The 55898-nt window shown below is 59.3% G+C and carries 58 protein-coding genes (2 of these 58 only partly in view); 50 read left to right on the top strand and 8 right to left on the bottom strand.

The genetic code is table 11. The features are described from left to right. The 7 genes from kdsB to J0G10_RS22260 all read left to right on the top strand — a co-directional run. On the top strand, positions 1 to 120 hold the 3' portion of the coding sequence (gene kdsB / locus J0G10_RS22290; protein ID WP_220556714.1) for a 3-deoxy-manno-octulosonate cytidylyltransferase. 645 nt of this gene lie to the left of the window's left edge; the window shows 120 of its 765 coding nt (coding positions 646–765); the start codon falls outside the window, past its left edge; its stop codon occupies positions 118 to 120. Further along, positions 120 to 584, top strand: a complete 465-nt coding sequence (locus J0G10_RS22285) for a low molecular weight protein-tyrosine-phosphatase (RefSeq protein WP_093435454.1) — start codon at positions 120 to 122, stop codon at positions 582 to 584. Before kdsB ends, J0G10_RS22285 begins: the two co-directional genes overlap by 1 nt. Further along, positions 581 to 1600, top strand: coding sequence for a UDP-N-acetylmuramate dehydrogenase (gene murB / locus J0G10_RS22280; RefSeq protein ID WP_220556713.1), 1020 nt, complete (start codon positions 581 to 583; stop codon positions 1598 to 1600). Before J0G10_RS22285 ends, murB begins: the two co-directional genes overlap by 4 nt. A gap of 245 nt (positions 1601 to 1845) precedes the next feature. Further along, positions 1846 to 2316: a (2Fe-2S)-binding protein gene (locus J0G10_RS22275; protein ID WP_095048621.1), complete on the top strand. Its 471-nt coding sequence runs from the start codon at positions 1846 to 1848 to the stop codon at positions 2314 to 2316. Further along, entirely contained in the window at positions 2313 to 4634 is a 2322-nt protein-coding gene (locus tag J0G10_RS22270; protein ID WP_220556712.1) for a xanthine dehydrogenase family protein molybdopterin-binding subunit, read from the top strand. Before J0G10_RS22275 ends, J0G10_RS22270 begins: the two co-directional genes overlap by 4 nt. Continuing rightward, the gene (locus J0G10_RS22265; RefSeq protein WP_095048619.1) at positions 4634 to 5614 is read left to right on the top strand and encodes an XdhC family protein; all 981 of its coding nucleotides are present in this window, start codon (positions 4634 to 4636) and stop codon (positions 5612 to 5614) included. The genes J0G10_RS22270 and J0G10_RS22265 overlap by 1 nt, the downstream gene beginning before the upstream one ends. After that, positions 5611 to 6207 (top strand): nucleotidyltransferase family protein, encoded by a 597-nt coding sequence (locus J0G10_RS22260; RefSeq protein ID WP_220556711.1) that lies wholly within the window; start codon positions 5611 to 5613, stop codon positions 6205 to 6207. Before J0G10_RS22265 ends, J0G10_RS22260 begins: the two co-directional genes overlap by 4 nt. A 269-nt stretch (positions 6208 to 6476) precedes the next feature. On the opposite strand, the gene rne is transcribed toward J0G10_RS22260, so the two are convergent. Then, positions 6477 to 9716, bottom strand: a complete 3240-nt coding sequence (gene rne / locus J0G10_RS22255) for a ribonuclease E (RefSeq protein WP_220556710.1) — start codon at positions 9714 to 9716, stop codon at positions 6477 to 6479. Between the two features lie 699 nt (positions 9717 to 10415). On the opposite strand from rne, the gene rluC reads away from it, so the two are divergent. Genes rluC through J0G10_RS22240 form a run of 3 tightly spaced genes read left to right on the top strand, consistent with a single transcriptional unit; the run spans position 10416 to position 13038 of the window. Next, the gene (rluC, locus tag J0G10_RS22250; RefSeq protein ID WP_034155359.1) at positions 10416 to 11375 is read left to right on the top strand and encodes a 23S rRNA pseudouridine(955/2504/2580) synthase RluC; all 960 of its coding nucleotides are present in this window, start codon (positions 10416 to 10418) and stop codon (positions 11373 to 11375) included. Next, the gene (locus tag J0G10_RS22245) at positions 11362 to 12024 is read left to right on the top strand and encodes an HAD-IA family hydrolase (RefSeq protein WP_099756910.1); all 663 of its coding nucleotides are present in this window, start codon (positions 11362 to 11364) and stop codon (positions 12022 to 12024) included. The genes rluC and J0G10_RS22245 overlap by 14 nt, the downstream gene beginning before the upstream one ends. A 24-nt stretch (positions 12025 to 12048) precedes the next feature. Further along, positions 12049 to 13038 (top strand): S49 family peptidase, encoded by a 990-nt coding sequence (locus J0G10_RS22240; protein WP_093435437.1) that lies wholly within the window; start codon positions 12049 to 12051, stop codon positions 13036 to 13038. Between the two features lie 86 nt (positions 13039 to 13124). On the opposite strand, the gene J0G10_RS22235 is transcribed toward J0G10_RS22240, so the two are convergent. Next, on the bottom strand, positions 13125 to 13703 hold the full coding sequence (locus J0G10_RS22235; RefSeq protein ID WP_220556709.1) for a Maf family protein: 579 nt from the start codon (positions 13701 to 13703) through the stop codon (positions 13125 to 13127). A 105-nt stretch (positions 13704 to 13808) separates the two neighbouring features. Here J0G10_RS22235 and J0G10_RS22230 point away from each other — a divergent pair, with 105 nt between their 5' ends. From J0G10_RS22230 to J0G10_RS22100, 27 genes are all read left to right on the top strand, one after another. Continuing rightward, positions 13809 to 14336 (top strand): YceD family protein, encoded by a 528-nt coding sequence (locus J0G10_RS22230; protein ID WP_038364482.1) that lies wholly within the window; start codon positions 13809 to 13811, stop codon positions 14334 to 14336. A gap of 13 nt (positions 14337 to 14349) precedes the next feature. Further along, complete coding sequence (rpmF, locus tag J0G10_RS22225; protein ID WP_003179396.1) at positions 14350 to 14532, top strand: 50S ribosomal protein L32; 183 nt, start codon at positions 14350 to 14352, stop codon at positions 14530 to 14532. Between the two features lie 4 nt (positions 14533 to 14536). Further along, a complete protein-coding gene (gene plsX / locus J0G10_RS22220; protein WP_095125201.1) occupies positions 14537 to 15547 on the top strand; it encodes a phosphate acyltransferase PlsX in 1011 nt (336 codons plus the stop codon). Between the two features lie 122 nt (positions 15548 to 15669). Beyond that, positions 15670 to 16608 (top strand): ACP S-malonyltransferase, encoded by a 939-nt coding sequence (gene fabD / locus J0G10_RS22215; RefSeq protein ID WP_095048612.1) that lies wholly within the window; start codon positions 15670 to 15672, stop codon positions 16606 to 16608. A gap of 16 nt (positions 16609 to 16624) precedes the next feature. Continuing rightward, on the top strand, positions 16625 to 17368 hold the full coding sequence (fabG, locus tag J0G10_RS22210; protein ID WP_034155354.1) for a 3-oxoacyl-ACP reductase FabG: 744 nt from the start codon (positions 16625 to 16627) through the stop codon (positions 17366 to 17368). 196 nt (positions 17369 to 17564) lie between these two features. Then, entirely contained in the window at positions 17565 to 17801 is a 237-nt protein-coding gene (acpP, locus tag J0G10_RS22205; protein ID WP_003175607.1) for an acyl carrier protein, read from the top strand. A 108-nt stretch (positions 17802 to 17909) separates the two neighbouring features. Next, on the top strand, positions 17910 to 19154 hold the full coding sequence (gene fabF / locus J0G10_RS22200; protein WP_093435430.1) for a beta-ketoacyl-ACP synthase II: 1245 nt from the start codon (positions 17910 to 17912) through the stop codon (positions 19152 to 19154). Then, positions 19154 to 19969 (top strand): aminodeoxychorismate lyase, encoded by an 816-nt coding sequence (pabC, locus tag J0G10_RS22195; RefSeq protein ID WP_095048611.1) that lies wholly within the window; start codon positions 19154 to 19156, stop codon positions 19967 to 19969. Before fabF ends, pabC begins: the two co-directional genes overlap by 1 nt. Before the next feature lie 3 nt (positions 19970 to 19972). Beyond that, complete coding sequence (gene mltG / locus J0G10_RS22190; RefSeq protein ID WP_095048610.1) at positions 19973 to 21148, top strand: endolytic transglycosylase MltG; 1176 nt, start codon at positions 19973 to 19975, stop codon at positions 21146 to 21148. Between the two features lie 19 nt (positions 21149 to 21167). After that, complete coding sequence (tmk, locus tag J0G10_RS22185; RefSeq protein ID WP_095048609.1) at positions 21168 to 21800, top strand: dTMP kinase; 633 nt, start codon at positions 21168 to 21170, stop codon at positions 21798 to 21800. Beyond that, positions 21793 to 22776 carry a DNA polymerase III subunit delta' gene (locus tag J0G10_RS22180; RefSeq protein WP_220556708.1) on the top strand — a complete coding sequence of 328 codons (984 nt, stop codon included), beginning with the start codon at positions 21793 to 21795 and terminating at the stop codon, positions 22774 to 22776. Before tmk ends, J0G10_RS22180 begins: the two co-directional genes overlap by 8 nt. A 42-nt stretch (positions 22777 to 22818) precedes the next feature. Then, positions 22819 to 23175, top strand: a complete 357-nt coding sequence (locus tag J0G10_RS22175) for a PilZ domain-containing protein (protein WP_093435417.1) — start codon at positions 22819 to 22821, stop codon at positions 23173 to 23175. 14 nt (positions 23176 to 23189) lie between these two features. Then, positions 23190 to 23981 carry a TatD family hydrolase gene (locus J0G10_RS22170; protein ID WP_095048607.1) on the top strand — a complete coding sequence of 264 codons (792 nt, stop codon included), beginning with the start codon at positions 23190 to 23192 and terminating at the stop codon, positions 23979 to 23981. Between the two features lie 351 nt (positions 23982 to 24332). Further along, the gene (locus J0G10_RS22165) at positions 24333 to 24971 is read left to right on the top strand and encodes a TetR/AcrR family transcriptional regulator (protein ID WP_007908276.1); all 639 of its coding nucleotides are present in this window, start codon (positions 24333 to 24335) and stop codon (positions 24969 to 24971) included. A gap of 137 nt (positions 24972 to 25108) precedes the next feature. After that, positions 25109 to 26077, top strand: a complete 969-nt coding sequence (locus J0G10_RS22160) for a GTP 3',8-cyclase MoaA (RefSeq protein ID WP_220556707.1) — start codon at positions 25109 to 25111, stop codon at positions 26075 to 26077. A 170-nt stretch (positions 26078 to 26247) separates the two neighbouring features. After that, positions 26248 to 26853 carry a DUF4823 domain-containing protein gene (locus tag J0G10_RS22155; RefSeq protein ID WP_007908280.1) on the top strand — a complete coding sequence of 202 codons (606 nt, stop codon included), beginning with the start codon at positions 26248 to 26250 and terminating at the stop codon, positions 26851 to 26853. A 15-nt stretch (positions 26854 to 26868) separates the two neighbouring features. Beyond that, the gene (locus J0G10_RS22150; protein ID WP_053122580.1) at positions 26869 to 27429 is read left to right on the top strand and encodes a DUF1285 domain-containing protein; all 561 of its coding nucleotides are present in this window, start codon (positions 26869 to 26871) and stop codon (positions 27427 to 27429) included. Between the two features lie 136 nt (positions 27430 to 27565). Continuing rightward, entirely contained in the window at positions 27566 to 28282 is a 717-nt protein-coding gene (locus tag J0G10_RS22145; protein WP_220556706.1) for a FadR/GntR family transcriptional regulator, read from the top strand. A gap of 132 nt (positions 28283 to 28414) precedes the next feature. Beyond that, a complete protein-coding gene (locus tag J0G10_RS22140) occupies positions 28415 to 29290 on the top strand; it encodes an SMP-30/gluconolactonase/LRE family protein (RefSeq protein WP_220556705.1) in 876 nt (291 codons plus the stop codon). A 270-nt stretch (positions 29291 to 29560) separates the two neighbouring features. Further along, a complete protein-coding gene (locus tag J0G10_RS22135; protein ID WP_095048603.1) occupies positions 29561 to 30379 on the top strand; it encodes an SDR family oxidoreductase in 819 nt (272 codons plus the stop codon). A 136-nt stretch (positions 30380 to 30515) separates the two neighbouring features. Continuing rightward, positions 30516 to 31520: a substrate-binding domain-containing protein gene (locus J0G10_RS22130; protein WP_220556704.1), complete on the top strand. Its 1005-nt coding sequence runs from the start codon at positions 30516 to 30518 to the stop codon at positions 31518 to 31520. A gap of 53 nt (positions 31521 to 31573) precedes the next feature. After that, a complete protein-coding gene (araG, locus tag J0G10_RS22125; protein WP_095048601.1) occupies positions 31574 to 33121 on the top strand; it encodes an L-arabinose ABC transporter ATP-binding protein AraG in 1548 nt (515 codons plus the stop codon). Between the two features lie 12 nt (positions 33122 to 33133). Beyond that, positions 33134 to 34102 (top strand): L-arabinose ABC transporter permease AraH, encoded by a 969-nt coding sequence (gene araH / locus J0G10_RS22120; protein WP_026000669.1) that lies wholly within the window; start codon positions 33134 to 33136, stop codon positions 34100 to 34102. A 312-nt stretch (positions 34103 to 34414) separates the two neighbouring features. Then, on the top strand, positions 34415 to 35128 hold the full coding sequence (locus tag J0G10_RS22115) for a GntR family transcriptional regulator (protein WP_095048600.1): 714 nt from the start codon (positions 34415 to 34417) through the stop codon (positions 35126 to 35128). After that, on the top strand, positions 35125 to 36123 hold the full coding sequence (locus tag J0G10_RS22110) for an ADP-ribosylglycohydrolase family protein (RefSeq protein ID WP_220556703.1): 999 nt from the start codon (positions 35125 to 35127) through the stop codon (positions 36121 to 36123). Before J0G10_RS22115 ends, J0G10_RS22110 begins: the two co-directional genes overlap by 4 nt. Before the next feature lie 227 nt (positions 36124 to 36350). After that, the gene (locus J0G10_RS22105) at positions 36351 to 37817 is read left to right on the top strand and encodes a purine-cytosine permease family protein (protein ID WP_220556702.1); all 1467 of its coding nucleotides are present in this window, start codon (positions 36351 to 36353) and stop codon (positions 37815 to 37817) included. Further along, positions 37810 to 38739, top strand: coding sequence for a PfkB family carbohydrate kinase (locus J0G10_RS22100; RefSeq protein WP_220556701.1), 930 nt, complete (start codon positions 37810 to 37812; stop codon positions 38737 to 38739). The genes J0G10_RS22105 and J0G10_RS22100 overlap by 8 nt, the downstream gene beginning before the upstream one ends. Before the next feature lie 184 nt (positions 38740 to 38923). Here the strand turns inward: J0G10_RS22100 and J0G10_RS22095 are convergent, their stop codons facing one another. The 4 genes from J0G10_RS22095 to J0G10_RS22080 all read right to left on the bottom strand — a co-directional run bounded on the left by J0G10_RS22095 (position 38924) and on the right by J0G10_RS22080 (position 41605). Continuing rightward, positions 38924 to 39178, bottom strand: a complete 255-nt coding sequence (locus J0G10_RS22095; RefSeq protein ID WP_220556700.1) for a hypothetical protein — start codon at positions 39176 to 39178, stop codon at positions 38924 to 38926. A 44-nt stretch (positions 39179 to 39222) separates the two neighbouring features. Continuing rightward, a complete protein-coding gene (locus J0G10_RS22090) occupies positions 39223 to 39564 on the bottom strand; it encodes a hypothetical protein (RefSeq protein WP_007908306.1) in 342 nt (113 codons plus the stop codon). A gap of 82 nt (positions 39565 to 39646) precedes the next feature. Next, on the bottom strand, positions 39647 to 40843 hold the full coding sequence (locus J0G10_RS22085; protein WP_220556699.1) for an MFS transporter: 1197 nt from the start codon (positions 40841 to 40843) through the stop codon (positions 39647 to 39649). 108 nt (positions 40844 to 40951) lie between these two features. After that, positions 40952 to 41605: an HD domain-containing protein gene (locus J0G10_RS22080; RefSeq protein ID WP_095048595.1), complete on the bottom strand. Its 654-nt coding sequence runs from the start codon at positions 41603 to 41605 to the stop codon at positions 40952 to 40954. A gap of 230 nt (positions 41606 to 41835) precedes the next feature. Here J0G10_RS22080 and J0G10_RS22075 point away from each other — a divergent pair, with 230 nt between their 5' ends. The 10 genes from J0G10_RS22075 to J0G10_RS22030 all read left to right on the top strand — a co-directional run bounded on the left by J0G10_RS22075 (position 41836) and on the right by J0G10_RS22030 (position 50175). Then, positions 41836 to 42315, top strand: coding sequence for a GNAT family N-acetyltransferase (locus J0G10_RS22075; RefSeq protein ID WP_007908312.1), 480 nt, complete (start codon positions 41836 to 41838; stop codon positions 42313 to 42315). Positions 42316 to 42474: 159 nt separating this feature from the next. Further along, on the top strand, positions 42475 to 43137 hold the full coding sequence (locus J0G10_RS22070) for a hypothetical protein (RefSeq protein WP_220556698.1): 663 nt from the start codon (positions 42475 to 42477) through the stop codon (positions 43135 to 43137). Next, complete coding sequence (locus J0G10_RS22065; RefSeq protein WP_016986005.1) at positions 43134 to 43628, top strand: PAAR domain-containing protein; 495 nt, start codon at positions 43134 to 43136, stop codon at positions 43626 to 43628. The genes J0G10_RS22070 and J0G10_RS22065 overlap by 4 nt, the downstream gene beginning before the upstream one ends. A gap of 5 nt (positions 43629 to 43633) precedes the next feature. Further along, a complete protein-coding gene (locus J0G10_RS22060) occupies positions 43634 to 44368 on the top strand; it encodes an alpha/beta hydrolase family protein (RefSeq protein WP_077574055.1) in 735 nt (244 codons plus the stop codon). Continuing rightward, positions 44365 to 44895: a hypothetical protein gene (locus J0G10_RS22055; protein ID WP_095125191.1), complete on the top strand. Its 531-nt coding sequence runs from the start codon at positions 44365 to 44367 to the stop codon at positions 44893 to 44895. The genes J0G10_RS22060 and J0G10_RS22055 overlap by 4 nt, the downstream gene beginning before the upstream one ends. A 105-nt stretch (positions 44896 to 45000) precedes the next feature. Continuing rightward, positions 45001 to 45990: a 2-dehydro-3-deoxygalactonokinase gene (locus J0G10_RS22050; protein WP_095048591.1), complete on the top strand. Its 990-nt coding sequence runs from the start codon at positions 45001 to 45003 to the stop codon at positions 45988 to 45990. A 19-nt stretch (positions 45991 to 46009) separates the two neighbouring features. After that, positions 46010 to 46630: a 2-dehydro-3-deoxy-6-phosphogalactonate aldolase gene (locus J0G10_RS22045; protein WP_220556697.1), complete on the top strand. Its 621-nt coding sequence runs from the start codon at positions 46010 to 46012 to the stop codon at positions 46628 to 46630. A gap of 46 nt (positions 46631 to 46676) precedes the next feature. Beyond that, positions 46677 to 47825, top strand: a complete 1149-nt coding sequence (gene dgoD, locus J0G10_RS22040; protein WP_007908327.1) for a galactonate dehydratase — start codon at positions 46677 to 46679, stop codon at positions 47823 to 47825. 174 nt (positions 47826 to 47999) lie between these two features. Further along, positions 48000 to 49310, top strand: a complete 1311-nt coding sequence (locus tag J0G10_RS22035) for an MFS transporter (protein ID WP_095048589.1) — start codon at positions 48000 to 48002, stop codon at positions 49308 to 49310. A gap of 61 nt (positions 49311 to 49371) precedes the next feature. Then, on the top strand, positions 49372 to 50175 hold the full coding sequence (locus J0G10_RS22030; protein WP_034155326.1) for an IclR family transcriptional regulator: 804 nt from the start codon (positions 49372 to 49374) through the stop codon (positions 50173 to 50175). Here J0G10_RS22030 and J0G10_RS22025 read toward each other — a convergent pair. Further along, positions 50172 to 51224 carry an NAD(P)-dependent alcohol dehydrogenase gene (locus J0G10_RS22025; protein ID WP_007908332.1) on the bottom strand — a complete coding sequence of 351 codons (1053 nt, stop codon included), beginning with the start codon at positions 51222 to 51224 and terminating at the stop codon, positions 50172 to 50174. The two genes, J0G10_RS22030 and J0G10_RS22025, sit on opposite strands and share 4 nt — an antisense overlap. A gap of 192 nt (positions 51225 to 51416) precedes the next feature. On the opposite strand from J0G10_RS22025, the gene J0G10_RS22020 reads away from it, so the two are divergent. Beyond that, positions 51417 to 52307, top strand: coding sequence for an AraC family transcriptional regulator (locus J0G10_RS22020; RefSeq protein WP_007908334.1), 891 nt, complete (start codon positions 51417 to 51419; stop codon positions 52305 to 52307). Between the two features lie 183 nt (positions 52308 to 52490). Here J0G10_RS22020 and J0G10_RS22015 read toward each other — a convergent pair whose 3' ends face one another. Then, positions 52491 to 54155 carry an electron transfer flavoprotein-ubiquinone oxidoreductase gene (locus J0G10_RS22015; RefSeq protein WP_064120345.1) on the bottom strand — a complete coding sequence of 555 codons (1665 nt, stop codon included), beginning with the start codon at positions 54153 to 54155 and terminating at the stop codon, positions 52491 to 52493. 548 nt (positions 54156 to 54703) lie between these two features. On the opposite strand from J0G10_RS22015, the gene J0G10_RS22010 reads away from it, so the two are divergent. Continuing rightward, on the top strand, positions 54704 to 55453 hold the full coding sequence (locus J0G10_RS22010; protein ID WP_095048588.1) for an electron transfer flavoprotein subunit beta/FixA family protein: 750 nt from the start codon (positions 54704 to 54706) through the stop codon (positions 55451 to 55453). Next, positions 55454 to 55898 carry the 5' end (the start) of an electron transfer flavoprotein subunit alpha/FixB family protein gene (locus J0G10_RS22005; RefSeq protein WP_220556696.1) on the top strand. The gene runs 485 nt beyond the window's last position, so the window shows 445 of its 930 coding nt (coding positions 1–445); the start codon lies at positions 55454 to 55456; the stop codon falls past the right edge of the window.

Here is a 55898-nt window from a genome sequence, read left to right as displayed (position 1 = left end):
CAACTGCGTGCCCTGTGGCACGGTGTGCGGATTCATGTCGCCGACGCGCTGATCGCACCGCCGACTGGCGTTGACACGGCCGAAGACCTCGAGCGCGTTCGTCGCCTGCTGGAGGCCTGATGCGCGTTCTGTTTGTATGCCTGGGCAACATTTGCCGTTCGCCCACGGCCGAAGGCGTACTGCGCCACAAACTGCGTGAAGCAGGGCTGGCGGATCAGGTCGAAGTGGCCTCCGCCGGCACCGGTGACTGGCACGTTGGCAACCCGCCGGACAAACGCAGCCAGGCCGCGGCCAAAGTGCGCGGCTATGACCTGTCGGCGCAACGCGCGCAGCAGGTCCGCCGTGCCGATTTCGCCAGTTACGACCTGATTCTGGCCATGGACAACAGCAACCTGCGCAACCTCAAGGCGTTGCAGCCGTCCACCGGCAAAGCCGAGCTGGACCTGTTTTTGCGCCGTTATGCCGGTGTCGTCGATGAAGTGCCGGATCCGTATTACGACGGCGATCAGGGTTTCGAGCAAGTGCTGGATCTGATCGAAGCAGCCTGTGACCAATTGTTGATCGAAGTGAAGGGCCGGTTATGAGTTTGCAGGTGCAACCGCAGGTTTCCCTGAAGCCGTTCAACAGTTTTGGCGTGGATGTGCGCGCGCAACTGTTCGCCGAAGCCCAAAGCGATGCCGATGTCCGTGAAGCGCTGGCCTACGCCACCGCGCACGATATGCCGTTGCTGGTGATCGGCGGTGGCAGCAACTTGCTGCTAACGGCAGATATTCCGGCGCTGGTGCTGCGCATGGGCACGCGCGGGATTCGTGTGATCAGCGATGACGGCAACCGTGTGGTGATCGAGGCGGAAGCGGGCGAGCCGTGGCATCCGTTTGTGCAGCACACGTTGGCGCAAGGATTCTCCGGGCTGGAAAACCTCAGCCTGATTCCCGGCACGGTTGGCGCTGCGCCGATGCAGAACATCGGTGCCTACGGCGTCGAGATCAAGGATGTATTCGCCGGCCTCACCGCGCTGGATCGCCAGACCGGCGAGCTGCGCGATTTCACCCTCGAAGAATGCAACTTCGCCTACCGCGACAGCTTGTTCAAGCAGCAGCCGGGGCGTTGGCTGATTCTGCGCGTGCGCTTTGCACTCGACCGCATCGCGCATTTGCATCTGGAATACGGCCCGGTGCGTCAGCGCCTGACCGAGCAGGGCATCGAGCAGCCGACGCCTACCGACGTCAGCCGTGCGATTTGCAGTATCCGCAGCGAAAAACTGCCGGATCCGGCGGTACTCGGCAATGCCGGCAGCTTCTTCAAGAATCCGCTGGTGTCGGCGGCCATCGTCGCGAGGATCAAGGAACAGCATCCGGATGTGGTCGCCTACGCGCAGCCGAACGGACAAATGAAGCTCGCGGCAGGCTGGCTGATCGAGCGCGCCGGCTGGAAAGGTTTCCGTGAAGCCGATGCCGGCGTGCATAAACTGCAGGCGCTGGTGCTGGTCAACTACGGCGTGGCAACCGGGCTGCAACTGCTCGATCTGGCGCAACGCATCCAAAAAGACATTGCCGAACGTTTCAATGTCGACCTGGAGATGGAGCCTAATCGCTATTGAGGCTACGCTTTCAAAGCGCCATCCAAAGCCCTGCACTGATAAAAAGTGCAGGGCTTTTTTGTTAACGCTGGGTTAACTTAGCGAGCTAACGATAACCGTCATTTGCTCCACCAAAGGCCCGGTGCAGACGTTCGCGTCGGCACAAGAGAGCCTGATTAGCCTGAGTCGATCTGCGTGAACCACCGCCGATTCAACGGCGGCAGATTGCTCGACCCCATAACCACTAAAAATATGCGGGCGTGCCCATGATTACCCTGAAACTCAACGGTCAAGACCATCCTCTCGATGTCACCGAAGACATGCCGCTGTTGTGGGCGATTCGTGATGTCGCCGGTTATAACGGCACCAAGTTCGGCTGCGGCATGGGGCTGTGCGGCGCCTGCACCATTCATATCGACGGCTTGCCGGCGCGCAGTTGCATCACGCCGATCGGTTCGGTGGTCGGCCAGAACGTCACCACCATCGACAACCTGCACGCCGACCCGGTGGGGCAGGTGGTCCAGCAAGCCTGGCTCGACACCGCTGTAGCGCAATGCGGATTCTGTCAGGGCGGGCAGATCATGTCGGCTACCGCGTTGCTCAAGACCAACCCGAACCCGAGCGACGAGCAGATCGAAGAAGCCATGGTCGGTAACATTTGCCGCTGCGGCACCTACAACCGGATCAAGACTGCGATCCGCCAGGCTTCCACTCACTTGAAGGAGGCCAAGGCATGAGTCGCCTTCCGAATGATTTCGCCCTGAGCAATCTCAGCCGTCGCGGTTTCCTCAAAGGCGTCGGCGCCACCGGCGCGCTGGTGCTGGCCGCCAGTTGGGGTTGGCAGGATGCGTTGGCTGAAGACAAACCGAAGCAATTCGGCGCCGATGGCATGCCCAATGGCTGGATCGACGATCCGAAGGTCTACGTCAGCATTGCCGCTGACGGCACGGTCACTGTGGTGTGCAACCGTTCCGAGATGGGCCAGGGCGTGCGCACCAGTTTGACCATGGTTGTTGCTGATGAACTGGAAGCCGATTGGGCGCGCGTCAAAGTGCAGCAGGCGCCGGGTGATGAAGTGCGCTTCGGCAACCAGGACACCGACGGTTCGCGCAGCATACGCCATTGGTATGAACCAATGCGGCGTTGCGGTGCGGCGGCGCGGACCATGCTTGAACAGGCCGCCGCTGCGCAGTGGAAAGTGCCGGTCGGTGAGTGCCACGCGCAACTGCACAAAGTCATTCACAAACCGTCTGGCCGTGAGCTGGGCTATGGCGAACTGGCCGCCGCAGCCAGTGCGTTGCCGGTACCGGCGCGTGACAGCCTGCGCCTCAAGCAGCCGTCGGAGTTTCGCTACATCGGCAAGGAAGGTACGAAAGCCATCGACGGCGCAGACATCGTCAACGGTCGTGCGGTGTACGGCGCCGATGTGCATTTCGACGGCATGCTGTACGCAACTATCGCCCGTCCGGCGGTGTACGGCGGCAAGGTCAAATCGCTGGATGACAGCGCTGCGCTGAAAGTCCCCGGTGTGCTCAAAGTGCTGCAGATCGAAAGCCGGCCGCTGCCTTCTGAGTTTCAGCCACTGGGTGGTGTGGCCGTGGTGGCGAGCAATACCTGGGCCGCGATCAAGGGCCGTGAAGCGTTGAAAATCGAATGGGATGACGGTCCGAACGCCAGTTATGACTCGATCGCCTATCGCAAAGAGCTTGAAGCCGCCTCGCTGAAACCCGGCAAAGTGGTGCGCAACACCGGCGATATCGACAAGGCCCTGAGCGGTGCTGCAAGTACGCTTGAAGCATCCTACTACCTGCCGCATCTGGCCCAGGCACCGATGGAGCCAATGGTTGCCATCGCTCGCTACAAGGACGGCGTTTGCGAAGCGTGGGCACCGAGTCAGGCGCCGCAAGTCACCCGCGAGCGCATTGCCGAGCGTCTTGGACTGCCGTTCGACAATGTCACATTCAATGTCACCTTGCTTGGCGGTGGTTTTGGTCGCAAGTCGAAACCGGATTTCGTCGTCGAAGCGGCGATTCTCGCCAAAGAGTTCCCCGGCAAAGCCGTGCGGGTGCAGTGGACGCGTGAAGATGACATCCACAACTCGTATTTCCACACTGTGTCCGCCGAGTATCTGAAGGCTGGCGTGGGCAAGGACGGCATGCCGTCCGGCTGGTTGCATCGCACCGTGGCGCCGAGCATCACCGCGCTGTTTGCGCCGGGGATGAACCATGAAGCGGCTTTCGAGCTGGGCATGGGTTTCACCAACATGGCCTACGCGATTCCCAACGTACGCCTGGAAAACCCCGAGGCGACCGTGCACACACGGGTTGGCTGGTATCGCTCGGTGTCGAATATTCCTCATGGTTTTGCCATCCAGAGTTTCGTCGATGAGCTGGCGCACAAGGCAGGCGAGGATCCGCTCAAATACCAGATCAAACTGCTCGGCGCTGATCGGCAGATCGACCCGCGCACCTTGAGCGAAGAGTGGAACTACGGCGAATCGCCCGAGCGGTATCCGATCGATACCGGGCGCATGCGCACCGTGCTGGAAACCGCCGCGAAAGCAGCCGGTTGGGGGCGCAAACTGCCGAAGGGCCGTGGTCTGGGTCTGGCGGTGCATTACAGCTTCGTCACGTACGTGGCGGCGGTGATCGAAGTCGAGGTCAAGGACGACGGTACGCTGATCGTGCACAAGGCCGATATTGCCGTGGATTGCGGGCCGCAGATCAACCCTGAACGTATCCGTTCGCAGTTCGAAGGCGCCTGCGTGATGGGCCTGGGCAACGCAGTACTGGGCGAAATCAGCTTCAAGGACGGCAAGGTCCAGCAGGACAACTTCCACATGTACGAAGTGGCGCGCATGTCGCTGGCGCCGAAAGAAGTTGCCGTGCATCTGGTGACGCCGCCGGGCGACGTGCCCTTGGGCGGTGTCGGCGAGCCGGGCGTGCCGCCGATTGCTCCGGCCTTGTGTAACGCGATCTTTGCCGCTACTGGCAAGCGCATCCGTAATCTGCCGGTGCGTTACCAGTTGCAGGGCTGGCAGAAGGCAGAGGCGTAATGGACAGCGTCGACCTCAATGTCCTGCGCAGCGTCCTTGAATGGCGCCGCGCCGGGCAGCGGGTGGTGCTGTTCAGCGTGGTGCAGACCTGGGGCACGGCGCCCCGGGCTCCCGGCGCCATGCTCGCCTTGCGCGAGGATGGCGTGGTGATCGGTTCGGTGTCGGGCGGGTGCGTCGAGGATGACTTGATCGCCCGCCTGCACGACGGACGCATCGCCACCGATGGGCCGCCGGTGCAGTTGATCACTTATGGCGTTACACGCGAGGAGGCGGCGCGCTTTGGCTTGCCTTGTGGCGGCACGTTGCGCCTGACTGAAGAACGGATCGGCGATCCCGCGTGGGTTGCCGAGTTGCTCGCGCGGTGCGAAGCACACGAGATCGTTGCCCGTGAGTTGAACATTGAAACCGGTGAAGTGCTTCTGTCGCCGGCCAGCAAGTCCGACTCGCTGGAGTTCGACGGCAAAACCCTGCGAGCGATCTACGGGCCGCGCTGGCGCCTGCTATTGATCGGTGCCGGGCAGTTGTCGCGTTACGTGGCGGATATGGCGCGGTTGCTGGATTTTGAGGTGCTGATCTGCGATCCGCGCAGCGAATTCGTCTACGGCTGGGAAGAGCATCACGGGCGTTTCGTCTCGGGCATGCCGGATGAGGCGGTGTTGAGTATCCAGACCGACGAACGTACGGCGATTGTCGCGTTGACCCACGATCCGCGTCTGGACGATATGGCGCTGCTCACGGCGCTGGATTCTCCGGCCTTCTATGTCGGCGCTCTCGGCTCTCGGGTTAACAGCCGAAAGCGTCGGGAGAATCTTGCTCAGCTAGGCTTGTCGGTGCAGGCGATCGATCGACTGCACGGGCCGATCGGTTTGCATATCGGCAGTCATTCGCCAGCGGAAATTGCTTTGTCTCTGTTGGCGGAGATCGTCGCAATCAAGAACGGCGTCGAGTTGAAGCAGAAGAAAACTTTGGAGGACGCATGAGTCGATCCATTGCAGTGATTGTGCTGGCGGCGGGTGAGGGCAGTCGTTTTCGCCAGGTGGCAGGTGCCGATAAGGACAAGTTGCTGGCGGACTGCACCGGGCGTGATGGTGCAGTGCGTTCGGTGATTGAGCAGGTGCTGTTGAATCTGCCGGGCAGCCTCGACAGGCGCGTGCTGGTGACGACCGAGGCGCGGCCGCAGGCGATGCGCATGGCCCAGGCCTATGGCTGTGACGTGGTCTCGATTGAATCGACTGGAATGGGTGACAGTATTGCCGCCGGGGTCGCCGCTTGCCCTGATGCCGATGGCTGGTTGATTGTCCTTGGTGACATGCCGTTTATCTTGCCGTCGAGTATCGAGCGGGTGGTCGCGGCGATTACTGATGATGCGGTGAGCGTGCCGGTGCAGGAAGGGGGGTTTGGTCATCCTGTGGGGTTTGGGCGGTCGTTTGGTGCGGGGTTGCAGGCTTTGAGTGGCGATCGAGGGGCTCGGCCGTTGTTCAAGCAGGGCAGGGTGGTGGAAGTGGCGGTGGATGATCCTGGGGTGTTGTGGGATATCGATGTGCCGGAGGCTTTGGTTTTTACTTCGTCTTGAGAGCTGCGTAAATTCCTGAGAACCCCTCACCCTAACCCTCTCCCAGAGGGAGAGGGGACTGACCGAGGTGTTCTTTCGAGGTACACCGACCTGAAACTTCGAGTCGAACTCCGGCCTTGAAACACACGGAGATCTGCTCCCTTTCCCCCTCGCCCCCTCGGGGAGAGGGCTGGGGTGAGGGGGTTGGATCTAGAGTCCAGCACAAAAAATCGAGGCATAAAAAAGCCCCGCCTGAAGAATCGGGCGGGGCTTTTTATTGGCTTTGGAAATTACACGAGTGGTTTAGGCTCGTGTTCTTTTTCCTCGGCCTCTTGGTGCTGCTCGACCGCGTCCTGAACGGAGCGTGGTGCTTCAGCAATCACCGACTCAACCACAGCTTCTTCAGTCACCGGGGCAGGCGCTGCCTCGACCACTTCAGCAACCACGGCTGGCTCGGCAGCGACTGGCGCAGCAGCGGCAGCCAGTTCAGCTTCCTTCTGCAGACGCTCTTCTTCACGCTTGCGACGACGCACTTCACGTGGGTCGTTTGGCGCGCGGCCGCTTGGCGTCAGAGCGCTGACCGGTGCTGCAGCTTCAACCACAGGGGCTGGCGCTTCGGTCACCACGGGGGCTGCGACAACCGGTGCTTCAACGACAGGTGCTGGTTCGGCAGCTTTACGTTCTTCAAACACTGGGGTTTCGAACACTGGCGCTTCAACAACCGGTGCTTCCACCACTGGCGCTGGGGTTTCAGCAACAGTCGGCTCGGCAACCCAGTTGAAGGCAGTCTGCTCTTCGCGAACTTCACGTACGCTTTCGGTTACGGTTTCTGCGACGGTTTCTACCACCGGCTCCGCAGCCACAACTGGCGCTGGCTCTACCTGAGGCAGGGTCTCTTGAACCGGTGCCACTTCGACTTCCGGAGCAGCAACCACTTCTACTGGAGTAGTCGCTTCAACAACCGGCGCTTCCACTGGAGCGGTTTCCTGAACAGCCGCGGTGGCGCGTTCAGCTTGCTCGTGGGCTTGTGCTTCAGCCGGTGCACTGATCACGGTGCTGGCAACAGCGGCGGTCACAGCCAGGCCAGCAGCCAGATCGGCAGTGCTTGGCGCTTCAGCGTTTTCGCCGGCTTCGGATTCTTCCGAACCTTCGATCACGTTGCCGTTGGCATCACGCTGACGCTCACGACGGTTGCTGCGACGACGCTGACCGCGCGAACGACGACGTGGGCGATCGCCTTCGGCGTTCTCCGAACCGTCTTCCGGCAGTTGCTCTTCGTTGGTGTTCACTTCTTCTTCAGCGACGGCAGCAGCGGCCTGTTCGGCACGCGGTTGACGCTCTTCACGTGGCGGACGCGGTGCGCGTTCTTCACGGGGCTGACGGGTCGGGCGTTCTTCAGCGGTAACGGCAACGTCAGCAGCAGCGGCTGGAACGGCGTCCAGTGGCTCGCGCAGTTCACGCACACGCTCTTCACGCTCGCCGCGTGGCTTGCGGTCTTCGCGCGGCGCACGTGGTGCACGTTCTTCACGCGGAGCGCGTGGTGCACGTTCTTCGCGGGCAACTGGCGCTTCGGTACGAGCTTCACGTGGTTCGCGGACTTCACGGGCTTCACGTGGCGCGCGCTCTTCGCGCGGCTCGCGTGGCGCACGTTCTTCACGTGGAGCACGTTCTTCGCGTGGCTTGCGTTCTTCATCGCGGCGACCATTACGGTTGCGGCTCTGCTGACGACCGTTGCGACGCTCTTCGTTGCGGGCCGGACGTTCGGTGGCTGGTTTTTCAACCACAACCGGAGCGGCTGGTTCTTCTTTGGTGGCGAACAGGCTGACCAGCGATTTCACCAGACCTTTGAACAGGCTTGGCTCTGGTGCAGCGACTGGAGCTGGTGCAGCAGCGGCCGGGGCGGCGACTTCGGTCGGAACCGGAGCGTTGGCACGTGCCGGAGCAGTCTTGACCGCAGCTTCCTGGCGAACCAGGGTGCGGGTCGCAGCGGCTGGCTGGACTTCTTCGACTTCGGCAGCAGCAGCTGCGATTTCGTAGCTGGACTGGTTGGTCGCAGCTTCCGGGCTGTCGTCACGCAGGCGCTGAACTTCGAAATGCGGGGTTTCGAGGTGGTCGTTCGGCAGAATGATGATGCGAGCACGGGTGCGCAGTTCGATCTTGGTGATCGAGTTGCGTTTTTCGTTGAGCAGGAACGCGGCGACCGGGATCGGCACCTGGGCGCGCACTTCGGCGGTGCGGTCTTTCAGGGCTTCTTCTTCGATCAGGCGCAGGATCGCCAGCGACAGCGATTCAACGTCACGGATGATGCCGGTGCCGTTGCAACGCGGGCAAACGATACCGCTGCTTTCGCCCAGGGATGGACGCAGGCGCTGACGGGACATTTCCAGCAGGCCGAAGCGCGAGATGCGACCGATCTGCACGCGGGCACGGTCGGCTTCCAGGCATTCGCGGACTTTCTCTTCCACGGCGCGCTGGTTCTTGGCAGGGGTCATGTCGATGAAGTCGATGACGATCAGGCCGCCGATGTCGCGCAGGCGCAACTGACGGGCGATTTCTTCGGCAGCTTCAAGGTTGGTCTGCAGAGCGGTTTCTTCGATGTCGCTGCCTTTGGTGGCGCGCGCCGAGTTGATGTCGATCGACACCAGGGCTTCGGTCGGATCGATAACGATGGAGCCGCCGGAAGGCAGTTCAACGACGCGCTGGAAAGCGGTCTCGATCTGGCTTTCGATCTGGAAACGGTTGAACAGCGGCACGCTGTCTTCGTACAGCTTGATCTTGCTGGCGTATTGCGGCATCACCTGGCGTATGAAGGTCAGGGCTTCGTCCTGGGCTTCAACGCTGTCGATCAGCACTTCGCCGATGTCCTGGCGCAGGTAATCGCGGATGGCGCGGATGATCACGTTGCTTTCCTGGTAGATCAGGAATGGCGCGGAGCGATCCAGCGAGGCTTCTTTGATGGCGGTCCACAGTTGCAGCAGGTAGTCGAGGTCCCACTGCATTTCTTCGCTGCTGCGGCCAAGGCCGGCAGTGCGCACGATCAGACCCATGTCGGCTGGTGCGACCAGACCGTTCAGCGCTTCACGCAGTTCGTTGCGCTCTTCGCCTTCGATACGACGGGAGATACCGCCGGCACGCGGGTTGTTCGGCATCAGCACGAGGTAACGACCGGCCAGGCTGATGAAGGTGGTCAGGGCTGCGCCCTTGTTGCCACGTTCTTCTTTTTCGACCTGAACGATGACTTCCTGGCCTTCGCTCAGGACGTCCTTGATGTTGACGCGGCCTTCAGGGGCTTTCTTGAAGTATTCGCGGGAGATTTCTTTGAGGGGCAGGAAGCCGTGGCGCTCGGAGCCGAAATCGACAAAGGCAGCCTCAAGGCTTGGTTCGATGCGAGTGATGCGGCCTTTATAGATGTTGGCCTTCTTCTGCTCGCGTGCACCGGATTCGATGTCCAGGTCGTAGAGGCGTTGGCCATCTACCAGTGCAACACGCAACTCTTCGGGTTGAGTTGCGTTAATCAGCATTCTTTTCATGTAGTACCGTCGGTTTCCGGGCTGCCGGAAACGGCGTTCGGCACACACGACTTCTCACGGTCGGTGTCAGGTGCGTCGGGAGTGGTTGGCCATTCCCGTGTCCAGCGATATGCGGCCAATTGGGCCGATATAGCGACGTACGCGTCCTGCTTGCTGTGGCTACTTAAGCACTCAGTCAGGAGGAGGAATCAACCAGCGGCTGTGGACGAGATGAAGCGTCTTGATAAAGCCTATTGCTACACAGTCCAGCGGTTGTGCATCTCCACCCTACACGTATCCCTGATAATTCGGGTGCTGCCGCGCGCAGAATCCGCAGCGGGTTGGCATTTACCGTGAGCTCCGAAAGGGGAGGTCACGCATCATGGCTAATTCAGGCGTTGTTTCCGAAGCATTCGCTCGGGGTCATCTGTAGCTGACTGCACTTTGTGAACTGGCCTTGAATGTGTGCCTGTCAGGCGAGTAAAAACTATGCTCGACGGTGTAATTCAGGCCTCATGTCACCTGCGCTTGTTACAACTGCAAACTCCACCGTTACGTAGCGAAAGCCCCGTAGGACGGCCTCGCGTCCTGGTGAATTGCGTTGGTCAGGGCCGGTTTTTGACCGTGGTTCCTCTGTCCAGGCCGCTTTTGGCGGCGTTCGCGACTATAGCAGCAATGATTAAGTGCTTCAATTCCATAAAAATTGTTATCATCCGCGGCATGACAACTACTGCCCCTTCGACTCCAGGCGTTCAATTGCTTGAAGTCTCGCCGGAGTATGCCGGCCAACGAATCGACAATTTTCTCCTCGCCCGGCTCAAAGGCGTGCCCAAGACCTTGATTTACCGCATTTTGCGTAAAGGCGAAGTGCGTGTGAACAAAGGTCGGATCAAGCCCGAATACAAGCTGCAGGCCGGTGATATCGTGCGCGTGCCGCCGGTTCGCGTGCCTGAGCGCGATGAGCCGGTGCCGCTGGCGCAGGGTCTGTTGCAGCGCCTGGAAGCTTCGATTGTCTTCGAAGACAAAGCCCTGATCGTGATCAATAAGCCCGCCGGCATTGCGGTTCACGGCGGTAGTGGCTTGAACTTCGGCGTGATCGAAGCCTTTCGTCAGTTGCGTCCCGATGCCAAAGAGCTGGAGCTGGTGCACCGTCTCGACCGTGATACCTCCGGCCTGCTGATGATCGCGAAAAAGCGCAGCATGTTGCGCCACTTGCACGAGCAATTGCGCGGCGATGGCGTCGACAAGCGCTACATGGCGCTGGTCCGCGGCAACTGGGCGACCTCGATCAAGAAAGTCAGCGCGCCATTGCTCAAGAGCAATCTGCGTTCCGGTGAGCGCATGGTCGAAGTCAATGACGAGGGCAAAGAAGCCCTGACCATGTTCAAAGTGCTGCGCCGCTTCGGTGACTTCGCCACCATGGTCGAGGCTAAACCGGTGACCGGTCGCACCCACCAGATTCGCGTGCATACCTTGCATGCCGGTCATTGCATTGCTGGCGACAGCAAGTATGGCGATGAGGATTTCACCAAGGAAATCCGTGATCTGGGCGGCAAGCGCCTGTTCCTGCACGCCTACATGCTGACCGTGCCGCTGCCCGATGGCGGCAAGCTGACCTTGCAGGCGCCGGTCGATGAAATGTGGGCCAAGACCGTGGAGCGATTGAGTGCGCCCATCTGATTACAAACTGCTGATTTTCGATTGGGACGGCACCCTGGCCGATTCCATTCATCGGATTGTCGAAGCCATGCATTCGGCGTCCGGGCGCTCCGGTTTCGAGTTGCGCGACGACTTTGCTGTCAAAGGCATTATCGGTCTGGGCTTGCCCGAGGCGATTCGCACGCTGTATCCCGAGATCAGTGACGCCGAAATGACCGCGTTTCGCGAGTATTACGCCGATCACTACATCGCCGCAGAAGCTGTGCCTTCGCCGTTGTTCGAAGGCGTAGTCGAGTCGATGGCGTCCTTTCGCGAGCAGGGTTATCACCTCGCGGTGGCGACCGGCAAGAATCGTCGCGGACTGGATCGAGTGCTCAAGGCTAATGGCTGGGAAGATTATTTCGATATCACCCGCGCTGCCGATGAAACTGCGAGCAAGCCGCACCCTCTGATGCTGGAGCAGATCCTTGCTCATTGTGGTGTGCGCCCGGAGCAGGCCTTGATGGTCGGCGATTCGTCCTTCGATCTGTTGATGGCGCGTAATGCGGGGATGGATTCGGTCGCGGTCAGTTATGGCGCGCAATCGATCGAATCGCTGCAACAATTCGAGCCACGTCTGTCGATCGACCGTTTTTCCGAATTGCATGCCTGGCTGGGGAAGCAGGCCTAATACGTTTTTGCTGGGGTGGATGGCATGACCGACGAATGGAAAGCACCGGCCAAGGCAAGTGCCGACGGCGGTGACGAAAAAAGCTGGAAGCTGTTGGAAAAGACTCTGCTGGCTGGTGTTCAGGAACAGCGTCGTTCGCGGCGTTGGGGGATTTTCTTCAAGCTGCTGACGTTTGTTTATCTGTTTGTGGCGCTGATCCTGTTCACGCCGCTGATGGACATGGAAAAGAGCGCCACGCGCGGGCCGAACTACACCGCGTTGATCGACGTCACCGGCATGATCGCCGACAAAGAGCCCGCCAGTGCCGACAACATTGTTGGCAGCCTGCGGGCGGCGTTCGAGGACAAGAAGGTCAAAGGCGTGATCCTGCGCATCAACAGTCCTGGCGGCAGTCCGGTGCAATCGGGTTATGTGTATGACGAGATCAAGCGTCTGCGCGGTCTGCATCCGGAGATCAAGCTTTACGCGGTGATTTCCGATCTGGGCGCCTCCGGTGCTTATTACATTGCCAGTGCGGCGGATCAGATCTATGCCGACAAGGCGAGTCTGGTTGGCTCGATTGGTGTGACGGCGGCCGGTTACGGCTTTGTCGGCACCATGGAGAAACTGGGTGTCGAGCGTCGCACGTACACCTCGGGCGAGCATAAGTCGTTCCTTGACCCGTTCCAGCCGCAGAAGTCTGATGAAACGGCGTTCTGGCAAACGGTGCTGGACACCACGCACAAGCAGTTCATCAACAGCGTCAAGCAGGGCCGTGGCGATCGTCTGAAAGACAAAGAGCATCCGGAGCTGTTCTCCGGGCTGGTCTGGTCGGGTGAGCAAGCGCTGCCGCTGGGCTTGATCGATGGTCTGGGCAATACCAGTTCGGTGGCGCGTGATGTGATTGGCGAGAAAGAGCTGGTCGACTTCACTGTTCAGGAGTCGCCGTTCGATCGTTTCTCGAAGAAGCTCGGTGCCAGCGTGGCAGAGCAATTGGCGATGTGGATGGGTTTCCACGGACCTTCGTTGCGTTAGTTCGTTGTAAAGATCAAAAGATCGCAGCCTGCGGTAGCTCCTACAGAGATCGGTGTAGGAGTTGCCGCAGGCTGCGATCTTTTGCTTTAAGGCATCTGTACGCCTTCAACCAGTAGCATGTCGATCAGGCGAATCAGCGGCAGGCCGATCAGGCTGGTGGCATCAGGGCCTTCGGTAGATTGAAACAGGCTCACACCGAGGCCTTCCGCCTTGAAGCTGCCTGCGCAGTCGTAAGGCTGTTCAATGCGCAAATAGCGTTCGATGCTTGCCTGATCCAGCGTGCGCATGTGGACCGTGAACGGCACGCAATCGACCTGGCACTGGCCGGTCTGACTGTTAAGCAGCGCAAGGCCGGTCAGGAATGTCACGCTGGCGCCACTGGCGGCCATCAGTTGCTCGCGCGCCTTCTCAAAGGTGTGCGGCTTGCCGATGATCTGCTCGCCGAGCACGGCAACCTGGTCCGAGCCGATAATCAGATGGGTGGGATAGCTGTCAGCCAATGCCCGGGCTTTTTGTTCGGCGAGGCGCTTGACCAGTTCGATCGCCGATTCGCCCGGGCGGTGACTTTCATCGATATCCGGCGAGCTGCAGACGAACGGCAGGTGCAGGCGGGCGAGCAATTCCCGACGATAGGTCGAGCTTGAAGCGAGTAATAAAGGCAGCATTCGCGTCTCCTGAGGCAGGTGCGAATTCTAGCGGAGGCACGCAAGTGACGGACAGGGCACAATTTCCTTTGACATGGGTGGGTGCATCCCTATAATGCTGCGCCTATGTTGAATGACCCGATTCCACCTCACGTTGACCCGCGCAAATTGGCTGACCGTGGCACCACCCTTCAAGGTGAACTGCTGCTGGCCGATTTGAAGAGACTCTGCGACCCGCTTTCCGACGATGTCGGTACGGTGCAGGCGAAATTCGTTTTTGAACGAGATGAACGTAAATCTGTGGTGATCCACAGCTTTATCGACACCGAGGTCAAAATGGTTTGCCAGCGTTGTCTTGAGCTGGTCACCCTGCCGATCCACAGCGAATGCAGTTACGCTGTAGTGAAGGAGGGTGCGAATACCCAGTCGTTACCGAAAGGTTATGACGTGCTGGAACTGGGCGAAGATCCATTGGATCTGCAGTCACTGGTCGAGGAAGAGCTTTTGCTTGCCTTGCCTATTGTGCCTGCTCATCATCCGGAAGAATGCCAGCAGCCGGCGGGAGCAGATGAGCCCGAACCGAGCGAGGACGAGGTAACGCGGTCCAACCCGTTCAGTGTATTGGCGCAGTTAAAGCGTGACCCAAACGTTTAGGAGTTAATCAATTATGGCTGTTCAGCAGAACAAAAAATCCCGCTCTGCCCGTGACATGCGCCGTTCGCACGACGCTCTCGAGGCTAGCACCCTGTCTGTAGAAAAAACCACTGGTGAAGTTCACCTGCGTCACCACGTATCGCCAGAAGGCGTATACCGTGGCCGTAAAGTGATCGACAAGGGCGCTGACGAGTAATCACTTGTCCGCTCAAGTCATCGCGATTGACGCAATGGGCGGGGACTTCGGTCCCCGCAGCATTGTTCAGGCCAGCCTTGCTTGCCTGTCTGCTACGCCCTCGCTGCACCTGACCCTCGTCGGTCAACCCTCCCTTCTTGAAGAATTGATCCACGGCCAATCGGCTGCCGATCGCGCGCGCCTGACGATTGTTGCGGCCAGCGAAGTCATCACCATGGACGAAAAACCGACCCAGGCCTTGCGTGGCAAGCCGGACTCGTCGATGCGTGTCGCCCTTGAGCTGGTGCGTGACGGCAAGGCTCAGGCCTGTGTCAGCGCCGGCAATACCGGTGCGTTGATGGCGCTGTCACGATTCGTGCTGAAGACGCTGCCCGGTATCGATCGGCCGGCAATGGTGGCGGCTATCCCGACGCAGAAGGGTTATTGCCAGTTGCTTGATCTGGGCGCCAACGTCGATTGCAGCGCCGAGCATTTGCTGCAATTTGCGGTAATGGGCTCGGTGGCGGCGCAGACGCTGGGCATCCATCGCCCGCGCGTCGCGCTGCTGAACATCGGCACCGAAGACATTAAGGGCAATCAGCAGGTCAAGCTGGCTGCGACGCTGTTGCAGGCTGCCCGTGGCATCAATTACATCGGCTTTATCGAAGGCGACGGTTTGTATCGCGGCGAGGCGGATGTTGTGGTGTGTGATGGTTTCGTCGGCAACATCCTGCTCAAGTCCAGCGAAGGTCTGGCGACGATGATTGCTGCGCGTATCGAGGCGCTGTTCAAAAAGAATCTGGCCTCTCGTGTCGTGGGGGCGTTGGCGTTGCCGCTGATGAAGCGTTTGCAGGCGGATCTGGCGCCGGCGCGACATAACGGCGCAAGCTTTCTCGGCTTGCAGGGTATCGTGGTGAAAAGCCACGGTTCGGCCGGTGTTCAGGGCTTTCAGAGTGCTATTTCCCGTGCGCTGATCGAGATTCAGGAAAATCTTCCCGAGCGTCTCCATGGTCGTCTGGAGGATTTGTTGTCTTAGGCGTTTTCGTCGGACAATGCTTAAATGTGACCGCCCGGTTCAAAGGGCCATCCAACTGTCAGTTTCTTGCGTCCCCAGTGGGGCGCCATTTTCCGACGACAAGATCATTAGGGGCTTGTTACATGTCTGCTTCCCTCGCATTCGTCTTTCCAGGACAAGGTTCGCAGTCCCTCGGCATGCTGGCCGAGCTGGGCGCGGAATATCCGTTGATCCTCGAAACTTTCAAAGAAGCCTCTGAGGCTCTGGGCTATGACCTGTGGGCGCTGACCCAGCAGGGCCCGGAAGAGCTGCTCAATCAAACCGATAAAACCCAACCGGCCATTCTGACCGCTTCGATCGCTCTGTGGCGTTTGTGGCTGGCGGAAGGTGGTGCGCGTCCGGCCTTTGTTGCCGGTCACAGCCTGGGTGAATACAGCGCGCTGGTTGCTGCCGGCAGCCTGACACTGGCTGATGCGGTGAAGCTCGTCGAGCGTCGCGGTCAGTTGATGCAGGAAGCTGTTCCGGCCGGGCAGGGCGGCATGGCTGCCATCCTCGGTCTGGAAGATGCCGATGTGCTGGCTGCCTGCGCCGAAGCGGCGCAAGGTGAAGTAGTTAGCGCGGTCAACTTCAACTCGCCGGGCCAAGTGGTCATTGCCGGAGCCAAGGCTGCCGTCGAGCGCGCGATCGAAGGCTGCAAGGCGCGTGGCGCCAAGCGTGCCATGCCGCTGCCGGTGAGCGTGCCGTCGCACTGCGAGCTGATGCGTCCGGCCGCTGAGCGCTTCGCCGAATCCATTGCTGCCATCGACTGGCAGGTGCCGCAGATCCCGGTGGTACAGAACGTCAGCGCACAAGTGCCGGCCGATCTGGAAACCCTCAAGCGTGATCTGCTCGAACAATTGTACAAGCCAGTGCGCTGGGTCGAGTCGGTACAGACTCTCGCTGCCAAGGGCGCGACCAATCTGGTCGAATGCGGCCCGGGCAAAGTCCTGGCCGGTCTGAACAAGCGTTGCGCCGAAGGCGTGGCGACATCCAACCTCAATACCCCAGACGCTTTCGCTGCCGCTCGCGCAGCGCAAGCCTGAATCAGGAGAAACTTGCATGAGTCTGCAAGGTAAAGTTGCACTGGTCACCGGTGCAAGCCGCGGCATCGGCCAGGCTATCGCACTGGAGCTGGGTCGTCAGGGCGCCATCGTCATTGGCACCGCGACTTCCGCTTCGGGCGCCGAGCGTATCGCTGCGACCCTGAAGGAAAACGGTATTCAGGGCGCCGGCTTCGAACTCAATGTCACCAGCGATGAATCGGTCAGTGCAGTGCTGGCGGGTATTCAGGAACAGTTCGGTGCGCCGGTGGCAATCCTGGTCAATAATGCCGGCATCACCCGCGATAACCTGATGATGCGCATGAAAGACGACGAGTGGTACGACGTAATCGATACCAACCTGAACAGTCTGTATCGCCTGTCCAAGGGCGTTCTGCGCGGTATGACCAAGGCGCGCTGGGGTCGAATTATCAGTATTGGCTCGGTGGTGGGTGCCATGGGCAACGCAGGCCAAGTAAACTATGCAGCCGCCAAGGCCGGTCTGGAAGGTTTCAGCCGTGCAATGGCGCGTGAAGTCGGTTCGCGTTCGATTACGGTCAACTCGGTAACCCCAGGGTTTATCGACACCGATATGACGCGCGAACTGCCTGAAGCACAGCGTGAAGCCTTGCAGACGCAGATTCCGCTGGGTCGTCTGGGGCAAGCTCAAGAGATCGCGTCTGTGGTCGCTTTTCTTGCATCCGACGGTGCGGCATACGTCACTGGGGCTACAATCCCGGTGAACGGTGGGATGTACATGTAAGTAAAATGTGACGGATTGCTTCAAAAAAATGTCATACGAGCTGTCTAAAATCCGTTATAAAGCTGCAATCTATTTATAGGCAGAGGGCTGCAGGGTTTGAGGAGTGAAGCTTTCAGTTGAAAAACTGAAAAGTCTTTCTATACACTTACCCACTGGCCAGCTGCCTGAATTTGTCCATTAGGAGTGAAAACAAGGTATGAGCACCATCGAAGAGCGCGTCAAGAAAATCGTTGCCGAGCAACTGGGTGTTAAAGAAGAAGAAGTGGTCAACACTGCTTCCTTCGTAGAAGACCTGGGTGCCGACTCCCTTGACACCGTTGAGCTGGTGATGGCTCTGGAAGAGGAATTCGAGACCGAAATCCCTGACGAAGAAGCTGAGAAGATCACTACTGTACAAGCTGCAATCGACTACGTTACTAGCCACCAGGCGTAATAGTTTGTAATCGTTGTTTGCTGTCATGGAAAAACCGCACTGCCATCATGGCGTGCGGTTTTTTCTTTAGGCCTGATGCAAAATCGTCATTTGAAAAAGGAGAGTGCTGTGTCGCGTAGACGCGTCGTAGTCACCGGTATGGGTATGTTGTCGCCACTGGGCACGGATGTGCCGAGCAGTTGGCAGGGCATTCTGGCTGGCCGCAGTGGCATTGGTCTGATCGAACACACCGACCTTTCTGCCTATTCCACCCGCTTTGGCGGCTCGGTAAAGGGCTTCAATGTCGAGGAATACCTGTCGGTCAAGGAAGCGCGCAAGCTCGACCTGTTCATTCAGTACGGTCTCGCTGCCGGCTTTCAGGCTGTACGCAACGCTGGTCTGGAAGTCACCGACGCCAACCGTGAACGCATTGGCGTGGCCATGGGTTCGGGGATCGGCGGTCTGACCAACATCGAAGAAACCAGCCGTACCCTGCATGAGACGGGCCCGCGTCGAATCTCGCCATTCTTCGTACCTGGCTCGATCATCAATATGATTTCCGGTTTCCTGTCCATCCACCTGGGGGCACAGGGACCTAACTACGCCATCGCCACTGCATGTACCACCGGTACGCACTGCATCGGCATGGCGGCACGCAACATCATGTACGACGAAGCTGACGTGATGATTGCCGGCGGTGCCGAAATGGCCGCATGCGGTCTGGGCATGGGTGGCTTCGGCGCGTCCCGTGCGCTGTCGACCCGCAATGACGAACCGACCCGCGCCAGCCGTCCATGGGATAAGGGCCGTGATGGTTTCGTCCTGTCCGACGGTGCCGGTGCACTGGTTCTCGAAGAGCTGGAACACGCCAAGGCGCGCGGCGCGACCATCTATGCTGAACTCATCGGCTTTGGCACCAGTGGCGACGCGTTCCACATGACCTCGCCACCTGCCGACGGCGCCGGTGCAGCACGCTGCATCACCAACGCGCTGCGCGATGCGAAGATCAACGCCGATCAAGTGCAATACATCAACGCTCACGGTACTTCGACTTCGGCCGGCGACCTCGCCGAAGCCAATGCGATCAAGACCGTGTTCGGTGATCACGCCTACAAACTGGCAGTGAGCTCGACCAAATCGATGACCGGTCACCTGTTAGGTGCGGCGGGCGCGGTTGAAGCGATCTTCAGCGTTCTTGCGATCAACAGCCAAGTGGCACCGCCGACCATCAACCTCGATGAGCCGGATGAAGGCTGCGATCTCGATTTCGTGCCGCACACTGCGCGCAACATGGACATCGATGTCGTGCTGTCCAACTCCTTCGGTTTTGGCGGCACCAACGGCACCTTGGCGTTCCGTCGGTTCGCAGGCTGATGGACAGCTGGGTCGACGGTCAACCGGCTGACGCTCTGTCGCTGAAAGATCGCGGCCTGGCTTACGGCGACGGTCTGTTCGAGACCATCGCCGTGCGTGATGGACAGCCGATCCTGCTGGATCGGCACCTGACGCGTCTGGCCGATGGCTGTTCGCGTCTGGCCATCGCCGCCGATATTGAACGGGTTCGCCACGAGCTGCTGAGTTATGCGGCAGCGATGGGCGAGGGTGTACTCAAGCTGATCCTCACCCGTGGCGACGGTCTGCGCGGTTATGCACCTGATCCGGCGGCGCCTGGCCGACGTATTCTGCAAGGCAATCCTCCGGCAGCTTATCCCGCTGTGCATACTGAACAAGGCATTCGCCTGTTTCCGTGCAACACGCGACTCTCCAGACAGCCTTTACTGGCTGGACTCAAACACCTCAATCGACTGGAACAAGTCATCGCCCGTGCCGAATGGCAGGACAGCGAGCACGCCGAAGGCTTGATGCTTGATCAAGCCGGTCGAGTGATCGAAGGGGTGTTCAGTAATGTGTTTCTGGTGCGCGACGGTGTATTGATCACGCCGGATCTGAAACGCTGCGGCGTTGCCGGTGTGATGCGCGCCGAAATATTGTTTCAGGCCGAGTCACTGGCCATTCCCACGCAGATCGCCGACATCAGCCTCGAACAACTGCAATGGGCCGATGAAGTGTTTGTCTGCAACAGCGTGTATGGCGTCTGGCCGGTACGCGCCTACGCTGCACTGAGCTGGCCGGTTGGCCCGCTCACCCGTAAACTGCAAACCATTGCCCGCGCCCTACTGGATGCCTGATTTGTGAGACGTAAACTTTTGCTGCTGCTGGAAACCGGACTGGTTTTGGCAGGGCTGTTGATGGGCGCCAGCGCCTGGAAGATTCACTCCGCACTGGAACAGCCTCTGAACATCACGCAGGAAGAACTGCTGGATGTGCCGAAAGGCTCCACTCCGACCCGTACGTTCCTTTCCCTCGAAACCGATGGCGTCATCAAGGACGCATTCTGGTTGCGAGTCTATTGGCGCTTCAATCTCGCCGGTACACCGATCCATAGCGGCGAATACCGTATGCAGCCGGGCATGACCGTCAACGGTCTGATCGACTTGTGGAAGCGCGGTGAAGTGGTCCAGTACAGCCTGACGCTGGTCGAGGGCTGGAATTTCCATCAAGTGCGCGCGGCGTTGGCCAAAGACGATAAGGTCGAGCAGACCCTCAACGGTTTGAGCGACAGCGACGTCATGGCGAAGATTGGTCATAAAGGGTTGTTCCCGGAGGGCCGTTTCTTCCCGGACACTTACCGCTTTGTGCGCGGCATGTCCGATGCCGAACTGCTGAAGAAAGCCTTTGATCGCCTCGATGAAGTGCTGGCGAAAGAGTGGGAAAGTCGTTCTGCCGATGTGCCGTACAGCGAACCCTATCAAGCGCTGATCATGGCGTCGCTGGTCGAGAAGGAAACCGGTGTGCCGCAGGAACGGGGGCAGATTGCCGGCGTCTTCGTACGTCGAATGGCGCTGGGCATGCAGCTGCAAACCGACCCGACCGTCATCTATGGTCTGGGCGATCGCTACACCGGCAAGCTGACTCGGGCGCATTTGAAAGAGCCGACGCCTTACAACACCTACGTAATTCCCGGCCTGCCGCCGACACCGATTGCGATGGTCGGGCGCGAAGCAATTCATGCGGCGCTGAACCCGGTGGATGGCACCAGCCTGTACTTCGTTGCGCGTGGCGATGGCAGCCATGTGTTCTCCGATGATCTGGATGCGCACAATAATGCGGTGCGTGAGTACCAGCTCAAACGCCGTGCCGATTACCGTTCCAGCCCTGCGCCGGCGACAACGCCTGAAACCGCTCCCGCTCCTGAAGAGGCGATTCCCGCTGCCTCTCCGGATACAGCGCCGGAATCGTTGCCACAAATTGCGCCTCAGGAATCTGCGCCGGCTCCAGAAGCTGCCGCCCCACAAAACACGCAATGACTTTGATTAAGGACTGCCTGTGACTGGCTTGTTTATTACCCTGGAAGGCCCGGAAGGCGCCGGCAAAAGCACTAACCGCGAATACCTTGCCGAGCGCCTGCGCGCCGCCGGTATCGAAGTGGTGCTGACCCGCGAGCCGGGTGGCACGCCATTGGCCGAGCGGATTCGCGACGTGCTGCTGGCGCCGGCCGACGAGGTCATGAACCCGGACGCCGAGTTGTTGCTGGTATTCGCCGCGCGCGCTCAGCACCTGGCTGAAGTGATTCGACCGGCGCTGGCCCGGGGGGCGGTAGTGCTTTGTGATCGTTTCACCGATTCGACTTACGCCTATCAGGGCGGCGGTCGCGGTTTGTCGCTGGAGCGCATCGCCACACTGGAAACTTTCGTGCAGGGCGACCTGCGTCCGGATCTGACGCTGATTTTCGATCTGCCGGTAGAAATCGGCCTGGCCCGCGCCAGTGCCCGTGGCCGTCTGGATCGTTTCGAACTGGAAGGCCGGGCGTTTTTCGAGGCTGTACGCAATGCGTTTCTGAAGCGCGCCGAAGCCGATCCCGCGCGCTATGTGCGCATCGATGCCGGTCAGCCACTGGCCAAGGTTCAACAATCGCTGGATACCCTGATTCCGAATTTGCTGGAGCTGGCCCGTGGCTGAGGCCTATCCATGGCAGGACAGCCTCTGGCAGCAACTGGCCGGGCGTAAACAGCACGCCCACGCCTATCTACTGCATGGCCCGGCCGGCATCGGCAAACGTGCGCTGGCCGAACGCTTGATGGCCAGCCTGTTGTGCCAGCGGCCGACGCCGCAAGCCTGCGGCGAGTGCAAATCCTGCCTGCTGCTCAAGGCCGGCAGTCACCCCGATAATTACATTCTCGAACCGGAAGAAGCCGATAAGGCGATCAAGGTCGATCAGGTCCGCGATCTGGTCAGCTTCGTGGTGCAGACCGCGCAACTGGGCGGGCGCAAAGTGGTGCTGATCGAGCCGGTCGAGTCGATGAACATCAATGCCGCCAACGCCTTGCTCAAGAGCCTTGAAGAGCCTTCCGGCGATACCGTTCTGCTGTTGGTCAGCCACCAGACCAGCCGCTTGCTGCCAACGATCAAGAGCCGTTGCGTGCAGCAGGCCTGTCCGCTGCCGGGCGAGGCGATGAGCCTGCAATGGCTGGCTCAGGCGCTGCCGGACTGCTCCGAAGGCGAACGTGTCGAACTGCTGACGCTGGCCGCCGGCTCGCCGTTGATGGCCGTCAGTCTGCAATCCCAGGGCGTGCGTGAACAACGCGCGCAAGTGGTCGAGGGCGTGAAGAAGTTGCTCAAGCAACAGCAATCGCCGACGCAACTGGCTGAGGAGTGGAAAAGCATTCCGATGCTGCGTCTGTTTGACTGGTTCTGCGATTGGTCGAGCCTGATCCTGCGTTATCAACTGACTCAGGATGAAGCCGGCCTCGGCCTGACCGACATGCGCAAAGTCGTGCAGTACCTGGCGCAGAAAAGTGCGCAAGGCAAAGTCCTCGAGATTCAGGACTGGATTCTCGCCCAGCGGCAGAAGGTCATGAGCAAAGCCAACCTCAATCCGGCCTTGCTGCTGGAAGCGTTGTTGGTGCAATGGGCGGGATTGCCTGGTCAAAGATAAGAATGTGTACCTAGACTCTGAACATCAGCAGTGGAGGTCAACATGAATGAATCCGTCAGCCCCGGGCCGCGCAACGGCATTTTGTCCCTGAACATCAAGGACAAGTCGGTGCTCTACGCCGCTTATATGCCGTTTATCAAGAACGGTGGCTTGTTCATCCCGACCAACAAGAGTTACCGGTTGGGCGATGAGGTGTTCATGCTGCTCAACCTGATGGACGAGGCCGAGAAGATCCCGGTGGCCGGCAAGGTCGCGTGGATCACCCCCAAAGGGGCGCAAGGCAATCGTGCTGCCGGTGTCGGCGTACAGTTCAACGATGGCGACAACACGGCGCGCAGTCGCATCGAAACCCATCTGGCCGGAGCGCTTAAATCCGACCGTCCCACTCATACGATGTAAGTAGCCGTCTTTTTATGCTTGTAGATTCCCATTGTCACCTTGATCGCCTCGACCTCGCCGCCCATGACGGCTCGCTGGATGCTGCACTGGATGCGGCCCGTGAGCGCGGAGTAGGGCACTTCTTGTGCATCGGCGTGAGTGCCGATAACGCCGCCGACGTCAAAGCCCTGGCTGAGCGTTATGACGATGTCGATTGTTCGGTCGGCGTGCATCCGCTCGATGTACAACCCGGTGCGGCGCCAGCGCTGGACTGGCTGTTGCACGAACTCAATCACCCGAAAGTCGTGGCGATCGGTGAGACCGGCCTCGATTATCACTATGAGCCGGAAGCTGCCGAACTGCAGCAGGAGTCATTTCGTCTGCACCTGCAAGCGGCGCAGCAGACCGGCAAACCGGTGATCATCCACACCCGTGGCGCGCGTGCCGATACCCTTGAATTGCTGCGCGAAGCGGCGTTGCCTCAGGCCGGTGTGCTGCATTGCTTCACCGAAGACTGGGACATGGCCAAGGCTGCACTGGACATGGGTTATTACATTTCCCTGTCGGGTATTGTCACGTTCCGCAATGCTGATGCGTTGCGCGACGTCGCGAGCAAGGTCCCGGCGGATCGCTTGCTGGTGGAAACCGATTCACCGTATCTGGCGCCGATCCCTTATCGCGGCAAGCCGAACCTGCCGCAGTACGTGCGCGAAGTGGCGGAATTCCTGGCGATGTTGCGCGGAGAGAACTACGAACATTTTGCTGAGCAGACCACCGAAAACTTCAAGCGTCTGTTCCCGCTGGCCAGTGTTAAATCTGCCCTGTAGGCCTTAGCCAAATCGCAGGCAAAAAAAACCCGGGTTCTGGGGGGTGAATCCGGGTTAAGACCATTAGGAGTAAAACAAAGGCACGCGGTCCCTTGGTACCTTTACCGGCACGACACTTGGGGGAGATGTCGCCCGACAGTTCAAGTATTGATCAGTCTGGCGTGCAGTCCAGTTAGCCGGTCGGGGTTTTTAAACAAATTTGGAATACGTTCGCTTCAGTTGAGTTCTCATTGCGCCCAAAACGTTCTCAAAATGAACATGAAACACAGATATGGTCGGATGATCCGTGCATTTTTGCGCAAGTTAGGCATAATACGCGGCTTCGAATTTTGACCCTTCAGACCTTTTCTTATGCACAAAGAACCTCGTAAGGTCCGTGAGTTTCGTCGCCGCGAGCAAGAAATTCTCGATACCGCGCTCAAGCTGTTCCTCGACCAAGGTGAAGACAGTGTCACCGTCGAGATGATTGCTGATGCCGTGGGTATCGGCAAAGGCACGATCTACAAGCACTTCAAATCCAAGGCCGAGATCTATCTGCGCCTCATGCTTGATTACGAGCGCGATTTGAACGAGCTGCTGCATTCGGCCGATGTCGACAAGGACAAGGAAGCGCTGTCCCGCGCCTACTTCGAATTCCGCATGCGCGACCCGCAGCGTTATCGCCTGTTCGACCGTCTCGAAGAGAAGGTCGTCAAAGGCAATCAGGTGCCGGAAATGGTCGAGGAGTTGCACAAGATCCGTGCCTCGAACTTCGAACGCCTGACCTTGCTGATCAAGGGCCGTATCAGCGAAGGCAAGCTCGAAGACGTGCCGCCATACTTCCACTACTGCGCCTCCTGGGCGCTGGTGCACGGCGCTGTTGCGCTGTATCACTCGCCGTTCTGGAGCAATGTGCTGGAAGATCAGGAAGGTTTCTTCCAGTTCCTGATGGACATTGGCGTGCGCATGGGCAACAAACGCAAGCGTGACCCGGAAACGCCAAGCAGCTGAGCCATTCAGCCGCCTTATTGCGCCATGATTTCGCTACATGACGCAGTAACGCAGGAATATACTCAGGCATAGGGCTTGCTAAAACTTGATTTGTGAGTCAAGTTTTAGCGGCTCGATTTTCTATCGCCGGAGTGATCATGATCGTTGACCGTCAAGGCAGGCGTTTTCGCAATTTGCGGATCAGTCTGACTTCAGCCTGCAATTACGCGTGTACCTACTGCGTGCCGAACGGCAAGCGGCTGGTGGCTGCGCAGGATGAACTGTCGGCCGAAGCCATGGCGCGTGGCGTGGCGTATCTGATCGAAGCCGCCGGCATCGAGCGGCTGCGAATTACCGGTGGCGAGCCGCTGGTCAGCCCCAAACTCGAATCGTTCATGACCGCCGTCGGCAAGATGGGCCTGGAAGACATCAGCCTGACCACCAACGGTCAACTCCTCGCAAAAAAACTGCCACTGCTGGTGGATGCCGGTCTGCGCCGGATCAACGTGTCCCTCGATACCCTCGACGCCGCTGCTTTCCGCAGCATCGCCCGTGGCGGCGATCTGGCCACGGTGCTCGACGGCATGGATCAAGCGGCAGCGGCGGGGATGAAGATCAAGGTCAACATGGTGCCATTGCGCGGGCAGAACCTCGACCAGGTGATGCCGCTGCTGGATTACTGCCTGGAGCGCGGATACGAACTGCGCTTTATCGAGCTGATGCGCATGGGCCATCTGGCCAAGGACTCCAATGCGTTCCTGCAACAGTTCGTCAGCCTGCAGCAATTGCTGCAGCTGATTGGCGAACGTTACGAGTACGCGCAAACCGACGCGCCAGTTGACGCTACGGCGGTGCGCTATGCGATTCCTGGCCTGGGCAACTTTGGCGTGATCGCCAACGAAAGCGTGCCGTTCTGCCGGACCTGCTCGCGCTTGCGCCTGTCGTCGACTGGTTGGCTGCATGGCTGCCTGTCGTCGAGCAACCGTCACTATGTCGGCGATTTGCTCGACAAGCCGCGTCATCAGGCGCTGCCGGCGCTCCAGCGTTTGCTGGTCAAGGCGTTGGGCGACAAGCAGGAAGTGGCGTTCTCTGGCGGCGCGACAGTGATGAAAATTATCGGCGGCTGATCAACCGCTTTCGCGAGCAGGCTCGCTCCCACCTTGGAATGCATTCCACTGGTGGGAGCGAGCCTGCTCGCGAATACGATCTAACAATCAACGAAGAACCAGAGCTGGCGCAAAAGCTGCATCCAACGGCCATTCGCCGGTTTTCCGTCACCGGCCTCTGGAGGAATAGGATGCGTAGCCTGGTTTTGCTGCTGGCCGTTTTGGCGCTTGGCGGCTGTATGACTGTCAGCGATATGGCCGAAGGCACTCGCTACCAGATGAGCGACGCGGGCTTGCTGGATCACAGCGACAGCCGTCGCGTGAATAATTTCCGCATTCAGCCGGACTCGTTCATCTACATCGCCCAAGGCGCGTTCGCACCGCCGGGCGGTTCCTACCCGCGCCCGAACGTGGTGGCCGAAGAAGCCTTCAAAGGCTTCGTCGAGTACTTCCCGATGGTCCGCCGTGCTCGCGCGCCGGAAGGCCTCGATCAGGCGATGGGTGAAGCTCGTGATGCCGGTGCGCACTATCTGCTGTACACGCGTTTCGCCAAGGCTGACGACCGCATCGGCAACTCCGATGAGTGGCTCGATGAAGAAGCGGTGGATCGTCTCGGCATCGACGGCGGCGTGATTCAGATCATGTTGATCGAGACCAGCACCCAGTATTTGATTGATACTGCACGGATCAAGAGTCGTGGCGGTTTACTGACGTTCCACGACAGCAAGCCCGAAGACCTGATCGGCCCGCCACTTGCCCAGTACGCGCGCAGCCTGTTGGGAGTCGGCGACCAATAATTCAAGGAGAACACCATGAGTGGCCCGCAAAAAGCCAATGACCTGTTGGGACAGATCCCGAAAACCAAAGGCTTGCCGCCGGTGCACTTGTGGAATCCGGACTTCTGCGGCGACATCGATATGCGCATCGCCCGCGACGGCACCTGGTATTACCTGGGCACGCCGATCGGGCGCAAGCCGATGGTCAAATTGTTCTCCACGATCATGCGCCGCGACGGCGATGATTACTTCCTGATTACCCCGGTCGAGAAGGTCGGGATCAAGGTCGACGACGCGCCGTTTGTGGCGATTGCGGTCGAGGTTGAAGGCGAAGGGGAGGCGCAGCTGTTGCGCTTTACCACCAACGTTGATGAAACCGCTGAGGCCGGGCCGGAGCATCCGATCCGCGTCGAGATTGATCCCACGACCCAAGAGCCGGCGCCTTACGTGCATGTGCGTACCAATCTTGAAGCGCTGATTCATCGCAATGTGTTCTATCAACTGGTGGAACTGGCGGTGAGCCGTGAAATCGACGGGCAGCGTTGGCTCGGTGTATGGAGCGGCGGAGAGTTCTTCCGCATCGGCCTCGAACCTTAAAAGATTGCAGCCTTCGGCAGCTCCTACATGGCTTACACCTGTAGGAGCTGCCGAAGGCTGCGATCTTTTTTGTCGTTGACAGCTAATCGTATGATGATTAGCTTGATCACCCATCGCGACCCGCTTTGAGGTGTTCATGTCCAGCAGCTTTCACGCATCCACGGTCGACTGGCTGGGCAGCTGGATCGCCGCTGGCCAGGTCAAGCCGGGGCAGACCATTAAGGTCGAGGCCGATCTGGGTGAACAGCTCGGCGTCAGTCGCACGGTTATTCGCGAAGCAATCAAAACCCTCGTCGCCAAAGGCATGCTCGAAGTCGGGCCGAAAGTCGGCACCCGCGTGCTGCCGGTGCGGCGCTGGAACCTGTTCGATCCGCAAGTGGTCGGTTGGCTGTCGCGCAACGGCCTGCCGGAAAATTTTGTCGATGACTTGCTTGACCTGCGCCGCACCATCGAACCGATGGCCGTGCGCTGGGCATGTGAGCGGGCGACGCTGGACCAGATCGAAGCGGTGCAACTGGCTTACAACGCCCTCGAGCGCGCGGTCGACAGCGGCACCGATTACAACCGCGCCGACCAGTTCTTCCACGAATGCATCCTCGCGGCCAGCCACAATCAATTCATTGAACAAATGGTCCCGGCGCTCGGTGCGTTGCTGGCGGTATCGTTCGAAGTCTCCGCCGCTGATCCCGATGAACTACGCCGTACGCTGCCGATTCACAAAGGCATGGCGGATGCCATTGCCGCCCGCGATTCAGCGCGCGGCGTGTGGGCGTGCATGACCCTGATCGACAACGCCGACCTGGCGATCAAACGCTTCTACCCGAAAGTCATGGCCGACAAAAAAGCCGGCTAACACCCAGATCCCCTGTAGGAGTGAGCCTGCTCGCGATAGCGGTATATCAGCCGCATTGAAGTCAACTGACACTACGCCATCGCGAGCAGGCTCACTCCTACAGAAAATCACAAGAACAATGGAGACCGTTATATGCCGTGGACCGCCCTGACCCAACACCGCGCCCGACTCGGTGAAGGCCCGTTCTGGGACGCGCCGACCCAGGCGTTGTACTGGGTCGACATTGCCGGCAAACAGGCCCTGCGTCTGATCGGCCAGAACGTGCAGATCTGGCAGATGCCCGAACACGTTTCCGCCTTCATCCCCTGCGCCAGCGGCGATGCACTGGTGACCCTGAGCAGCGGCGTCTATCGCCTCGACCTAGATTCCCCGGGCCTCGAACCACGCCTGACGCTGTTCTGCGTCGCCGACCCGCAACCGGGCAATCGCCCCAACGAAGCGCGTTGCGATGCTCAGGGGCGACTGTGGCTCGGCACCATGCAAAACAACATCGGTGAGCAGGGCGAAGATCTGCCGATCACCCAGCGCTCCGGTGGCCTTTTCCGCATTGATCCGGATAAACGTGTCACGCCATTGCTGCGCGGCCTGGGCATTCCCAACACGCTGCTGTGGAGCGACGACGGCACCACTGTCCTGTTCGGTGACAGTCTCGATGACACGCTGTATCGCTATTTTATTCACGCCGACGGCAACCTTGATGTGGCCACTCCCTGGTACGGCCCTGATCAGAACGGTGGCCCGGACGGTTCAGCAATGGATGCCGAAGGCTATGTATGGAATGCCCGCTGGGACGGTAGCTGCCTGCTGCGCCTGACGCCTGACGGCAAGGTCGACCGCAGGATCGATCTGCCTGTCAGCCGCCCGACCAGTTGTGTATTCGGCGGTGAAGACCTGAAAACCCTGTTCATCACCAGCGCCCAGAGCCCGAACAACCATCCATTGGATGGCGCAGTGCTGTCGATACGCGTGGATGTTGCAGGAAAACTCTGTACGCGGTTTGCTGGTTAAATCCCAAAATATGGGATGCAAAATTATATATTGAGATTATTCGGCAGTCGGGTTTATAGTCGGCTCCAGCAGTAACACGCACTCACACTTAAAAAAACAAAACAGGTGAAGTGATGCAGCGAATGTCTATCGCACTCCCGTGTGGAGTCCGCGTCTCGCAACGGCCCCAAGCTGTCGCCTGCGCTTGCCTGTTTCGTTCCAACCGCCTTCCAGACCGGACATCGGCAGATGCCCGGTTTTTTTGTGCTTGCGAAACAGGAGTCCTGATCCATGGCTGAACCTCTTTCCCTGCCGCCGGTGCCTGCGCCGCCGAGGGGCGAGCGTCTGAAAAACAAGGTCGTGCTGCTGACCGGCGCCGCCCAAGGCATCGGCGAAGCCATTGTTGCGGCGTTCGCCTCGCAGCAAGCGAAACTGGTGATCAGTGATATTCAGGCGGAAAAAGTCGAAACGGTTGCCGTGCACTGGCGTGAGCAAGGTTACGACGTGCAAGCGCTGAAGGCGGATGTCTCGCATCAGCCCGACCTGCATGCCATGGCCAAACGCGCCGTTGAGCTGCACGGGCGCATCGATGTGCTGGTCAACTGCGCCGGGGTCAACGTGTTCTGTGATCCGCTGGTCATGACCGAAGAAGATTGGCGTCGCTGCTTCGCTATTGATCTGGACGGCGCCTGGTTCGGCTGCAAAGCGGTGCTGCCACAGATGATCGAGCAGGGCGTCGGCAGCATCATCAACATTGCTTCGACCCATTCCAGCCACATCATTCCCGGCTGCTTTCCGTACCCGGTGGCCAAACACGGTTTGCTCGGCCTGACCCGCGCGCTCGGCATTGAGTATGCCGCTAAGGGCATCCGCGTCAACGCCATCGCCCCGGGCTATATCGAGACGCAGTTGAACGTCGACTACTGGAACGGATTCGCCGACCCGCACGCCGAGCGTCAGCGCGCCTTCGATCTGCACCCGCCGAAGCGCATCGGTCAGCCGCTTGAAGTGGCGATGACCGCGGTGTTTCTGGCCAGTGATGAAGCGCCGTTCATCAATGCTGCATGCATCACCATCGATGGTGGGCGCTCGGTGATGTACCACGACTGAGCACAGTGGCTTTCACGCGGATAAATCCGTGTGAAATCCAATCATCATACGATATGACTATTGTCAGAAGATTTTGCAGGAACACGCTTTAACGCTTTTCAAACATTGCTCAAAAAAAATAACAAGGAGTCAGCTTATGAAACGTCGTTTCGGGATTCGTACCCTGTGCAGTACCGCCCTGGCGGTCACCGCGTTCAGCCTGAGCAGTGCGCTGCTCGCTGCCGACACCGTGAAAATCGGTTTTCTGGTCAAGCAGGCGGAAGAACCGTGGTTCCAGACCGAGTGGGCCTTCGCCGAGAAAGCCGCCAAGGACAAGGGCTTTGAACTGATCAAGATTGCCGTGCCGGACGGGGAGAAAACCCTCTCGGCGATCGACAGTCTTGCTGCCAACGGTGCCAAGGGCTTTGTGATTTGCCCGCCGGACGTCTCGCTCGGCCCGGCAATCATGGCCAAAGCCAAACTCAACGACCTGAAAGTGATTGCCGTCGATGACCGTTTCGTCGACGCCAACGGCAAGTTCATGGAAGACGTGCCGTACCTCGGCATGGCCGCGTTTGAAGTTGGCCAGAAACAGGGCAACGCCATGGTCGCCGAAGCGAAAAAGCGTAGCTGGGACTGGAAAGACACTTACGCGGTGGTCAACACCTACAACGAACTCGATACCGGCAAGAAGCGCACCGACGGTTCGGTGAAATCCCTTGAAGACGCCGGTATGCCGAAAGACCACATTCTGTTCGCTGCGCTGAAAACCCTCGACGTACCGGGCAGCATGGACGCCACCAACTCGGCGCTGGTGAAACTGCCGAGCGGCGCAAAAAACCTGATCATCGGCGGTATGAACGACAACACCGTGCTCGGCGGCGTGCGCGCCACCGAAGCCGCCGGGTTTGCTGCGGCCAACGTGATCGGCATCGGCATCAACGGCACCGACGCCATCGGCGAACTGAAAAAGCCTAATAGCGGTTTCTTCGGCTCGATGCTGCCAAGCCCGCACATCGAAGGCTACAAAACCGCAGAGATGATGTACGAGTGGGTCACCACCGGCAAAGAACCGCCGAAGTACACCGCGATGGACGACGTCACCCTGATCACCCGCGAGAACTTCAAGCAAGAGCTGGAAAAAATCGGCCTGTGGAACTGATGCCGCGACGGCCCGGGCAGCCGGGCCGTTTTTCGGTGTGAAGAGGTGGCTTTATGCACGCGCAAGTACAAACACAAGAACAACACGGCGCCAGCGGCAGCCTGCGCTTCAACGGGATCGGCAAAACCTTTCCCGGGGTGAAAGCGCTGGACGCTATCAGCTTTGTCGCCCATCCCGGCCAGGTTCACGCCTTGATGGGCGAGAACGGCGCCGGCAAATCGACCCTGCTGAAAATCCTCGGCGGTGCTTACATCCCGAGCAGCGGCGAGTTGCAGATCGGCGAGCAGACCATGGCGTTCAAGTCGACCGCTGACAGCATCGGCAGCGGCGTCGCGGTGATTCACCAGGAGCTGCATCTGGTGCCGGAAATGACCGTCGCCGAAAACCTGTTCCTCGGCCATCTGCCGGCCAGTTTCGGTTTGATCAATCGCGGTGCTTTACGCCAGCAAGCGTTGAACTGCCTCAAAGGCCTGGCCGACGAAATCGATCCGCAAACCAAGGTCGGGCGCTTGTCCCTCGGCCAGCGGCAATTGGTGGAAATCGCCAAGGCGCTGTCGCGCGGCGCCCACGTCATCGCTTTCGACGAACCGACCAGCAGCCTTTCGGCCCGTGAGATCGACCGCTTGATGGCGATCATCGGACGCCTGCGTGACGAGGGCAAAGTCGTGCTCTACGTTTCCCACCGCATGGAAGAAGTGTTCCGCATCTGTGACGCCGTGACGGTGTTCAAGGACGGTCGCTACGTGCGCACCTTCGACGACATGAGCCAGTTGAGCCACGATCAGTTGGTGACCTGCATGGTCGGCCGCGACATTCAGGACATTTACGATTATCGCCATCGACCACGCGGTGCCGTCGCGCTGAAGGTTGATGGTTTGCTCGGCCCGGGTCTGCGCGAGCCGATCAGTTTCGAAGCGCACAAAGGTGAAATTCTTGGCCTGTTCGGATTGGTCGGGGCAGGGCGCACCGAGCTGTTTCGCTTGCTCAGCGGGCTGGAACGCAACACCGCCGGACGCCTCGAATTGCGCGGTCACGAACTGAAACTGCGCTCACCGCGCGACGCGATTGCTGCGGGCATTCTGCTCTGCCCGGAAGATCGCAAGAAGGAAGGCATCATCCCGCTGGCCAGCGTCGCCGAAAACATCAACATCAGCGCACGCGGCGCCCATTCGGGCCTCGGTTGCCTGATTCGCGGTCTGTGGGAAAAGGGCAACGCCGACAAACAGATCAAAGCCCTGAAAGTGAAAACCCCGCACGCCGGTCAGCAGATCAAATTCCTTTCCGGTGGCAATCAGCAGAAGGCCATTCTCGGTCGCTGGCTGTCGATGCCGATGAAAGTCCTGCTGCTCGACGAACCGACGCGCGGCATCGACATCGGTGCCAAAGCCGAGATTTACCAGATCATCCATAACCTCGCCGCCGACGGCATTTCGGTGATCGTGGTGTCCAGCGACCTGATGGAAGTGATGGGTATTTCCGACCGCATTCTGGTGCTCTGCGAAGGCGCCCTGCGCGGCGAAATCGGCCGCGATCAGGCCAATGAATCCAACCTGCTGCAACTGGCTTTGCCGCGCCACCGCGCTGACGGCGTGGCGAACTGAGAGGTGACTATGATGACAACCCAAAACGAAACCCTGCCCAAAGAGCGCAAACCTCTGGACATGCGCCGCTTCCTCGACGACTGGGTCATGCTGCTGGCGGCCGTGGGCATTTTTGTCGCCTGCACCTTGCTGATCGACAACTTCCTTTCGCCGCTGAACATGCGCGGATTGGGCTTGGCGATTTCCACCACCGGGATCGCCGCGTGCACGATGTTGTACTGCCTGGCGTCGGGGCATTTCGACTTGTCGGTCGGCTCGGTGATTGCCTGCGCCGGGGTAGTTGCGGCGGTGGTGATGCGCGACACCAATAGCGTGTTTCTCGGTGTCAGCGCGGCGCTGGTGATGGGCCTGATTGTCGGGTTGATCAACGGCATCGTGATTGCCAAGTTGCGCGTCAACGCCTTGATCACGACGTTGGCGACCATGCAGATTGTTCGCGGTCTGGCTTACATTTTTGCCAACGGCAAAGCGGTGGGCGTGTCGCAGGAATCATTCTTCGTCTTCGGTAACGGCCAGCTGTTTGGCGTGCCGGTGCCGATTCTGATCACCATTGTTTGCTTCCTGTTTTTTGGTTGGCTGTTGAATTACACCACCTACGGGCGCAACACCATGGCCATTGGTGGCAATCAGGAAGCGGCGTTGCTCGCGGGTGTGAACGTTGATCGGACCAAGATCATTATCTTTGCCGTGCACGGTGTGATCGGTGCGCTGGCCGGGGTGATTCTGGCGTCGCGAATGACCTCTGGGCAGCCGATGATAGGTCAGGGGTTTGAACTGACGGTGATCTCGGCTTGCGTGTTGGGCGGGGTGTCGTTGAGCGGTGGGATCGGCATGATTCGGCATGTGATTGCCGGGGTGTTGATTTTGGCGATCATTGAGAATGCGATGAACCTGAAGAACATTGATACCTTCTACCAATATGTTATCCGTGGTTCGATCCTGCTGTTGGCCGTCGTCATCGACCGTCTGAAACAACGCTAAAAATCAAGAGCCCCTCATCGGAACGCCGCCCGCCCAGCCCTCTCCCGGAGGGAGAGGGGGCCGACCGGGGTGCTTTGCGTCCTGCATCGACCTGAAAGACCTAGTCGATTATGGATTCGGCAAAGTACTTTCAGGTCGATTGTGGATTCGGCGAAGCACTTTCAGGTCGGCGTACTTCTTGAGCATCCCCCATTCAGTCCCCTCTCCCTTCGGGAGAGGGCTAGGGTGAGGGGCTTTTGATTCTCCCGCCTTTCGTCACTCTCGCTAAATATCCCTTGCCCGCCCACGCTAGTTTCGGGTATCAATTTGTACATGATTAGACAGGTACGATTTGACAAGAAACAACGGGTGGTCGACGAACTCGTCCGACGCATCGAAAGCGGCCTCATGGAGGACGGCTTTCTGTTGCCCGGCGAACATCAGTTGGCTCAAGAATTCAAAGTCAGCCGAGGCACGCTGCGCGAAGCGCTGGCCGAACTGAAACGGCGCAACTACATCGCCACGCAAAGCGGCGTCGGCTCCATCGTCACCTTCGACGGTGTCGCGCTCGACCAGCGCAGCGGCTGGGCGCAGGCGCTGGCCGACAGCGGCGCGCTGATCAATACCGAAGTGCTGCGTCTGGAAGCCGTGACCCGGCCCGATCTGCTCTCGCGGTTCGGCACTGACCAATTCATTACCCTCGACCGCCGTCGGCGCTCCAACGACGGCACGCTGGTCTCTCTCGAACGCTCTTTGATGCCGGCCACCGGCGGCCTGGAAAGCCTGCCGCGTGTCGGCCTGATCGACAATTCCCTGACCATCACCTTGGCCGCTTACGGCTATATCGGCGAACGCGGTGATCAGTGGATCGGTGCCGAGCCGTTGAATGCCGAAGACGCCGAATTGCTCGGGCGCCCGGTCGGCACGGTTTTCCTCAAGGCGTTGCGCACCACCTACGATCGCCAGAACCGTTTTATGGAGCTGGTCGAAAGCCTGCTCGACCCGGTGCATTTCCGTTTGCACCTGCAATTTGGAGAATCGAAATGACCGCGCTCAACCGTGCCCTTGGTGCTTTCTATGGCCTGGCCCTCGGTGATGCGCTGGGCATGCCGACGCAATCGCTGAACCGCGAAACCATCAAGACCCGCTTCGGCACAATCACCGATCTGCAGGATGCAGGTCCCTTGCAACCCATCGCCGCAAACATGCCCAAAGGCTCGATCACCGACGACACTGAACAAGCCATTCTGGTCGGTGAGTTGCTGGTCGAAGGCAAAGGCCGCATCGAACCGGCGATCCTCGCGCAACGCTTGATCGAGTGGGAGGCCGAGATGCAGGCCAAGGGCTCGCAGGACTTGCTCGGGCCGTCGACCAAGCGCGCCATCGAAATGATCCTCGCCGGCCATTCGCCGGAAGAGGCCGGACGCTACGGCACCACTAACGGCGCGGCCATGCGCATTACGCCGGTAGGGATCGCGGCGGATGTTGCCGATCCTCAGCGGTTTATCGCAGCGGTGGTACAGGCCTGTCAGGTCACCCACAACACCACGCTGGGGATTTCCAGTGCGGCGGCGGTGGCAGCGGTGGTATCTGCCGGCATCAATGGCATGGACCTGGGCGAGGCGTTGAACCTCGGCCAGCACATCGCTCAGCAAGCCGAGGCGCACGGGCACTGGGTGGCCGGTGGGCGCATTGCCTCGCGAATCAGTTGGGCGCGCACCATCAGTGTCGATAGCGACAAGGCTTTGCTGGCGGATCTGCTCTATGACGTGATCGGTACTTCGGTGGCGTCGCAGGAATCGGTGGTGGTCTCCTTTGCCCTGGCGCAGCAAGTGGCCGTCGGCGAGATGAGCGCGTTTGATGCGTTGTGCATGGCCGCCAGTCTTGGCGGTGACACTGACACCATCGCGGCGATTCTCGGCGCCATGCTCGGGGCCTGCCTGGGTCTTGAGAGCTGGCCAGTGCCGATGATCGACACGGTCAAATCGGTTAATCACCTAGAGCTTGAGCCGTTGGTGCAGGGGCTGTTGGCGTTGCGCTGAGTGAAATGACGCCATCGCTGGCAAGCCAGCTCCCACAGGTTTTTGCTGTGAACACACATTTGTGTACACCCTGATCCCTGTGGGAGCTGGCTTGCCAGCGATAGGCGCACCGCATAATCGAATTTACAACCCGCAATGGATCGCGCAGACAGGCCGAGGACGGCCGCGATGTCTTGTCGTTTTGCATCATTGCCACAACCACAAAAAAGGCAAACAGGAGCACCTTCATGAGTTCATCAACCGTCGGGCAAAGCGCCGGGCAACTGGAAACCCGCGGCATCGAACCGGTACCGGAAGCCGAGTGCAACGGGCATCCGCTGCAACTGTTCTGGGTCTGGTTCGCCGCTAACATCTCCATCCTCGGTCTGCCACTGGGCGCCACGCTGGTCGCATTTCGCGGGTTGGCGATCTGGCAGGCGATCATCGTCGCAATCATCGGCGCTGCCGGTTCGTTCGCGGTGGTCGGGATCATCTCGATTGCCGGTCGCCGTGGCCGCGCGCCGAGCCTGACCTTGTCGCGGGCGATCTTCGGCGTGCGCGGCAATATCGGCCCGACGCTGGTCTCGCTGATGTCGCGCCTGGGTTGGGAAACGGTCAACACCACCACCGCTGCATTTGTGCTGTTGTCGCTGTGCTCGATCCTGTTCGGCTCGCCAGTGGAAGCGAAAAGTGCGCCGATACTGACGCTGATCTTCATCGCGATTTTCGTGCTGCTGACTCTGTCGGTATCCGGCCTCGGCCACGCGACGCTGCTGGTGATCCAGAAGTGGGCCACTTACGTGTTCGGCGCGCTGAACATTCTCGTCGGTGGTTTCCTTTGCGCGACCATCGACTGGAGCGCCGTGTTCAACGCTACGCCAGCACCGATGAGCGCAATGATCATCGGTATCGGCACCATGGCCGCGGGCACCGGCATTGGTTGGGCCAACGCTGGCGCCGACATGTCGCGCTATCAGCATCGCAGCGTCAAAGCCGTGCGTTTGGTTGCATCAGCAGCGTTCGGTGCGGGCATTCCGCTGGTGCTGTTGATTACCCTCGGCGGTCTGCTGTCGGTGGGCAACAACGACCTCGCTTCGGCGACTGACCCGATCGTGGCGATCCGCGACATGCTGCCAACGTGGATGGCCGTGCCGTACCTGATCACCGCGTTCGGTGGCTTGTTGCTGTCGAACAACCTGTCGGTGTACTCCGCCGGTCTGACCACGCTGACCCTTGGCCTGAAGGTCAAACGCGTCTACGCCGTGGTAGTGGATATCGTCGCGATCTTCGCCGGCTCAATCTACTTCATGCTGATCGCCGACAGTTTCTACGGCCCGTTCATTACCTTTATTTCCCTGCTGGCGGTGCCGATCACCGCGTGGGTCGGGATCTTCGTCGTCGACCTGATTCACCGTCACTACTACAGCCCGAAAGACCTGCTCGACGTCAGCCCGAGCAGCGCCTACTGGTATCACGGCGGCATCGAGTGGCGCGCGTTCGGCGCCTGGGCGATTGCCATCGTCCTTGGCTTCAGTTTCACCACCATTGGCACCACTGCTGAAAACGTCTGGTTCAAAGGCTTCCTGTCCGACTCTTGGCTGGGCCACAACGGCCTCGGCTGGATCGTGACCTTCGTGGTCGCCGGTGGCATTTACTTTGTCCTTGGCGGGGCGAAAGACCGCCGCGCCGCGCAAACCGAGAATGCTCATGCCTAAGATGTTGCACACCGGCCAGGTCATTATCGACCTGGTCATGGCCGTGGATAAGCTGCCGCAGATTGGCGGTGACGTGCTGGCGCAGTCGGCCGGTTTCGAAGCAGGCGGCGGTTTCAACGTGATGGCGGCGGCGGTGCGTAATGGCCTGTCGGTGGTGTACCTCGGTCGCCATGGCACTGGGCGTTTCGGTGATCTCGCGCGCCAGGCGATGAACGCCGAGGGGATTCACATCGGCATCACCGAACCCGCACTGAAAGACACCGGTTTGTGCGTCGCGCTGACCGATGCGTCGGCCGAGCGCAGTTTCATTTCCTACATCGGCGCTGAAGGTGAGGTGACCGAAGAGGATCTGAACAGCGTTGTGGCCGAGGCGGGCGATTACGTTTATCTCAGCGGCTACAGCCTGCTCCACGAAGGCAAGGCCCAAGCGTTGCTCGACTGGACGTTGGCGTTACCGGAGTCGATCAACGTGGTGTTCGATCCGGGCCCGTTGGTTGAATCGCCGGACTCGCTGCTGATGAAAGCGTTGCTGCCGCGCATTGATGTGTGGACCAGCAACAGTGTTGAGGCGTTGCGCTTTACTGGGGCTGAAGACATTGCTTTAGCGCTGGATCGTCTGACTGAGCATCTGCCCAAAGAGGTGCTGATGGTGGTGCGGGACGGGCCGCAGGGTTGCTGGATTCAACAGGCCAACGAGCGTCGGCATGTGCCGGGGTTTGCCGTGAAAGCCGTGGACAGCAATGGTGCCGGTGATGCACATGCCGGGGTGTTTGTCGCCGGGTTGGCGCAGGGTTTGTCAGCGCATGAAGCCGCGCGGCGGGCGAATGCGGCAGCGGCTATCGCGGTGACACGCTGGGGACCGGCGACTTCGCCGGGGGCAGATGAAGTGGATGCGTTTATCCGCAAGTCCAGCAGCGCCTGATAGATAGTTTTCGCGAACAAGCTCGCTCCCACAGGGGATTTCTGTTCGCCTTAGATCCAATGTAGGAGCTGCCGAAGGCTGCGATCTTTTGATCTTCTAAAAGCAAAGATCGCAGCCAACAGCCGCTCCTGCATGATTAGCGATCACACGATCACACGATCACACGATCACACGATCATATCGCTCAGCTATCCAGCTTGCGCGCCGCTTCAACCCCGGCCGCACTGAGCTTGATCGGCAGGTTCAACGAATGCTCGCCAGCCTCGTTGCAGGTCACATGCCCGTGGTGAATCAGTCCACGTTCCTGCAAGGCGGCGAGGGCGCCGGCCACGACTTTCTCGCCCCGGTAATTGTCCAGCACTTCCTTGCCCAGTCCACTCGGATGAGCATGCAGCAGGCGGGTGAGGACTTCTTTTTCCAGGTTTTTATCGACGTTCATGGTTACCTCTTCATTGGATTGAATAGGACGCTCGCGTCGGCGAACTACTGACCGGAGCCTTCGGAACCGGAGCCACCAGTGGTGGTTTTGGAGCCGACGCCGGGGCCCGCGTTGTCTGGCGTGGCGGGGGCGTCGGGAGTGTTCATCCCGCCCTGACGACCCGGGTCACTGCCCTGGGTGCGCGGATCAGTACCGGTGGCGGGCGGCTGATTGATCAAGGGCACGCCGGAACCATCGGTATTCATACCGGGAGCACTGTTGATGGCGGGGGCGCGTGGCGGGGTCGGGTCGGTAGGGCCAGTGCCCGCAGCCGTGGCGGATGCGGCGAAAACCGCAGGGCAGAGCAGGGCGCTGAATACGAAAGCGGTCAACCTTGACGGGATCATAGGGCGTCTCCAGTGATTGGAATCCTTACCTGTCGTTGGTCTGCCCTCTGAGCGGTTTGGTGCCTGATGAACGACGAACGGTCTAAATCGCTGGTACGGTTTTGACATTCAGTCGACGCCAGAGCAGACGACCAAGGGTGATCAGCCAGTTCATCAATGCCACTACCAACACAGTGTGTAAAAGCGTTGCCATGCCGTGTTCGACGATGATTTTGCCAGCGAGCAACGGGAAGCCGAATACGCCGATAAAGTACGCCAGACTGAACAGCAACAGCGCCTGTGATGTGGTGCCGGCCGGTGCTTCGTTGGCGGCCAGACCGTTGATCACCGAATAGGTCAGGCCATAACCAACACCCAGCAGCACTGCCGCCAGCAGGTAAGTGAACCCGCCGTGCACGCCGAACGCGAACAGCACAATCGAACTCAACATCAACCCTGACAGCAGGCTCGACGCGCGCAACGGGTCACGCTTGACCACATACCCCGCGATCAACATTCGACTGCTGATCGCCGCACTCATGAAGCCCAGAAAGAACAATGAATAATCCAGCGAGCGCGCAGCGGCATAGCTGGTCTGAAAGCTCGACAGGCCACCGAATACGCAACCGCCGAGACCGACCATGATGATCGGGAACACGGCGCGCGAGCCCAGCACTTGAGTGGTTGCTTGCCAGCTGATTTTCGCGGTGGTTGTCGCCTGTGTGCTTTTCAGTTTTGCGCCGAGTTGCCAGAACAGCAGCGCGCCGATCAGGCTTGCCAGCGCCGCCAGATAAAACGCCGAGGTCACAGGCATACCCAACGCACTGGCGGCGCGCCCGAGTAACGGGCCGCTGCCGATGCCAGTCATCATGCTGCCCGACAGCAACGCGAAATACCTGGCCCGTTGCGCCGGCGTCACCAGACTGGCAACGATGATCGGTCCCAAGGTGTAAAACACCCCCCAGCCCAGGCCCAGTAACAAACCAAAAAACAACAGCAGATGACCGAATCCCGGCGTCATTGCAAAGCCCAGACTCGCCGCCACCAGCAACAGACCAAACAGGGCAATCGAACGCGCCGCACCGAGCCAGTCCGACAGATGCCCGGACACCAGCACTGCGACAAACGTACTGAGCATCGCCGCCGAAATCACGCTGCCGGCATCGTGTTCATTGCCGCCGCGAGAACTGATCAACAGCGACAATAAAAACGTCGAGCCGTAAGACAGCGACAGCAGATAACTGGCGAGGCAGAACAAGCCGAACAGCTTGCCTGATACCTGGGGTGATGCTTGCGACATGACGCGGTTCCTTGACCGGAAATTCAGCGTCATCTGTTTAGCACGCCAGGTGAGCGGGTTAGGTCTGAAGTTGGCGAAGTCAGGTTCAGCGCACGCCGGAGTAACGGCTTAAACAATGCCAATCTCTTCCTTGAACTGTTCCATGAAACCCTTCAGACGTTGATGACGGACCTGCGCAAGACGCTGGCCGGCGGTGGTCTGGAAACCGTCGGCGAGGTGCAGCAGTTTGGTCTGGAAATGATCGAGACAAAAACGTGTGTCATCGTAATCGCGTTGTTTCGCTTCGGGATCCTGCGGGTCGTACAGCGCCGAACCCATGCGCCCGGCGATGTAGAAAGTGCGGGCGACGCCAAGCATGCCGAGTGAGTCGAGCCGATCGGCGTCCTGGACGATTTTCGCTTCGAGGGTGAGCGGGGTGATGTTGGCGGAGAAACTGTGGGCTTCGATGGCGTGGGCGACGGCGGCGATTTTCTCTTCGGACCAGTTCAGATCGGCCAGCACTGACGAAGCTTTATCTGCCGCCAGCCGCGAAGCCTGCGAACGCAGTGGCGAATTCTTCTCGACGGCCACGCAATCGTGCAAGAGCACGGCGGCCAACAACACCTCAAGATCACCGCCTTCTTCTTCATGCAGCGTACGCACGTTGTGCCAGACCCGTTGCAGGTGGGCGAGGTCGTGAGCGCCGTCGTCGGACGGCTCCAATGCGTACGGCAGTAACTCTGCTGCCAGTGCCGCCACCGGTGTAAAAAACTCAAGGTTCATAAACATCCTTTTAGACTGTCGAAGTCACTGTGTGAGAGCGAGCCTGCTCGCGAATGCTGTCTGTCAATCAACAATGCAGGTGACTGAAAGGACGCTTTCGCGAGCAGGCTCGCTTCCACAGGGGACTGCTGTTTTTGCAACATTGCGCAGGGTAGTGTGTGTTTTGCCATGTGACGAGCGCCGCGCACCGTCTTAGTATGGCGTTTTCCTTTTTCCGACAAGGCCCGTCCATGACGATCGAAATCCGCCCGGCGACCCCCAGCGATGCCCCGCAAATCCTCGCCTTCATCACTGAACTCGCCGATTTCGAAAAGGCCCGTCACGAAGTCATCGCCAGCGTCGCCGACATCGAACGCAGCCTGTTCGGCGAAGGCGCCACCGCCCACGGTCTGATCTGCCTGCGGGATGGTCTGCCGATCGGTTTCGCGGTGTTTTTCTTCAGCTATTCGACCTGGCTCGGCAGCAATTGCCTGTACCTTGAAGACCTCTACATCACCCCGGAGCAACGCGGCGGCGGTGCCGGCAAAACCCTGTTGCGCCACCTGGCAAAAATCGCCTGCGACAACGACTGCGGCCGCTTCGAATGGAGCGTGCTCGACTGGAACACGCCGGCGATCGAATTCTACAAATCCCTCGGCGCGCAACCTCAGGAAGAGTGGGTGCGCTACCGCATGGATGGCCAGGTTTTGCGTGAGTTTGCCGAGGGTTGAACACGATGATGGCAATCCGGCAGTAATTCGATTGTCGCCAGCGCTCTAGTCCGGCATTCTACGCGCCATTTTTGCGCGCTCACGGACGACACCTGCAATGCCTCTGGCACAACTTCTCCACGCCCGTGGAGCCTTCGCTGCGTCAACGAGTGACCGGCGATGAGCGGACTACGGGCGACAATGCGTCTGTATGGCCTAGTGAAAAACTCAGGCTCGAGCGACAACCCCCAGCGCCAACCGGTCGACATTCTGTGCATGACAAACCGCATGGGCGGCAGCGCCATTCGTGCGTTCGTGTCACGCCTCGATGCTGAGTTGATGACGCGCAGTGCCGGGCTCGCCGATTACCGCGTGATACCGCTGCGCACTTTCGATCCGACGGCGTTTATCGACGCCCATCAAGGCTGGCTGATGCTGCACATTTGCTGTGGTTTCGTCGCCCCTGCCGGGCATTCGCTGCTCAAGGACGGCGGGTTGATGCCGATGGGCTGGTACGTCTATTCCGAGATCGGCCAGTGGACGGCCCAGCATCATCTCGACCTCGGCGCACAAATGGCCGAACTGCTGCAATCGACTTACGAGCGTAATCACCTGCGCAACTACAACGCCTGGCTCAACGAACTCGACGACGCCTCGCCGGCCGAACTGGCCTGGCAAACCGACGAAGCCTGGCGACACCTGCAAACCGCCGCATCACCCGACAGCCGTGAGCATTGCCACGCCCTGTTCGACCCCGTCGACAACCGCTGGCGGTTCGCCGCGACCGACATCGATATTCATCAGCCGCACCCGGAACCCCTGAAGCAAGGAGCTTTGAATTGAGTGGTAAACCCGCTGCACGCGTCACCGACCCTACCGCCTGCCCATTGCCAGGCCATGGCACCAACCCGATTGCCTCCGGCTCGCCGAACGTCTTCTTCGACGGCCTCGCCGCCGCGCGCATGACCGATAAATCGGCGTGCGGCAGTCCGATTACCGGGGCAGTTTCCGGCACCGTTTTTATCAACGGCTTGAATGCCGCCACGCTCGACAGCACCGGAGGCCACGGCAATGTCGTGGTGGGTGGCTCGGGGACGGTGATTATCGGCCAGAGTGGCGGAGGGGCAGCGTTTAGTGGGCTGTTGCCGATGCCGGTGCATTTTACGGACAGGTTGCAAGTGGTTAATGAGGCGACTGGCGAGCCTATCCCCGATCATCCGTATGCGATCCAGCGAGGTGATGGGCGCATAGAACATGGCATCACCAATGAGCAGGGCTTTACCCATATGGTGAGTTCTCACTTGGCTGAAACTATTAAATTGTTTGTAGAGTGATCGAAATGGAAGTCGAAAATCCTGCACTCAGAGACTGCAAAACTGAAGTGGCTGGCCATGAGTTGACCTGCAAGACTGACCAGAGCGTCAAGCAAGTTACTGTCAAAGTGAAAAAGGTAGCCGTTTTCTTTATTGGCGGTGCTGGGGATAAAGAGGAGTATTATCAGAATGAACCTCCTCATCATAACGTGCAAAATGCGTGGAATCAGTTGTCGAACAGACTGTCTCCGGAACAAAAGCTCGACGTTAATTTACCTTATATAAGCTATAAGGATGTTCGCGGTGAGAAGGATATCGAGAAGTATGTAATACGCCCGTTAAAAGGTGATAAGACGGTTTATCTTGTGATTGTTGGTCATAGCCTTGGGGGGTGGAATGGTGCACATTTGACCTCGATTTTGAAAGAACGAGGTTATACAGTCAAGATGTTGGTAACACTCGATCCTGTTGGCGGTGGTACAGGTGTATGGATGTTCTCTGATATCTATTTTACGACGCCAAAGCCCGTGGCAGATTACTGGATAAATATATTGGCATCCCCCAAGGAAAAAGACGATTCAGATACTGTTGCCAGTTTGGGAGAGCGCTGGATCATGACATCTGGACCGAATATAAATGAGGCGGTCAGTGCGAATCACCGGCAAGCAGGTATGCTGTTCGCCTCCAAACTTCAAAGTGGAAAGTCTGCGTGCGATATAGTTTATGAGCGAGTGACTCAATATTTGGAATCGAAAAAATGATACGACTATTTATTGTGCTGACGATGCTTCTATGTAGTTCTTGTGCCAAGCGGCCGATTCTTCCTGATACCGAGATTGAATTCATTTCTGTCGCTACAGGGGGCGATAGTTTGTCTTGGAGTGTTCGCTTTAGTTCGAAGACCGATGTGTTGAATTTTTTTAAGGATGCGACGGGAGAAACACAGTTGGGTGAAACATTGTTTTGCTCTCTGGATAAAGAGCTTGAATTTGAAAACTCCGATAAATTGACTAATTATTTTGTTGGTAATCTTGTTGAGGTTGACGCCGATAAGTCTGGTTTAGACCATATTTATACGTCTAGATTGTCCGCAGTGAGAAAGGAGGATGAGGGCGTTTCAAATGTTTTCATGAGCGCGGAAGAACTGCTGGCATTATTAAATGAACGTAACGCCGTCTCTTGCAGAGTGTTTACCTCAGCTTACTCATTCGGGGGATACTATTCGAAGTCAATGCTGATTCCAGCAACTGACCTCGTACACGTCATTGAACAGCAGCGCGTGCAATGATTGCTTTATCCCATAATGTGGGATGCAAAATTACATATTGAGATTTCCCGTCTGAGAGGTCTATAGTCCGTCGCACTCACTGCCAAAAACAAAACAGGTGAAGCGATGCTGGCGCAATTGATCGCGCTCGATTGGGGGACGACCTCATTACGTGCTTACAAACTCGCAGCGGACGGTGTGGTGCTGGAGCAGCGCGCGCTGTCGTCCGGGATCATGCAACTGCCGAAGACTCCGCGAGTCATCAACGGTCGCGAATGCGCCGATGGTTTTGAACTGGCCTTCGACGAGGCGTGCGGCGACTGGCTCGATGCGCAGCCGAATCTACCGGTGATAGCTTGCGGCATGGTCGGCAGTGCACAGGGCTGGCGTGAAGCAGCCTACTGCGAGACGCCGGCGAACGTCGCCAATCTCGGAAACTCCCTACAAACAATTGTCAGCCTGCGCGGCACCCGCGTGCATATCGTGCCGGGTGTGATTCAGCGTTCGCGCCTGCCGAACGTGATGCGCGGCGAAGAAACCCAAGTGCTCGGCGTGCTGCAGAATCTGCCGATTGAGGCGGGTGTTGATCTGTTGATCGGTCTGCCGGGCAGTCATTCGAAATGGGTGGACGTCGTCGATGGCTGCATCACCCATTTCGACACGTTCATGACCGGCGAAGTGTTCGCCGTGCTCAGTGAACACAGCATTCTCGGCCGTACCCTGAAGCAGGGGGCGGCGTTCGATGCTCTGGCGTTTGACCGTGGTGTGCAGGTTGCGCAGTCGGCGGACGGCGAACTCGGCGTGCTGTCGACGTTGTTCAGTGCCCGTACCTTGGGCCTGACCGGCGAACTCAGCCCGACCGCGCAGGCGGATTATCTGTCCGGCCTGATGATCGGCCATGAACTGGCGGCGCTCGCCACGGTTCAGCGGCGTCGCCGCAACAACCCGAATCTTCCTTCGATCATCCTCATCGGCAACGCGCAACTCTGCACGCGCTACAGCCGTGCCCTCGCTGCCTGCGGTTTCGCCAACGTGACGCTGGCCGAACAGGCCACCGAGCGTGGTCTGTGGCAACTGGCGCTGGCCGCCGGACTGATCGATTCCTCATCCCGTTAACCCTGACTGGAGGCCTGACATGCTCAAGCAAGCATTGGCGCAAAACGGTCTGATCGCGATCCTGCGGGGACTGCATCCGCAGGAAGCCGCCGCTGTCGGAGAAGTCCTGTATGCGGCCGGATTTCGCGTCATCGAAGTACCGCTCAATTCCCCTTCGCCGTACGAAAGTATCCGCATCCTGCGTAAGGCCCTGCCCGCCGATTGCCTGATCGGTGCCGGCACGGTGTTGACCCCGGCACAGGTCGAGCTGGTGAAAGAAGCCGGCGGCCAAGTGATTGTCATGCCGCACAGTGACGCCAAGGTCTTGCGTGCGGCGAAAGCGGCGGGGCTGTTTCTGTCGCCGGGTGTCGCCACGCCGACCGAGGCTTTCGCGGCACTGGAGGAGGGCGCGGACATTCTCAAGATGTTTCCGGCCGAGCAGATGGGCCCGGCGGTCGTCAAAGCCTGGCTCGCAGTGTTGCCGACGGGAACGGTACTGGCGCCGGTCGGCGGCATCACGCCGGACAATATGCAGGCGTTTATCGATGCCGGTGTAAAAGGTTTCGGCCTCGGTTCCGGACTGTTCAAACCGGGCATGACCCCGGAGCAAGTGGCGGTGAATGCCAAGGCCTATGTGGCCGCGTGGAAGGCCCTTCGCTAAGACTTTTTGGCGCTGCGTGCGCTGCATCTACAAGAGAGACAAAAAGATGAAAATCACCAAACTCACCACCTTCATCGTCCCGCCGCGCTGGTGCTTTCTCAAGGTCGAAACCGACGAGGGCGTGACCGGTTGGGGCGAGCCTGTGGTCGAAGGCCGCGCACACACCGTCGCGGCTGCCGTTGAAGAATTGTCCGACTACCTGATCGGCAAAGACCCACGCAACATCGAAGACATCTGGACTGTGCTCTATCGCGGCGGTTTCTACCGTGGCGGTGCGATCCACATGAGCGCGCTGGCGGGTATCGATCAGGCGTTGTGGGACATCAAGGGCAAGGCCCTTGGCGTGTCGGTGAGTGATCTGCTCGGTGGTCAGGTGCGTGACAAGATTCGCGTGTATTCGTGGATTGGCGGCGACCGTCCAGCGGACACCGCGCGTGCGGCGAAAGAGGCGGTGAGCCGTGGTTTTACTGCGGTGAAAATGAACGGCACCGAAGAACTGCAATTCCTCGATACCTTCGAGAAAGTCGATCTGGCGCTGGCCAACGTCGCCGCCGTACGTGACGCGGTCGGGCCGAACGTCGGTATCGGCGTCGACTTCCATGGCCGCGTGCACAAGCCAATGGCCAAGGTGCTGATGAAGGAACTCGACCCGTACAAACTGATGTTTATCGAAGAGCCGGTGCTCAGCGAAAACTATGAAGCGTTGAAAGAGCTGGCGCCGTTGACCAGCACACCGATTGCTCTGGGTGAGCGGCTGTTCTCGCGTTGGGACTTTAAACGCGTGTTGAGCGAAGGTTACGTCGACATCATCCAGCCGGATGCCTCCCACGCGGGCGGCATCACCGAAACCCGCAAGATCGCCAACATGGCCGAGGCCTACGATGTGGCACTGGCGCTGCACTGCCCGTTGGGGCCGATTGCGCTGGCGGCGTGTTTGCAATTGGACGCGGCTTGTTACAACGCGTTTATCCAGGAGCAGAGCCTGGGCATCCATTACAACGAGAGCAACGACTTGCTCGACTACGTGAAGGATCCGCGGGTGTTCGATTACGACAAAGGTTTTGTGAAGATTCCGAACGGCCCGGGGTTGGGCATTGAGATCAACGAAGAATATGTGATCGAGCGCGCAGCGGTCGGGCATCGCTGGCGCAACCCGATCTGGCGTCATGCCGATGGCAGTTTTGCCGAGTGGTGAGTCGTCCCTGACACACCCGATGAGATCGTTCCCACGCTCTGCGTGGGAATGCCTCAATGGACGCTCTGCGTGCGCTTTTGGGACGCAGAGCGTCCCGGGCTGCATTCCCACGCGGAGCGTGGGAACGATCAGGCCTCAGGCCGACCTCAATAAACATAAAAAGAGGCTCTCCCCATGCAACCGCAAACCCTCACCGGGCAGGCGTCTTTAGTCACGCCCAGCCGTAAGCGTTTTTTCATCATGGTGTTGCTGTTTATCACCGTGGTCATCAACTACCTCGACCGCAGCAACCTGTCGATTGCTGCGCCGGCGCTGACCAGTGAGCTGGGCATCGATCCGATTCACGTCGGTCTGATTTTCTCCGCGTTCGGCTGGACTTACGCCGCGATGCAGATCCCCGGCGGCTGGTTGGTCGATCGCGTGCCGCCGCGCATTCTTTACAGCGTCGCTTTGTTGTTGTGGTCTGTGGCTACGGTGATGCTCGGTTTCGCTGCGAGTTTCATCGCGTTGTTTGTATTGCGCATGGCGGTCGGTGCGCTGGAAGCGCCGGCTTATCCGATCAACAGCCGTGTGGTCACGACGTGGTTTCCCGAGCGGGAACGCGCCACGGCGATTGGTTTTTACACGTCGGGACAGTTCGTTGGTCTGGCATTTCTCACTCCGGTGCTCGCCTGGCTGCAACATGAATTCGGCTGGCACATGGTGTTCGTCGCAACAGGCGCTGTCGGCATTATCTGGGCGGCGATCTGGTACGCGGTGTATCGCGAGCCACGGGATTTCAAAGGCGCGAACGAAGCGGAAATCGACCTGATCCGCGAGGGCGGTGGTCTAGTTGATATTCAGCAAGAGTCGGCCAAGGTCAAAGCCAAGTTCAGTTGGACCGATCTGGGCATCGTCCTGACCAAGCGCAAGTTGTGGGGTATCTACCTCGGCCAGTTCTGCCTGAACTCGACGCTGTGGTTTTTCCTGACGTGGTTCCCGACCTATCTGGTGAAATATCGCGGCATGGACTTCATCAAGTCCGGCCTGCTGGCGTCGCTGCCGTTTCTCGCCGCGTTCATCGGTGTGCTGTGTTCGGGGTTCTTTTCCGACTTCTTGATTCGTCGCGGCTACACCGTCGGGTTTGCGCGCAAGTTGCCGATCATTGGCGGGCTGCTTATTTCCACCTCGATCATCGGCGCCAACTTCGTTGAGTCGACGCCGCTGGTGATTGCCTTTCTGGCGTTGGCATTTTTCGGCAACGGTCTGGCCTCGATCACTTGGTCACTGGTGTCGACGTTAGCGCCAGCGCGGTTGTTGGGGCTGACTGGCGGGGTGTTCAATTTCATCGGCAACCTGTCGGCAATTGCTACGCCGATCGTCATCGGTTTCCTTGCCAGCGGCGATTCGTTCGCCCCGGCGATCACCTATATCGCGGTTCTCGCCTTGATCGGTGCTTTGTCCTACGTGCTGCTGGTCGGCAAGGTCGAGCGTATCGAGTTGTAGTGGTCTGCGTCGGGCGACCATAATGCCGCCCGTTCCTTCGCTCAACGGTAAAAGGCTGGATATGCAGGAAGACGCTCCGGAAAAAACCAAGGACGCCGCACCCACCGGCACCCAGACGCTATTGCGCGGTCTCGGCGTGGTGCAAGCGGTGGCCAGTGGCGCCCGCGATCTCAAGGAGATTGCCCGGCTAATCGGTACCACGCGCAGCACCACCCATCGGCTGGCCAGTTGCCTGGTCGACGAGCGCTACCTGCGCGTGGTGCCGCAAGTCGGTTATCTGCTCGGACCGAAGCTGATCGAATTGGGTTTCCAGGCGCGTGAAGAGTTGCCGCTGGTGACCCTGGCCGGGCCGTATCTGGACGAGTTGTCGGCGCTGACTGGTGACACCGTGCACTTGGGCATTCGCGAAGGCGATGAAGTGTTGTATCTGCTGAAAAATCCGGGGCGCAACGGCCCGGAAATGCGTTCGCGGGTCGGCCATCGCATGCCGCTGGCGCGCACCGGTATTGGTAAGGCATTGATGCTCGATGACTCACCGAAAGACTGGCAACGTCTGTACGACATCAGTCTGCCGGCAGGTGGGAAGAGTCAGTTCTGGCCGCAGCATCCTCAGCAGTCGTGGGAGCAGCTTGAGCAGCGTATGACCGAGTACGTCGCCGGGGGCTACGCCTTCGATCTGGAGGACAACGAACCGTCGATCCGCTGCGTGGCGGCGCCGATTCGGGATGCGAGCAAGGGCATCGTGGCGGCGATCAGTATCGCCAGCACCGTGCCGTACATGCCGCTGGAAAAAATGGCCGAGCTGATTCCCCTGATCAAAGGGGTCACAGCCCGGCTGTCGGCAGAGCTAGGCCTGAAGGTTTAAACCTTGAGCGTCGCCATGTCGATCACGAAGCGGTACTTCACGTCACCGGCAATCATCCGGGCGTAAGCCTCGTTGATCTGGCGGATGTCGAGCATTTCGATGTCGCAGGTGATGTTGTGCTCGGCGCAGAAATCCAGGACTTCCTGGGTTTCGGCGACGCCACCGATCAACGAGCCGGCCAGCACGCGACGGCTCATCACTAGTTTGCCGGCGTGTACCGGTGGATCAATCGGCTCGATCAGACCGACCAGAATGTGCACGCCGTCGAAGCGCAGGGTGTCGAGGTACGGGTTGAGATCGTGCTGCACCGGAATGGTGTCGAGCAGGAAGTCGAAGTAACCGGCAGCCGCTTTCATCTGCTCGGCGTCGGTGGAGACGATCACATGATCGGCACCCTGACGGCGGCCTTCTTCAGCCTTGCTTGCCGAACGGGTGAACAGCGTCACTTCGGCGCCCATGGCTTTGGCGAACTTGATGCCCATGTGGCCCAGACCGCCCATGCCGAGAATCCCGACCTTGTCGCCAGCCTTCACGCCGTAGTGCTTGAGCGGCGAGTAGGTGGTGATACCGGCGCAGAGGATTGGCGCGGCGCTGGCTAACGCCAGTTTTTCCGGAATGCGCACGACGAAGTGCTCGCTGACGACGATGCTGTCGGAATAACCGCCCATGGTGTTGCTGCCATCGACCCGATCCGGGGTGGCGTAGGTCATGGTCGGGCCTTCGAGGCAGTATTGCTCAAGGTTCGATTGGCACGCTTCGCAGGTGCGGCACGAGTCGACCATGCAGCCAACCCCGACCAGGTCGCCTACCTTGTGTTGAGTGACATTCGCACCGATCGCGGTGACTTTTCCGACGATCTCGTGGCCGGGCATCAGCGGGTAAACGGCGATACCCCATTCGTTGCGCGCCTGGTGGATATCGGAGTGGCAGACGCCGCAGTAAAGGATTTCGATCGCGACGTCATCGGCGCGCGGGCTGCGGCGTTCGAATTTCATCGGGGCGAGGGGGGTGGTGGCCGATTGGGCGGCATAACCGATGGCGGTGTACATGTGAAACCTCGCAAAAGCAGGAACAAGTGAGGCGGCGCATTCTGGGCGCCGACTGTCGGTCCGGCCATGACGATTCCTCCGGGTCTCATGCCTAATCCTCCGGCATGCGGGTTTGATCGGTCGCATTGGCAAAAGGATCTGCGATGATGCTTTCATCCCTTATTTTCGTGATTTTTTGTGAAGAGCAATTCGATGCAGTTGACCCGTCATCTTGATGCCAATGCGCGGCTGGTTTCGCTGATCGAGCCGCTGGCGCTGCGCGATGGTTATTCCCCGACCGGGTTGCCCGGTGTGCAAGTGTTGCGCGCCAGTTGCGACGTTGCCCGTGGCCCGCACATTTACGAACCGAGCCTGATGATCATCGCCCAGGGCAGCAAACTGGCGTTTCTCGGGCCGCGCACCATGGAGTACGGCGCCGGGCACTATCTGATTCAGGCGCTGCCGGTGCCGTTCGAATGCGAGACGTTTGCCTTGCCGGATGCGCCGTTGCTCGGTGTTTCGGTGGCGATTGATCGGGTGTTGCTCGGTGAGCTGGTGCTGGCCATGGGGCTGGCGCCGGGCCGGCATATCCCGGCGCAGACCCCGGAGTCGATGACCTCAGTGGTACTCGACGATGCCATGCGCGGTTGCGTCGAGCGCTTGCTGAGTTGCCTGCACGATCCGCTGGAATGCCAGATTCTTGGGCCGGCTCGGGTGCGTGAATTGTTGTTCACCGCGTTGCGCGGGCCGCAGGCGGATGTGTTGCGGGCATTGGTCGAGCAGCAAGGGCAATTCGCGCGGGTGGCGGCGTCGATCAGTCATCTGCATGCGCATTACACCGAGCCGTTGAACGTTGAAACGCTGGCCGGTTGCGCGAACATGAGCGTGTCGACCTTTCATGAGCATTTCAAACGCAGCACGTTGTTGTCGCCGGTGCAGTATCTGAAGCGCCTGAGGTTACTGAAGGCGCAGACGTTGTTGGTCGCCGAAGGCCTGGGTGTGGCGCAGGTGGCGCATCGGGTGGGGTATCAGAGTACGTCGCAGTTCAGCCGTGAATATAAGCGCTATTTCGAGCGCAGCCCGGGTGACGAGCGCGCTGCCTGATGATTTTCACAATCCCTGTGGGAGCTGGCTTGCCAGCGATAGCGGTGGTTCAGTTTGCCATGATGTCGTTTGACACGGCCCCATCGCTGGCAAGCCAGCTCCCACAGGGAGTCAAGTGATGCAGTAAATTTTGGGCAACAAAAAGGCCCCCGATTCGGGAGCCTTGATGTTCAGCGGTTCGACTTACATGTTCGGGTAAGTCGGGCCGCCAGCGCCTTCCGGCGTGACCCAGGTGATGTTCTGCGAAGGGTCCTTGATGTCACAGGTCTTGCAGTGCACGCAGTTCTGCGCGTTGATCTGGAAGCGCTTCTCGCCGTCTTCCTTGGTGATCACTTCGTACACACCGGCCGGGCAGTAGCGCTGCGCCGGTTCGTCGTACAGCGGCAAGTTCTTACTGATCGGGATGCTCGGGTCGGTCAGCTTCAGGTGGCAAGGTTGTTCTTCTTCGTGGTTGGTACCGGAGATGAACACCGAGCTGAGCTTGTCGAAGCTGAGTTTGCCGTCCGGCTTCGGATAGTCGATCTTCTTGCAGTCCGCCGCGAGCTTGAGGCAAGCGTAATCCGGCTTGGTGTCGTGCAGGGTGAACGGCAGTTTGCCACCGAAGATGTTCTGATCCAGCCAGTTGAAACCGCCGCCAACGATGGCGCCGAACTTGTGGATCGCCGGGCCGAAGTTGCGGCTGGCGAACAGTTCGTCGTAGAGCCAGCTCTTCTTGAACGCGTCGACGTAAGTGGTCAGCTCTTCAGTGCCGTCCTTTTCTGCGAACAGCGCGTCAGCCACGGATTCTGCGGCGAGCATGCCGGACTTCATCGCAGTATGGCTGCCCTTGATCTTGGCGAAGTTCAGGGTGCCGAGGTCGCAACCGATCAGCGCGCCGCCCTTGAAGACCATTTTCGGCAGCGAGTTCAGGCCACCTTTGCAAATCGCGCGAGCGCCGTAACTGATGCGCTTGCCGCCTTCCAGATACTGGGCCAGCACCGGGTGATGCTTGAGGCGCTGGAACTCGTCGAACGGCGACAGGTAAGTGTTGCTGTAGGACAGGTCAACGATCAGACCAACCACCACCTGGTTGTTTTCCAGGTGATAGAGGAACGAGCCGCCGGTGTTTTCGGTGCCCATGATGTCCAGCGGCCAACCAGCGGTGTGCACCACAAGGCCTGGCTGATGTTTGGCCGGGTCGATTTCCCAGATTTCTTTCAGGCCGATGCCGTAGTGCTGGGCGTCGGCATCGCTGTCGAGGTTGTAGCGCTTGATCAGTTGCTTGCCGATGTGGCCACGGCAGCCTTCGGCGAACAGCGTGTACTTGCCACGCAGTTCCATGCCCGGGGTGTACAAGCCTTCTTTCGGGTTGCCTTCGCGGTCGACGCCCAGATCACCAGTGATGATCCCGCGCACTACGCCTTGTTCGTCGATCAGTGCTTCCTGAGCGGCGAAACCCGGGTAGATTTCCACGCCGAGGTTCTCGGCCTGCTGGGCGAGCCAGCGGCACAGGTTGCCGAGGGAGATAATGTAGTTGCCTTCGTTGTGCATGGTCTTGGGCACAAAGAAGTCAGGAATTTTCTGCGCGCTGTCGGCGTTTTTCAGTACGAAAATATCGTCGCGGGTCACTGGCGTGTTCAGCGGGGCGCCGAGTTCTTTCCAGTCCGGGAACAGTTCATTCAGAGCGCGTGGTTCGAACACGGCACCGGACAGGATGTGTGCGCCGACTTCGGAGCCTTTTTCGACCACGCAGACGCTGATTTCCTTACCGGCTTCGGCGGCCTTCTGCTTCAGACGGCAGGCGGCGGACAGGCCAGCGGGGCCGGCACCGACGATGACCACGTCGAATTCCATGTATTCGCGTTCCACAGGCTATCTCCTACTCAAGGCTCAACAGTTTTTTTTCTAATTTGGAGGTTTGATGTCGCATCCGCTATTCCTTTACGTTAACGTCAAGGGGAATATTGGAGTCCGACCTTTCTCTCTAGGCGGCGCATTATATCTACACCACTCCGAGCGTCCAATACAAACGTTTGTTTGAATTGGCTCCAGCCCAGAGAAATCAAAGAAGCGCGGCTTATGAATGGTCATTTTGCTGTATTGACCGGAATAGGCGTTCCGGTCAAGATACGGGCGGTTTTGCGCTCGTCGTAGGCAGACTGGCGGTTTCAAGAGCACGTCTAAAGACAGGGCACAGGCAGTACAAGGTGATGCGCAGCGCAGGTCCGGCGCGCAGTTTACACAGCGTGAAGATCAATGACCCGTCGGTCACCCCTGACGAACGGTCGCAGGTCCTCCACCGTGCAGCCACCTGACACCCGAGTCGGCGTTTTTAGAGGTGCCCTTTAGCCTGATGAGCATCAACCGCCAGGTTCGCCTAGGCGACTTTCTTTTCACCGGAGAGTAACGAGGAATCCATGAAGGTTCTTGTAGCTGTCAAACGCGTTGTGGATTACAACGTCAAGGTTCGCGTCAAGGCGGACAATTCCGGCGTCGATCTCGCCAACGTCAAGATGTCGATGAACCCGTTCTGCGAAATCGCAGTGGAAGAAGCCGTACGCCTGAAAGAGAAAGGTGTTGCGACTGAAATCGTCGTCGTCTCCATCGGCCCGACCACCGCTCAGGAGCAACTGCGTACCGCACTGGCTCTGGGTGCCGACCGTGCCATCCTCGTCGAATCCACTGAAGATCTGACCTCGCTCGCCGTGGCCAAGCTGCTCAAGGCTGTGGTCGACAAGGAACAGCCGCAGCTGGTGATCCTCGGCAAGCAGGCCATCGACAGCGACAACAACCAGACCGGCCAGATGCTCGCTGCATTGAGCGGCTACGGTCAGGGCACGTTCGCCTCGAAAGTCGAAGTCTCCGGCGACAGCGTTGCCGTGACTCGTGAAATCGACGGCGGCGCGCAGACGGTTTCCCTGAAACTGCCGGCCATCGTCACCACCGACCTGCGTTTGAACGAGCCGCGCTACGCGTCCCTGCCAAACATCATGAAAGCCAAGAAGAAGCCTCTCGAAGTGCTGACTCCGGACGCTTTGGGCGTTTCCACCGCCTCCACCAACAAGACCCTGAAAGTCGAAGCGCCGGCTGCACGCAGCGCGGGCATCAAGGTTAAGTCGGTAGCTGAATTGGTCGAGAAACTGAAAAACGAAGCGAAGGTAATCTAAATGACTATCTTGGTTATTGCTGAACACGACAACAAAGTGCTGGCCCCGGCCACACTGAACACCGTGGCTGCTGCGGTCAAAATCGGCGGCGACGTCCACGTTCTGGTTGCAGGTCAAGGCGCTGGCGCCGTGGCTGAAGCCGCTGCGAAAATCGCTGGCGTGAGCAAAGTCCTCAACGCTGACAATGCCGCTTACGCGCATCAGCTGCCGGAAAACGTTGCGCCATTGGTTGTAGAGCTGGGCGCTGGCTACAGCCACATCCTGGCTGCCGCGACCTCCAACGGTAAAAACATCCTGCCGCGCGTTGCCGCGCAGCTGGACGTTGACCAGATCTCCGAGATCATCTCGGTCGAAAGCGCTGACACGTTCAAGCGTCCGATCTACGCCGGTAACGCTATCGCTACCGTGCAGTCGACCGCTGCGATCAAAGTGATCACTGTACGTG

It is taken from the genome of Pseudomonas germanica (genome assembly GCF_019614655.1).
GTDB classification, from domain to species: domain Bacteria; phylum Pseudomonadota; class Gammaproteobacteria; order Pseudomonadales; family Pseudomonadaceae; genus Aquipseudomonas; species Aquipseudomonas neuropathica.
This window is presented reverse-complemented; position numbering and strand designations above follow the sequence as displayed.

Bases quoted from the DNA above. Each gene is read 5' to 3' on its own strand.
- J0G10_RS22135 (WP_095048603.1), top strand. From the start codon at position 29,561: ATGGCTGAACCTCTTTCCCTGCCGCCGGTGCCTGCGCCGCCGAGGGGC.
- J0G10_RS22030 (WP_034155326.1), top strand. From the start codon at position 49,372: ATGCAGGAAGACGCTCCGGAAAAAACCAAGGACGCCGCACCCACCGGC.
- J0G10_RS22235 (WP_220556709.1), bottom strand. From the start codon at position 13,703: ATGCTGCCTTTATTACTCGCTTCAAGCTCGACCTATCGTCGGGAATTG.
- pabC (WP_095048611.1), top strand. From the start codon at position 19,154: ATGGACAGCTGGGTCGACGGTCAACCGGCTGACGCTCTGTCGCTGAAA.
- J0G10_RS22035 (WP_095048589.1), top strand. From the start codon at position 48,000: ATGCAACCGCAAACCCTCACCGGGCAGGCGTCTTTAGTCACGCCCAGC.
- J0G10_RS22270 (WP_220556712.1), top strand. From the start codon at position 2,313: ATGAGTCGCCTTCCGAATGATTTCGCCCTGAGCAATCTCAGCCGTCGC.
- J0G10_RS22025 (WP_007908332.1), bottom strand. From the start codon at position 51,224: ATGTACACCGCCATCGGTTATGCCGCCCAATCGGCCACCACCCCCCTC.
- J0G10_RS22085 (WP_220556699.1), bottom strand. From the start codon at position 40,843: ATGTCGCAAGCATCACCCCAGGTATCAGGCAAGCTGTTCGGCTTGTTC.
- murB (WP_220556713.1), top strand. From the start codon at position 581: ATGAGTTTGCAGGTGCAACCGCAGGTTTCCCTGAAGCCGTTCAACAGT.
- J0G10_RS22045 (WP_220556697.1), top strand. From the start codon at position 46,010: ATGCTCAAGCAAGCATTGGCGCAAAACGGTCTGATCGCGATCCTGCGG.
- J0G10_RS22080 (WP_095048595.1), bottom strand. From the start codon at position 41,605: ATGAACCTTGAGTTTTTTACACCGGTGGCGGCACTGGCAGCAGAGTTA.
- rpmF (WP_003179396.1), top strand. From the start codon at position 14,350: ATGGCTGTTCAGCAGAACAAAAAATCCCGCTCTGCCCGTGACATGCGC.
- J0G10_RS22070 (WP_220556698.1), top strand. From the start codon at position 42,475: ATGAGCGGACTACGGGCGACAATGCGTCTGTATGGCCTAGTGAAAAAC.
- J0G10_RS22010 (WP_095048588.1), top strand. From the start codon at position 54,704: ATGAAGGTTCTTGTAGCTGTCAAACGCGTTGTGGATTACAACGTCAAG.
- J0G10_RS22110 (WP_220556703.1), top strand. From the start codon at position 35,125: ATGACCGCGCTCAACCGTGCCCTTGGTGCTTTCTATGGCCTGGCCCTC.
- J0G10_RS22230 (WP_038364482.1), top strand. From the start codon at position 13,809: ATGTTGAATGACCCGATTCCACCTCACGTTGACCCGCGCAAATTGGCT.
- J0G10_RS22105 (WP_220556702.1), top strand. From the start codon at position 36,351: ATGAGTTCATCAACCGTCGGGCAAAGCGCCGGGCAACTGGAAACCCGC.
- J0G10_RS22055 (WP_095125191.1), top strand. From the start codon at position 44,365: ATGATACGACTATTTATTGTGCTGACGATGCTTCTATGTAGTTCTTGT.
- J0G10_RS22265 (WP_095048619.1), top strand. From the start codon at position 4,634: ATGGACAGCGTCGACCTCAATGTCCTGCGCAGCGTCCTTGAATGGCGC.
- J0G10_RS22095 (WP_220556700.1), bottom strand. From the start codon at position 39,178: ATGAACGTCGATAAAAACCTGGAAAAAGAAGTCCTCACCCGCCTGCTG.
- J0G10_RS22275 (WP_095048621.1), top strand. From the start codon at position 1,846: ATGATTACCCTGAAACTCAACGGTCAAGACCATCCTCTCGATGTCACC.
- J0G10_RS22155 (WP_007908280.1), top strand. From the start codon at position 26,248: ATGCGTAGCCTGGTTTTGCTGCTGGCCGTTTTGGCGCTTGGCGGCTGT.
- J0G10_RS22165 (WP_007908276.1), top strand. From the start codon at position 24,333: ATGCACAAAGAACCTCGTAAGGTCCGTGAGTTTCGTCGCCGCGAGCAA.
- J0G10_RS22050 (WP_095048591.1), top strand. From the start codon at position 45,001: ATGCTGGCGCAATTGATCGCGCTCGATTGGGGGACGACCTCATTACGT.
- J0G10_RS22285 (WP_093435454.1), top strand. From the start codon at position 120: ATGCGCGTTCTGTTTGTATGCCTGGGCAACATTTGCCGTTCGCCCACG.
- araH (WP_026000669.1), top strand. From the start codon at position 33,134: ATGACAACCCAAAACGAAACCCTGCCCAAAGAGCGCAAACCTCTGGAC.
- J0G10_RS22020 (WP_007908334.1), top strand. From the start codon at position 51,417: ATGCAGTTGACCCGTCATCTTGATGCCAATGCGCGGCTGGTTTCGCTG.
- J0G10_RS22060 (WP_077574055.1), top strand. From the start codon at position 43,634: ATGGAAGTCGAAAATCCTGCACTCAGAGACTGCAAAACTGAAGTGGCT.
- J0G10_RS22150 (WP_053122580.1), top strand. From the start codon at position 26,869: ATGAGTGGCCCGCAAAAAGCCAATGACCTGTTGGGACAGATCCCGAAA.
- acpP (WP_003175607.1), top strand. From the start codon at position 17,565: ATGAGCACCATCGAAGAGCGCGTCAAGAAAATCGTTGCCGAGCAACTG.
- J0G10_RS22140 (WP_220556705.1), top strand. From the start codon at position 28,415: ATGCCGTGGACCGCCCTGACCCAACACCGCGCCCGACTCGGTGAAGGC.
- J0G10_RS22175 (WP_093435417.1), top strand. From the start codon at position 22,819: ATGAATGAATCCGTCAGCCCCGGGCCGCGCAACGGCATTTTGTCCCTG.
- araG (WP_095048601.1), top strand. From the start codon at position 31,574: ATGCACGCGCAAGTACAAACACAAGAACAACACGGCGCCAGCGGCAGC.
- J0G10_RS22090 (WP_007908306.1), bottom strand. From the start codon at position 39,564: ATGATCCCGTCAAGGTTGACCGCTTTCGTATTCAGCGCCCTGCTCTGC.
- J0G10_RS22160 (WP_220556707.1), top strand. From the start codon at position 25,109: ATGATCGTTGACCGTCAAGGCAGGCGTTTTCGCAATTTGCGGATCAGT.
- J0G10_RS22170 (WP_095048607.1), top strand. From the start codon at position 23,190: ATGCTTGTAGATTCCCATTGTCACCTTGATCGCCTCGACCTCGCCGCC.
- rluC (WP_034155359.1), top strand. From the start codon at position 10,416: ATGACAACTACTGCCCCTTCGACTCCAGGCGTTCAATTGCTTGAAGTC.
- fabD (WP_095048612.1), top strand. From the start codon at position 15,670: ATGTCTGCTTCCCTCGCATTCGTCTTTCCAGGACAAGGTTCGCAGTCC.
- J0G10_RS22240 (WP_093435437.1), top strand. From the start codon at position 12,049: ATGACCGACGAATGGAAAGCACCGGCCAAGGCAAGTGCCGACGGCGGT.
- dgoD (WP_007908327.1), top strand. From the start codon at position 46,677: ATGAAAATCACCAAACTCACCACCTTCATCGTCCCGCCGCGCTGGTGC.
- rne (WP_220556710.1), bottom strand. From the start codon at position 9,716: ATGAAAAGAATGCTGATTAACGCAACTCAACCCGAAGAGTTGCGTGTT.
- J0G10_RS22100 (WP_220556701.1), top strand. From the start codon at position 37,810: ATGCCTAAGATGTTGCACACCGGCCAGGTCATTATCGACCTGGTCATG.
- J0G10_RS22115 (WP_095048600.1), top strand. From the start codon at position 34,415: ATGATTAGACAGGTACGATTTGACAAGAAACAACGGGTGGTCGACGAA.
- J0G10_RS22260 (WP_220556711.1), top strand. From the start codon at position 5,611: ATGAGTCGATCCATTGCAGTGATTGTGCTGGCGGCGGGTGAGGGCAGT.
- fabG (WP_034155354.1), top strand. From the start codon at position 16,625: ATGAGTCTGCAAGGTAAAGTTGCACTGGTCACCGGTGCAAGCCGCGGC.
- J0G10_RS22145 (WP_220556706.1), top strand. From the start codon at position 27,566: ATGTCCAGCAGCTTTCACGCATCCACGGTCGACTGGCTGGGCAGCTGG.
- J0G10_RS22075 (WP_007908312.1), top strand. From the start codon at position 41,836: ATGACGATCGAAATCCGCCCGGCGACCCCCAGCGATGCCCCGCAAATC.
- J0G10_RS22130 (WP_220556704.1), top strand. From the start codon at position 30,516: ATGAAACGTCGTTTCGGGATTCGTACCCTGTGCAGTACCGCCCTGGCG.